Below are 57,671 nucleotides of genomic sequence, written 5' to 3'. Positions count from 1 at the left end.
AATTACGTAGCTTCCGATTACGACAATTGGGGGACAAGCACAGCATTTGGAACTGTGTATTCTGCAAAAAACAAAGCCACATCCAAAGCCGCAATTGTTCCGGCAGATGCCGATAAATACGAAAAAGGAGTGGAATTAGCCATTAACACCTTTTTATCGCACCACGTCAGCGAATTTAAAAACAAATTCTTCAAATAAACCCCACTTGAAATTATGAAAATAGCCAACATAACAAAATGGATAGTTCCGGCATTAGTTGTCGGGCTATCGCTTACCTCGTGTAGCAAAGATGATGAAAACTCTGACGGACAGCAGACAGGACAGACAAAGACTATTGAGTGGGAAGTGTTTCATCAGTTTGAACCGGGAGAAACAGTTAAGCAATTTGAAATTTCGGACGATGCCAAATGGCTGTTTTATACCAATGGTATGGGAACGGCTTACCGTATCAATAAAACTACCGGAGAAAAGAGCCTGTTGTATGCCCACCCAATGCAATTTGAAAATGGGAAGCTATACCTCTATGCTGTGAAAGACTATAAAAGCTATTTCGCAGTTTCAGATGATTTCGGAGCAACAAGAACAGAATACCACGTTGGAACTTATACCAACTTTGCCGCAGGCTGGTATGACGGTACATTTATGAACCTGGTAGTAAACCGCCTGTTTGTGATGCCCAATGGCGATTTGGTACTTCCGCATATAATGGATAAAGCAAATAATGCCACTTATTTGCATGACAATAAACTGATTGCCGTTTCTACCGATGGCGGTGCGACCTGGAACCGTAAAACTACTGACCATTCCTATATTTCGGCACAGCAGGGAAACCGTCTTTTCGCTATCAGCGAAGCGTGGACAGGTGTAGGCACATCCGAACTTTTCAACTCCGACAATGGCGGTACAAGCTGGCAGGCTTCCAATCTGTCCTATCGTCCGCAGGCGGTAGATAAAGAAAACAACCTTATCGCAGGTTTTAGAAATGAAATCCAAAAGCTAAAAGGCAATACGTGGACGGTTTATTCTTGGCAAGGCGAAACGAATGCTATGGACGGTCTGGTATTTTTAAACGGTTTGAAATATGAAGGAGAAACAGGCAATGACCCTAACGGCAGAAAAATGGACGATATAGAGTTTGATGCCGACAACAACATTTATGTTATAGGCAGAAACTATACAACCATTTGCCGGACAAAATTGAATTAAGCTGAAATAAAAATCACTTAAACCTCATTCAAAAATGAAAAAATCAATCCTACTTATCATCACATTCTTTGCCGTATTTGCCGTTTCGGCACAAGGTACGGACAGCCTTACGGTCTTGGCAAATAAAGGCGTGGTAACGGCACAGTTCAAGCTGGCGATGCGTTATCTGGAGCAGGACGATTTCAAGCAAGCGGTACATTGGATAGAACGCTCCACCAAAAACGGACACCCCGAAGCCCAAAACAATCTGGGCGTATATTACGAAAACGGTATGGTGGACGGACAACATAACTACGACAAGGCCTTTCAGCTCTATACTGCTTCCGCCGAACAAGGTTATGTGGTCGCCATTCATAACCTCGGTTTGTGCTATTTCAACGGCAGAGGCACTACCGCAGACCTACCAAAGGCGTATCGCTACTGAAAAAATCTGCTGATATGGATTATCCACCTGCTCAATATTATACAGGCGTAGCCTATATGAACGGTTTTGGCGTGGAGAAAAATATGCAGGCGGCACTCGCTTATCTTGAAAAATCCGCCGAGAACAACAATGTAATGGCAACCAACCAAATGGGCGTACTGTACGAGTTTGGAAACGGTGTTCCGCAAAACGGACAAAAAGCATTCTGCTATTACCAAAAAGCGGCAAATGATTATTACCTCGCCGCCTACAACCTTGCCCAATGCTATTTCAAGGGAACAGGTACGCCATTGGACTATCGCCTTGCTTTACAATGGTTTGGAAAAGCAGCCACGGCAGAATACCTGCCAGCCCTGTACAATATTGGGGTATTCTATGATAGAGGTTACGGCAAAACACAGGATTTCCAAAAGGCAAGGGAATATTATCAGCTGGCAGCAGACAAAGGCTATGACCTTGCCCAATTTAACATCGCAAGCATTTACGAAGCCGGGCAGGGTGTAGAGCAGGATTTTGTCAAAGCCCGCAAGTATTTTGAAATGGCTTCGGAACAGGGTTTTATAAGAGCAGATTATAGTATCGGGAATATGTACATCGAGGATCGGGGCGTCACGACAGACTATGCCAAAGCCATACAACATTACACCAAAGCCGCCAAAGGCGGACACGCAAGTGCACAGTTTAATCTGGGATTGATATACAAAACAGGTATAGGCACAGCCCCCGATTTGGAAAAAGCAAAACATTGGCTGAAGCTCGCTGCCGACCAGGGCGATGAAGAAGCCAGGCAGGAACAGAATAATTTATAACAACCCGATGAAAGCGTTTTTTGCCACTATCGAACGACAGGTACAGCACTACCGCCAATGGGATTTTCTCCTGTTTGCGGTATTGACTTTACTGTCCGTATTGAACGGACAGACTACCGTTTTTTACCTCATCTACTTCTTTTGGTGGAATGAGCTTATCCGTTTGGTGGTGGACAGGCTGTGCTACAAGCGAAACCCCAATGCGGTGTATGAAGACGGACATTCGACCGATTCTGGAGGCAGTTTGTTTCTGATGGGGATTTATTGGGTGTTTATCGTCGTGTTTTTTGGATTTATTGCGGCTACGGATACAGAGGGTACAGGCATTATCATTGCGAATATGGCGGTGTTGTGTTTTCACAATTGGTTTTTCAACCTCAATCTGATATTCATATTGCTCGAACGCATCTATTTGCACAAAACACGGCAACCGCTACAAATTTACTTTGGGGCTTTCAATCCCAATACCATTGTACTGCACATTTCTATCATCGTTGGCGGTGTCGTGATGTTCTTTGTCGTCAAAGAGTATCCGAACATCTTTACGCCCGAAAACCGTTGGGGCTCGGCACTTATCGCTTTGCCCTTTCTGTTGCTGAAAATGGGAATGCAGTACCTCACGGCATCCGATAATAAGATTGACAAACGAAATGCTAAATAAAATGAAGACAACAATCAAACATTCCGCAATAGTATCGCTTCTTGCGTTCAGCTTCACAGCCTCGGCACAGGAAAGCACCCTGCCCGAAGATTTCAATTTGCCGAAAAACACGGTTAAAGCGGTCATCAGCTATGGTGATTTTACTATTCCGCAACAGCAGTTTGCCATACGTCCAAGCCATTCCACCTACACTTTTCAAGAGGGCAAAATCATCAATTATCAATATCGGGACAGTACCTCGATGATAAAGACAGATATGGATTACCACTACGAGAACGGTCAGCTAAAAAGAAAAGAAACGATAGAAAGCTCCAGAGCAGGTATGAAGTACAAAACCCATAAATACCGTACCGAAAATGAGGGCTACAAAACCACATTTTATAGAACCTATCACTGGGGTGAGACAGATAAATACATTTTGTTTTACAATGAAGCCGGAGAACTGCGGGGCAAATCTTTTTACAATATACGAGGAGTGCGAGCCACGCAAACAGAATATGGCGGTAAAGAAGGATACCGTATCAAAAAATACCACAACGGAAAAGTAATGTCTGAAATCACGCATTCCAATAACGACGACGGTAAATTAACAAAAACCGTTACTTACGTTATGCCGGGAGAAGAAGACGAAGTCAAGGTAATGACCCTCTACTACTACAACCTCAAAGGCGACCCCAGACAGATGGTGGATTTTGTAACCGAGAAAAAGAACTCGGGACAAAAACCAACGAAGACTACTTATGTGAATTATCTGTACGATGGCGATATATGGGTAGCGAAAATAGAATATGGCACTGCCACCAAAAATCCCGGAAAAATAGTAGCTACTATACGAACCCTTGAAACACCCGAAAAAACATACCACGCACCAAGCGATGAACAACTAAAAACATTTTGCCAAGAAACGTATCAAAAATATTTAAAGTTATAAAAGAACTAAAGATGAAAACAGCAAAAAACATACTGACTATCGTGGGTTGCGTAGTTGCCAACCTTGCCTTTGCCCAAAACTACATTCCGTACTATCCTGCCGATTGGGAATTTAAAAACAATGCGGACTTAGTAGACTTTTCGCAGGTAAAAAGCGTAACTACAAAACACCTGGCCCTTGACGAAAACGAGGAACATCCCGTTTATGAAACCTATCTTTCGTGGAACAATACCTATCAACTGACCGACTACCAGTTTGTCAATTACAACAACAGCTATGCCGACTTTGACGTACAAATCAAATACATAAACCCCAACGGCAACCAGCTAAACACAGTCAAAATTATCAACCCCAATACGCTAAAGCCATTAGAAGAATGGCAATACACCAACGGTTCTTTTGATGTAGAGAAGATTAGCGTAAAACGCTATTTGCTGAATGTAGCCGAGCCCGATGTGTTTGAAGTGAAATATGAGGGCAACGACGATGATTATACACAGGAAACCGTTTACACACCGCAAAAAACAATTGAACGGCAAACCAAACGCTGGTATAAACGTAACGACAACGGCAGTTATCAGCTCATAAAAAAGTTATATCTCGATGATTTTCTCGACCAAACCGACAGTTTGGTATTGAGCGAAAACCAAAAGAAGCAGGCTCATTTTATCATCAACTTGGGTATAGCCGGCAAAACCTACTATACCTACAAACCCCGAAAAGTGGAAGTTTTTGGCGAAGAACACGATTATCAGCAGTTGGAACGCATCATAAAAGACGGAAAGGACACCGAACGCTACGAATATGAATACGATGCCAAAGGCAACTGGATTGTATGCAAAATCTACAAAATAAAATTCGCCAGATGGGAACTTACCGACATCAAAAGACGGGAAATCGAGTACCGAAACTAACTATTTTAAAACAGCAAAAAATGAAAACTATCATCACTTTAATATTTCTTGCTTTGGGGCTTTCAGCTTCAGCACAACAAGCACTCCCAAAAACCTCTTGGCAATCATTCGGCTATCAAAAACAGCCCGACCATATCAAACGAGCATATTACAAAAGCGACAGCTTGGGTTACGAACCTACTATGGCAGAAGTTATTTCGTTCAACAAAGACGGATTTATCATTCAGGAATACAAACAGGTATTGGGAAAAACGCCAAGAGAAGTCGTTCGCAACTATGTGTACAAAAATGGAGTTTTGGACAGCATCAATATTCTAGAAACCAATGCGAGCTACAACAGCTGGCAAAAAATGCATTATGATACAAAAGGAAAATTAGTCAAAATCACGGCAACAGGAAAATACTCGGAATATACCGATACGTTTACCTATGACGATGGGGGAATGGTACAAACTGTCTTTCGCAAAAAAGCCTCTGGTGAAAGTGTGCTGACAGAATATGTTCATAACCGCAGTTACGTAAAAGTAACTACCACAGAAACATCGGGAAGAAAAATCGAAAGTAGCTATATATACGACGGCGACCACCTGTTTGCTAAATTTACCATTACCAAAAAACTAAGAATACGGTTTTATGACGAAGCCCGAAGAATAAACTATCAAACTACTGATGAAACCATAAGCAACCCTTTTGAATATGCTATGAATTTACGTACAGAATATCAAAAAAATCCCAATGCTTTGGCACAAAAATTTGGAAATTCCGATTATGCCGAAATAATTTTTGATATTCCCACCGAAACCAAAAATGAACACGGCGATTGGATTAGACGGTTACAGCTCGACAAAACCTATCGTCCTACACAGCGAAGATTGGTCTTTAACCAGATTATGTATGCCGATGGCATCAAAAGCGGCAGCACAGAAATGGATTTGATTTTTGAAAGTAAAGTACGAAAAATGAAATAACAACCATCCGAAATATAATTATAATGAAAACAACAATCACACTTTTGCTTGTACTGTTTACAAGCATTGCCACATTTGGGCAAACCACAGAAACCCGATATTATAACGGACGATATGATTACGACAATGGATTGAGCAGTAAAGAAGTTGTTTTGCACAAAATAAACAGTTACATCAACATCAAAAATAAAGCCGGTGCTACGTTTTTGAACCTCGAAGAAAAGCCGGACTTTCTCTCCGGTACCTGGACAATTAAATCGTCACAAGGAGATATTGTCATTGCATTAGATTATTTGGTTGGAGATAAGAGCTTAACCGTAAAACTCAAATATATCACGGTTGGTTCAAATCCTATTATTAAAGGTAAAAGTGATAATGATAACAAAATATACAATGTCGCAATCGAAAACTTCATTTTAGACCTTTTTAAATATTTAGAGATAAAAAATAACACCACTTCCAAGCAAACCACCTCCACAACGACAGGCTCAAATACCTCCAAGCAAACTAATGTTCAAAATGAAATAGCCGAAAAACAGGGAGCTTCGTTTAATTCAAGTTTACCGTTATATGTAAAAGAAGTCAGTAATGGCGTTTATTATTTTTATCAAAAAGACAAACGCATTCAAGACCCCAAATACCATCAACCAACCTCTGGGTACGCTAATAAAGGAATAAAATGTTATTACAGAACGAATGAAGACTATTACTTCTATGTTCACGATACAGAGAAACCGAATACTAATGGCAAATATCCTATGTTTAGATTACGTGGAAGATACATTTATACCACAATATCCAATGACGAACAAAAATTTGTGTTTGAAGGAAAAACGTTAAAACCACAAGAATATGACCTGATTGTATCCAGAGAAAAAAATAGTGTTTTATTGTTAAAAGAAAAAGGGTTGATGTTTGAAATCTCGTCCATCGCATTTCCCAAACAAAACGAAACCGCAACACACGCTTTTTCCAATAGTGATGCATTGGGTAGCAATAGTAATATATTCATTGTGTTTAAAGAGAATGGACAAATGGTAGTTGCCGAAAAAGGAAAAATTCAGCCAAAAACCAATTGGAAAATAACAAAGGAAAACGACAGAAATTTTTTGATAAACAATGTTAATGGTAGAAAGTACCGTGTAGGTATCTATAATCTCGCAAAAACAGGCATTGTTCATCCACAATTTATCAATCTTGTTCAATAAAATGAAACCAATCCTCAAACATATCGCAATAGCTTTTTCTTTGGCATTCTGCACTTCGGCATTTGCCCAAAGTAAGATTGCCACTACTCCCACTACGGAGCTGTACGGCTATTACCACAAAGGGCAAAATTTTGAAACTATGCAGAAAGATATTCAAAATTATGAAGCCTTACTTTTAATGGCTGGTTACATTAAACAAAACAGCCACATCGCATCAGAAAATGATTACACCATTCTTTGGCGATATAAACACGAAAACGGAGGAGAAATAGATGCTCAAATTCATTATCAGTTTTTAATTCCCTATTTCAAAATTACCATAGACCAAATTATAGCTACGTATCCCAATGGGAATATGGCGGTTTTTTCCTTGAACTCAAAAGATGAAGCCATTAGAGAAATGTATGCAGACCTTTACAATGTTTTGGTCAAAAGCCTTGTCCGCTTAATCAAACCAGCCAAAACAATAACCAAAGAACAGCTTCGGGAAGCGTTGAACAACCTCGATAAAATGCCTGAAATAAAAAATGATTAACCACGTAGAAACATAGAAAAACTATGTGCCTATGTGGTTAAAAAAATAAAAACAAAATGAAAAACCTGATACTTATCTTTTTAATCATAAGCTATACTTCTGCATTTGCCCAAACCTTGCCAGACATCACGTATCAAGATTACGGCTATTCCAAGCCGTTGAACAAAGTAACGCAAATGTATTACAGCATTGAGTACGACAATGACAGTAGCGTGAAAAATGTAGAAGAAGTAGAAAAAGTAACCCAAGCATTCAATACCAACGGCAATATCGAAAGCTACGAAAACAAAAGTTTTTTGGACGAAAGTTGGGCAAAATCCCAAAGTACGTACAAACAGGGGCATTTGCATAAACAAGTGTGGACACACAGCAATCCGTACCTGAACAGGACTTATACCTACGTTTACGACAAGCAGAGCAGAATTACCGAAGAAAAAATCCATTTCAAAGGCGGAAGCAAAAGCCATATCAAATTCCGCTACAAAGACAGTTTATTGACCGAAATAGAAGCCGACATAGACGGTACGCAGTCTGTTACGGAGCGTTATTATTCTGCCAAAGGAAAATTGCACAAAGAAATTCATCGGCAAAAAGTGCCGAACGAAGCCGACATCGTAACCAACTATTTCTACCTCGAAGACAAGGAAATACTGTCTTTCGTAGAACCACAAAGCTATTTCTATGCTACGGCTTACCTCAAAGATGCGATGGCTCATCATTCCGGCGAAATCAAGTTTAAGCTCATCGAAGACAGCACCGCACAAAATAAACTATTGAAAGGCATTTTGCGATTTGACAAAGAAGCACCAAACGATAATCTGCCTTTTGATTTACAAGCCTATTCCGAACAAACTTTACAGGCATACAAGAAAAACCCAAAAGAGCTAAAGCCTTACCGGATGGTGCTGTACCTGCGTGACGAAAACAACAACATCACAGCCGAAGCCGAAGTAGATTTGAAAGCCGGAAACATTGCCGGTATCGGTTTTTTCAAAACAGAATTTACTGACGGAAAGACCACCGGTACAACAGAGTTCAGTCATAAAAAGCTACATCTATTTGAAGCGATGTTGGAGCAAACCAAATTACCTTAAAACACATAACGGTATGAAAACGATAATACATAAATTTTTAGTAACGGCACTTTTTCTGATTGTTGTTGCCACATCTCAAAAAGTGTTTGCCAACGCCTCACAGCCCGGCGTATGGAACGCAGGCGGTACGGTCTATACGATGCTCTATCCCGAAGACAGCCTGACGTTCAAAAAAGTGCAGATGCAACAGGAACGTATCTACATACAGCTCTACAAAGGCTATGCGGTGGTAAAAGGCGAATATATTTTTAAAAACACCACTTCCGAAAAGCTCAATTTTAAAATGGGTTATCCCGTAAACGGAATTTATTCGGGTGGCGATGTGGATTTAAACCAGGTACAAATTGACCAACTCAATCAGTTCAAAATTAAAGCCAATGCAATTTGGCTGTCATTAGTCGAAGAACCGAACAGAGAATATGGAAAAATAAACAGTTTTAGTGATAACTGGAAAGTATGGCAAATGGAATTTTTGCCCGACGAAACCAAAAACGTAGCAGTATATTTTATCGTCAATACTAATAATGGCATTGTCAGAAAAGGATATGAAAAGGAAAACTACAATGCTTTTATTTATCTCCTTGAAAGCGGAAGCGTTTGGAAAAATCCGATTGAAAAAGGAAGTTTCTATGTTCAGCTAATGGACGGTTTACAGCAAAAAGATGTGAAAGGTTTGTCGGATAATTTCGGTTTTCAATACAATGAAAGCGAGCATATTTTTTGGGGAAACAAAACAAATTTTTCCCCTACACCCAAAGACAATTTAATTGTAACTTATTCCAATTGGATAGAAAATTTCCAGTACGAAAACAGCATTGTCCAATCCGAAAGGCTATTCGCAAAGGTTGATGAATTAAGCAGTAAAAATCTACAAAGCCTCAACTACACAACTGTACCCTCAAAAAATCCTTACGAAGTAGAAAGTACATTTTTAGGATCATTTCCCGGATTGCTTACACTTTTTGTGATTTACGCACCGTTCATTATCGGAATTATTGTAGTAGCCATCGTTATCTGGGCAATTGTAAAATGGAGAAAGATTAAAAGAAATAACAAAACAATGTAGTATGATAGCTTTAGCCTTATTATTTGTCTTTATCATTGGTCTATTGTTGGTCATTGTGTGGTTGCTTCAAAAATATTTTGATACTTATAGTAGTCTGCACATCTCGAAAAATATACACTCGAACGAATTTCAAAACCATTTGGAATTAAAGGAAAATACAAGAAAAGTCTTCGAAATGGAGCAACAAATAAATACGCTAATAAACAAACGGCTGACCGAGATGGAAGAGAAATTTCCAACGGAGCAACCACAGGAAGAACTATCGGAAATGCTCACAGGAAACTTTAAAAAAGTACTTCACTCCACATTAAACTTATTGAAAATAGAGCGGTATGAGACATAACCTTGAATTAATTTAATAAATTTACTGCATATTCCACTATCAATGAAGCGAAGCACAACAATCCGCCCCAATTGTTTTGCGATACCGACAGGTATCGTCAGGTCTTTTGTGGTATTGTTTTTTCTTACTCTGTCATCGGGGGCATTCGCCCAGCTGAAAGAAAAAATAGACAGTCTGCATACAGCATTCGTACAAGCGGAGGCAGACTCCGCCAAATGCGATATACTGACCCAGATAGCCGAAGAATACCGTTTTATCAATAGCGACAGCTCAATCGCTTATGTAAACAAGGCAAAGGAAATTGCCCAGACCCTCCAATCGGATTATATGGACGTGGATATCGCCATACTAAATGCCATTGTGCTGTACGAAAAAGGCGATTACGATAACTCTATCCGACTGCTGAAAGAAATAGACCCTTTGGCAACAAAATTGGGCGACAAAGGGTATCTGCTCAAAATGTACCAGACCTATGGCAACTCCTACGGATTGTCGAACGACCACCGCCAAGCCATCGAATACGAGCTGAAAGCCCTCGACTATGCCAAAGAACTGAAAGATAGTATGGCTATGGCAAACCTGTACATCAATATCGGGAGCGATTTCCATTACATCAAAGAATACGCAAAAGGTATCGAATACTGCGGTAATGCCCGACAGATATATGAAAAACTCGGACAGGATTTTTATCAGGGGTTTGCCCTCAACAATATGTCCAATTACAGCAACCACCTCAACGATTACCAAAAAGCACTCGACTACGCTACCGAAGCAACCCAATATTGGAACGAGGACAACAACGAACGGCTGATGGGCTATCTGTACCACAATTTCGGAGAAGCCTACAAAGGCTTGAAAAATTACAGCCAATCGGAGAAATACTACCAAAAATCCATTGCTATCCGGCAGAAGAACGAAGACCCGAAAGACCGTATCATTACCAGTAACGAGCTAGCAGAGCTATACATTGCGTGGAACAAACTGCCCAACGCATACGTCATTGCAGAGGCGAATTATCATCTTGCCAAAGAGAAAGATTTTACACGTGAAGAACAGCAGTCGGCAGAACTGTTGGCAACTATCCACGAAAAGCAGGGCAACCTCACGCAAGCCGTAAAATACCTCAAAATCAGCCAACAGCTCAAAGACAGTTTGCAGAGCCAAGAACAGGCAAAGGAAGTGCTTCGGTTGGAAACAAAATACGAAACCGCCGAAAAGGAAAACCTTATCCTGCAACAGCGGGCGAAAATAACAGACCATCAGCTTGCCCTCAAAAACAGGAGCTTATGGATTTTCGGGCTGACGGCATTAGCCGTTATCATCGGGTTGATTGGCTTCTTGCTCTACAAACAGCAGGTGCTCAAAAACATCAAGCAACAAAAAGACAACGAACTCAAATTAGCATTGGAGAAAATAGAAACACAGAACAAATTACAGGAGCAACGCCTGTCTATATCAAGGGATTTACACGACAATATCGGGGCACACCTCACATTCATTATCTCGTCTATCGACACGCTGAAACAATTTATGGCAAACCGTGACCAGAAGCTCTCGGACAGGCTCGGAAATATGAGCTCCTTTGCCAAAGAAACCATTCGGGAACTGCGGGATACCATTTGGGCGATGAACAGACCATGCATCAGCATTGCCGATTTAAAACTGCGTACCGCCAATTTCATAGAAAGCGCCAATAAGGCAACCACGCATACCACACTGTCTTTTGCCGATAAAGTAGAAAACGACAAAGACCTCTTATTCAATTCCAAAACAGGGATGAACATTTACCGCATATTGCAGGAAGCGGTAAACAATGCCCTGAAACACGCCGAGGCAACCCGCATCAGCATTAGCTTTGCCCGGCAAGGCGATATGTTGCAGATGCAGGTAGAAGACAACGGAAAAGGCTTTGATACTTTGGAAATGTATGACGGAAACGGCTTGCAGAATATGCGTAACAGAGCCGAAGCACTCGGCGGCACATTGCACATCACTTCCGAAAAGGGGCATACACGAGTAATTTTTCGTTTTCCCTTGCAGGAAATGAGTGATAAGCAAAACGATACCGCTACTTAACAGGCTACGGCTATTAAAATTTGTAATTTTGCACCAATGAGATTATTATTTACATTCCTTTCTTTCTTAACCGCTTTGGGTGTGGCGTTTGCACAAACTACCCCGATGGCGGATAGCATTGTACAATCTGTACAGCAAGAAAAGAATTACGACCAACAGATAGCGATACTCCAAAAGAGCATCATGAAAATATACAATACAAAATCTGATGAAACCATAACGCTTGCCCGGTTTGGTTACGACCTTGCCAATCAAAAAAACGACAAAGTAAACAGAGGCAATTTCTTGCGGTTAATCGGGCTTTCAATGATGAAGAAAGGGCATATAGATAGTGCATCGGTTTATTATTACAAAGCCCTGAAAGAATTGGAGCCAACTAAAAATACAGAAAAGCTGGGTTTGCTGTATGACGATATGGCAAGGATGTACCGCAAGCTGAAGCAATCCAAAAGGTCGTTGGAATTTTATGACAAAGCTTTAAAATTATATGAAGCCGAAAATAATTTAGAGGGCATCGCCCGCATCAATAATGAAAGCGGTGCAGTTTTTCGGGATGATTTTTCCGATTACAAAACCGCCAATGAGCGTTTTGAAAAATCTTTGCGTATCCAACGGCAACGGAATGACAGTGTGGGAATTGGCTATGCGTTGGAATTTTTAGGTTATAACCAACTGCTCATCAAAGACTATAAAAAATCGGAAAGTTATCTGATGGAGGCGTTGGCAATCCGTGAAAAGCTGAAAGATGATTTTGCCACAATGCTGAATTATACGGCATTGGGAGAGTATTACAACCAGACAAAACAACCAAAAAAATCCAACGAATACTTTGAGAAAAGCAATGCTTTAGCCGAAAAAATAAAGTACCCCGATATTCAGAAATACAATTACGAAAACATAATGCACAATTATGAGATTTTGGGCGATTATGAAAAGGCATATCAAAACCTCAAAGCGTTTAACGTACTCAACGACAGCCTGTACAATACCAAAAGACTGAAAGATGTAGAAGAAATCAGTACCAAATACGAAACCGCCGAAAAAGAAAAGCAAATCGCCGAAAAAGAGCTTGCCCTCAAAATCCGTAACCAATGGATTTTCGGATTGGTAGCATTAGCTGTTATCATCGGACTGATTGGCTTCTTGCTCTACAAACAGCAGATACTTAAAAATATCAAACAGCAGAAAGACAACGAGCTGAAATTGGCATTGGAAAAAATCGAAAGCCAAAACAAATTACAGGAGCAACGCCTGTCTATATCAAGGGATTTACACGACAATATCGGGGCACAGCTATCCTTTATCGTTTCCGCTATCGACACCATTAAATACTATGTTGCCGATAAAAACGAGCAACTGACAGGCAGATTAAGCAATGTCGGTGTTTTTGCCAAAGAAACCATTCAGGAACTTCGGGATACCATTTGGGCAATGAACAAGTCGGGCATTACCATCAAAGACCTGCAAAGCCGTATTGCCAACTTTATCGAAAAAGCCAAACATTCCTATCCCAACATTCGTATTTCGTTGGTAACGGACAAAAATATACCGGATGATACAGCATTCACAGGATTGCAGGGGCTGAACATTTTCCGCATTGTACAGGAAGCCACCAACAATGCCCTGAAATATGCCCAAGCCGAACGAATAGAAATACGGATAAGCAAAGAAGATGACAATATCCATTTCCAAATAACAGACAACGGTAAAGGCTTTGTGGAAAAAGAAGTGGAAGCAAGCAACGGACTGTTGAATATGCGGAAGCGGGCTTCGGAGCTGGGCGAAGAACTGCTCCTGCGGTCAGAGCCGGACAAAGGAACGAGTGTGTCGTTCGGAGTGAAATAATCCATAAATATTTAGTTATGAAAATACGTATAGCCGTTATAGACGACAATAATTTCCTGATAAAAAGCGTAAAAGAAAAGCTTTCGTTTTTTGAAGATATAAGCATTTCCTTTACCGCCAACAACGGTCTGGAATGTATGGACAAGCTCAATGAAAACCGCCAGATAGACCTTATCCTTATGGATATCGAAATGCCCAAACAAAACGGCATAGAAGCAACCGCTTTGGTCAAGCAAAAATATCCGCAGATAAAAATCATTATGCTAACGGTTTTCGACGATGACGAAAACATATTTAAAGCCATACAAGCCGGTGCAGACGGCTATTTGTTGAAAGACACCGAACCACAGGAGCTATATAATGCCATTACCCAAACGTTGGAGGGCGGTGCAGTGATGACCCCGTCTATTGCAATGAAAGCCCTTAATCTTCTGCGTTCGCCTTTGGCGGAAGAAACCGATGAAGCGGAAGAAACCATAAAGCTGACAAGCCGTGAAGTTGAGGTATTGGAACAGCTCTCCACAGGGCTTCCGTACACTTCCATAGCGGAGAACCTGATAGTTTCGCCCTCAACCGTCCGCAGGCACATCGAAAATATTTACCAAAAATTGCAGGTGCACTCTAAAACCGAAGCCATTGCGTTGGCAAAGAAGAAGCGGTTTATATGATTTTGTATAATTAACAAGTGCATTGCATTCTCCATTCTTTCTTCTTATTGGCAAAGTCCTTCTCTTCGTAATTTTCTCCTGTGTTTCTGGCTGATTATTTTTTTTAATGTCTTGCTTCAAATTCTTCTGTTATCTCAACAACCTTTTTGAATAAAGCTATCACCTCAACAGTCTGTTTTTCCAATTTGTAGAGGTATGCCAATGCTTTTTTCTCCGAAAAATTATCGTTCAACAGCTTCAAAATTTGATTATAATTTACGCCTATCGAACGATATTGACTGTGAAACGATGTCAATCGCATATAAAAATCAACTGTTCCTTTGTCGATTTTAACCGTTTTCATTTCCTTTGCGAACAATAACGAAACAATAAATTTAGCCTTATTGTCCATTCCCGATTGGTCAAAAAGGGCTAAAAATTTTGCATTTTCTTCATCGGTAAGCCTGAACATATACCTGTTTTGTGCAGGGTTCAGCTTTGGTTTTCTACCGCCTTTGTTCTTCTTTTTGTTCATTTTTTCCATAATAATTCCATTTTTAATTTTTTCAACCATTCGACTTCGGAGAAATGGTTTAGCTCCCTGCGTAAGGGCAAGTGGTTTTGAGCAGCGGAATTTATTTCAAGCAGCTCAAAACACAACTTGCCGTGTTCTGATGAACACAATAATCCGCTCTTTCAGGCGGATTGTAATTAGCAAGGGAAATGCCCATTTCCTGTATCAAAATTCGGGAAGAATAATAGAAAACCTGTAAGCCATTGAACGCCAAATGCTGCCACTGAATGCCATATTTATGTGGTTGTCGCATATCTCCTTTTATTTGTCCGAACCATAAGCGAGTTGTATAAATGGAAAAACGTACAAACAGCTGTATGTGGCTCCCAATGCCTGAAAGACCAAACGACGAAACTTACAAACAGACAAACATAAAAATTATGAACAGAGACAATGAGAAAAAAGTGACACCGGATATTGATGAAGCGAAAATGATGGAATTGATGGTGGATGGAGTAAGAAAAGATGGCTTTAAAGTTCGTGCTGAAGAACCAATCCAGCAGCCGGAAAAAGAAAAGCCTGTTTCAAGAGAACGTAGCAGAATAAAAATTAATAGTCAGGCTGATTATGAAAAGATATTTTTTAATCGGAACCAATCCGTTTTTCTTTGGGGCATTCATTTTAAGGTAAAACAATACCTTAAATGTTGATTTTTTTGTCGTTTCCATACTCACAATTCTTAATGATAAAATTAAACTTATGTGAGCCACGGAACAATATGAAAAACGATGCAAAAAACTGAAATACAGTACATTAAAACGATATTTTTTGATATTTAAAAGTAACGTTTTAGTAACCTTACTTTTGCCAATCGTTGCTTTTTTCTGCTTTTTACCTCATTACCAAAAAATCATAAAACGGCTGTAAAGCTTTTATTTACAACCGTTTTACCTGTTTTAATCTTTGATGTATTTTTACTGAAACTTTATTTTACAGGTCTTATAAAAATCCCCATATATACATACTGTATCCAATTCACTGCATTCTAAGTAAGTATGTTTTTATATAAAAATTCACATTATTGTCCGACTAAATTTTAACCGGGGAGCAATTTGATCCCTCAATAGTTCGATTCAATGTTCATCTGCTCGTTTCTTGTACTTTTTTGCTTGCACAAAAAAGAGTACCAAAAAAGGGCACAAATTGGCCATTACGGCCACCAATTTGATCACTCGATCCCGCCTTTCTACTACTGTATGGCCAAGCTACCCTTCGCTATCAACGGTGCGAAGTTCCGCGGTTCTCTTGGCGGGGGTTGAATGTATCATCCTTCGCTTATATCCTTGACCAGGTAAGGAATTCAAGTACCTTTAAAGCATTTTTAGCCGGATAACAATGATAAAAATTTATAGCTCGCGGAACCATAATCCGTGTTTACAGGGAAAAATATAACCAACAGTCCTTTCAATAACCCCATGCTATCACAAAATGCGCAGCCTAAGGGTTCATTTGTTATGCCCGGCACACACGGAAATAATTTTTATGAAATAAACCATCAAGCCAGGAAAGCTCATTAATATTATAGCTAACATATCATCATAAAAAAAACCGCTCCCAAAAATGGAAGCGGTCCTGATTCAATAGTGTGTATTTATTTTCTATATAGCTTACGGATCACATGGTTCCCCAGGTCGGCAACAAAAATGTTCCCGCCAGGATCAACACATACATCCGTTGGTTGACTGAATTGGGCGCCTCCCCCGGCACCATCAAGATAACCATTACTCGTTCCAGCAATTGTACTAACGCTGCCATCTTTAATTTTCCGGATTTTATTATTGCTCAAGTCAGCAATATACAAAGCTCCATTAGCATCAACATCGATTCCGTAAGGGCCGTTGAACCTCGCGTTATTTTGTAGACCGTCAACGAAACCTGCATAGCCATCACCTGCAACCGTTGTTACTTCAGCACCCGGACCGATTTTACGGACACGGTGATTCAACCTGTCGGCTACAAAAATATTACCGTCTTTGTCAACACACAAACCGCTGGGGTTTTTGAATGATGCTGCTGTTCCAGTGCCATCAGCATAACCGGCAGTACCACTTCCAGCCAAGGTGGTAACATTCCCTGCCGGATCAATTTTTCGGATGCGGTGGTTCAAATTATCAGCCACGTAAACATTCCCAGCATCATCCGTAGCAACATCCAAAGGTTGATTGAATTTTGCCGCCGTTCCATTACCATCGGCATAACCTGCCGACCCGCTTCCGGCCAGTGTAGAGACAATACCTTCCGGTGTAATTTTTCTCACGCTGTGATTATCGCGATCTGCCACGTAAACGTTTCCGCTTTTATCCACGGCCGTTTTCCAAGGATAATCAAACAAAGCGATCGATACATCTCCATCTACATGCCCATCCTGATCCTTTCCCGCATATGCGCTTACCATACCCCCGGATATCTTGCGGATCCTGTTATTTCCCCGATCAGCAATATAAAGATTACCTAACAGATCGATTGACAAACCTTCAGGATTACGGAACTTGGCCGCTTTCAAGCTTCCTTCTACCGATCCCGCCGTGCCACCGGTACCCGCATAGGTTTCAACAAAATATTCTTCAGGTGGTAAAGTATAACTATAAACGGGGCCCATGAATTGTTGCCCGCCGACCTCGATGTTTACGTTCCCCGTAGAACCGCCTTCAGGGCTCACAACTTGTAATTGTGTTTCACTGGCTTCGATCACGATAGCAGGAATATTGTTAAAGCTCACTTTATTATTTTCCCGAACATTACTAAACTCTTTACCATTGATTGTTACGATAGTATTAGCAGTACCGTATGCCGGCCAGATGGAAGTAATTTTCAATACATCCGGTTGAGATTTATCATCATCTTTATTACATGAGTAGCATAATAAGAATGCTAAACATAAAAAGCTATATGTAAGAATTTTCATGCTCTTTCTTAATTTCCGGTGAATAATTATGGTTGATCGGCAATGATCATCCAGCTATTTCCAACTGCCCGGTTATTGCCGTCTGATGGGCGGTTACGAACTTGCCATACAGGCGCCAACGGGTGTTTGATCATAAATGTGGATGAACCGCCACCGTCCAAATTCACAACGGTAGTACTTCCACAGGCTTTTAACAAGATTCCCAGGTCCGTAATCGAGATTCCGTTACTGTAATAAAAGCTCCTTCCGTCTACAACGGCAAATACCATGATACCATTTTCATTAATGCCCACGGCCGTTCTCGGTTCAATGCTAACATCGGTCTGCACCTGGACCGCGTTATTCCAAACTAATATCTGGCCGGCGCCCAATGCATCCCTAAATTCGTCCTTCATATTATCGAAGTCTTCACGGTTGCCGATAAATACTGCTCCATCATCCTTCACGCCAACGAAAGAAGCGCTGCGTGCATTTGCCCAGGTAGTTTTCAAAATTTTGCCATCCTTGATAGCTATGCCCCTGGGTTCTCCAACGGTGCTGAAGAAATCGGCATTCAATCCTGCTACTACGCGGTTTCCGGCAGAATCGAGATACTGCGCCATAACGGGAACGGTTTGTAAGGCAAAAGGCTTCGATCCATAGGGGGTACCGGCTTGCAACCGGATTCCTTCGTGATTCAAGTCCACCTTTAATAAATATACATGAGTAGAATACCCGGCCTCGTTCTGAAAATGCAAATCGGTTTCTTCAACACCCGGCACCACTACAAAGGAAGTATCGGAGAAGAGGTTGGCAATCAGTCCTGTACTGTCCAGTATTCTTTGAGTTAATTCCGCCTTTGGAACAATCTCCCGGGGATGCGTTGAATCCTTTTTGCAACCAAATGCCACGAGTTGAAGCAACAGCACGGCAGGAGCCGCCATTTTAGCTATGCGTATCATAAATTTCTTGTTTAATATCATTGTATAAGGCAATTAATAATCATCATTCTGATCTAATAATTTATTCAAGGCCAATTCATTCATCGGCAGCGGGAATTTAACTTCGCGATCATCTAAGCCGATATCAGTTGTGGCGCGGCCCAAGCGTACCAAGTCATAATAACGGAATCCCTCTGCCAGCAATTCCTTCCTTCTTTCTAACAATACTGCATCTAAAAACTCATCCTCTGTTGCCGGGTTCACCGGGCCTAAGCCCCTTTCTTCACGGAGCTCGTTCAAACGGTCCAGGCCGTTTGCTAAGCCCCCGGCTTCCGCGCTGACGAGGTACATTTCCCCTAGGCGGATCACTTGGATAGGATCTGTTCCCGATTGACCACTGGGATATTTATTAATAACATTCAAGCCCCCGTATGTATCCACGGAAATAGCAGCACGTTTATCGGACGAAGAAAACAGGTTCATTACTTCCATGGTTGGCCTATAAACATAGCTTCCTTTCACAGGATGGGCATAAGTATAAAACAGGGTACTAATATTAGTATTCGATTCGATCGTTGCGTTTTTGAACGTGAAAATCGATTCTGAATTTGTTGCATTTCTAAAAATATTTTCGAAATCATCCAACTGGAAATACCCGGAAGTGATGACCGTTTCAGCCAGGTCATGCGCCTCATCTTTCTTTCCCAAGGCTAGTTTCACCCTTGCCATAAGTGCCGTAGCGCTCATATTAGAAACGTAGTAAAAACTTCCAGCCGTATATGCGGGCGCCGTAGCCATAGAGAGCTCCAATTCATCTTCAATAAACTCCCATGTTTCCGTCTCGGTATTCCTCGGTACCTTGGCAGCGGTATTCACTTTCAATACCGGCACGCCACCCCAACGGGTTACCAGGTTATAATACAAGTAAGCCCTGAAGAAATGAATGACACCTAATATCTCTTGTTTCCTTGATGATTCCGGAAGACTTTCTGTTGACTCTAACAAGTTGTTTACCTGGTACAATGCAGAATAATAGCCGTTCCAAGCACTGCTCATAAGGCCTTGTTCCGGCCTTAAGATATTACTGATAAAAGTATTCAATCCCCCGTCTGAAGTAGCCCCTGCATTAATCAGGTTCCCCCCTACCATATCGAACATGATATAGGATTGTGCACCCGGCGCGTTTTGCACCCGGCTGTAAATACCGATTAAAAAGGCCTCTACATCTGCTTGCGACAAGGTATTGGTAGCCACGGCGGAGTGTGAAGGAACATCTAGTAACTTACTACAAGAACTCGTACCCAATGCCGCGGTCAATAATAATGCTATGAATTTATTTTTCATGTCAATTTTTTCAATAGATTAGAAACTCACATTTACTCCAAGTATAAACGTTCGCGGCTGTGGTAATATCAGGTTATCTTCACCGATATAACGCGGGTCCATGCTGGAGTTAACTTCTGGATCCAAGCCGCTGTAATTTGTCCATAAGGCGAGGTTATCTGCTTGTGCATAGATGCGTAGCTGCTTCATCTTCAAGCGCTGCAAAATAGATGCGGGTAAGTTGTAACCCAATGAAAGCGATCGAACTCGGAGGAAAGAACCGTCTTCCAACCAGCGGCTAGAGTTGTAAAAGTTATAACCTTGCCCGTAAATAGCCCTGGGTGTAGTATTACTTGTTCCCGGACCTGTCCAGCGATCCTTTACCGTTTTAAGTGTATTATTAAAGGCATTGTATCCTAAGCGTTCCGTATTGATCCGCCAAGTTGCGTAAACATCAGCGCCGGCGGAATAGTTCAAGAATACTGACAGGTCGAAATTCTTATACCGGAATGTATTGTTCCATCCACCGTAGAAGGCGGGATTAGAACTGCCTACTACCTGGCGATCATTGATATCAATATTACCATCCCCGTTTAGATCTTCATACATGACATCGCCTGCACGGACACCTATGTCGTATAAAGGTTGAGGCACATCCTTATCATCTTGGTAAATACCCAGCATCTTGTAAACCCAGATACTACCGATGTCTTGCCCAACTTGCAGGCCGCGGTTGCTACCTATCGATAATACATCCGTATTACCGATCAGGGAAAGAATTTCATTCTTTACGAACGCGATATTAAAATCAGAGCTCCAGTTTAATTCCCCGAAGTTGACGTTGGTATTGATCCCCAGTTCCAGTCCTTTATTCAACATCGAACCGATATTGCTCGTGATACTCGTGAAACCGGAAGTAGCATGAATCGGCATGTTGTATAGTAAATTGGTGGTCTTCTTCTGATAATAATCCAACGTAATATTTAACCCACCGCGGAACATTGAATAATCAAAACCTATATTCATCTGACGGGCCTTTTCCCAAGTTAAATCCTCATTACCCGTAGTTGTAACAGAAATACCGCTTTTCTCATCGTAATTGTAACCACCGGTTGTGAGGGATTGGTATGCATAATTGCTCACCCCTTCCTGGTTACCGGTAGCGCCGTAACTAAAACGCAATTTCAATTCTTTCCCGGCATCCTGCCAAAAATTCTCCTTCGAGATTTGCCAACCTGCCGACATGGATGGGAAATACCCGTACCTATTTTTTGGTGAGAACCTGGATGAACCATCTGTCCGCATGGAAAGCGACAACAAATATTTTCCATCATAAGAAAAATTCCCCCTCGCGAAATACGACTCCATGGCATTACCATAAAGGTTAGTAGATGCGTCATTGATCACGGCAGCGGAAGCCAACACATCGAAAGATGGCGCAGGGAAACCGTTTCCATCAATGCCGCTGGTAGAGGTGGTCATCTTCTGGAACGATTGCCCTAATAACCATTCAGATCTCAATTTACCCCAGGACTTTTGATAGCTCAATGTATTTTCGATCAACAAGTTCGTAAGTAATCGGCGGTCATCTACGTTTCTACCGTTCCCGGTTCCATACGGGTGTTTCTGGTTATAATAGATATAATCATGCGTATAGATTACATCTGCGCCAAGGGAAGTTTTAAACATCAAGTCCTTCGTAAAATTCACAGAGGCGAATGCATTTCCGAGCAAGCGGTAGTTTTCAAGGTACGCTACCTCTTCATTTAAGATTTGTAAAGGATTATGATATACTAAGTCGGAAGTTCCACCAACATAATAGCTGCCATCCGGCTTATAAGGCCTGTCAAACGGCCGTTGCGGCAAGCTGCGTCCCATGATCGTGGAACCTAAGTTGGAGCCCGGCACACGGTTATTATCACTATAAGACATGCTCAGGTTTACACCCGTTTTCAGCCATTCTAGCGGCGTCCCGGTAACATTGGCCCTGATCATGTATTTCTTTAATTCGTTGGTCAGGATTGTTCCTTGTTGATTTTGATAACCACCGGAGATATAATAAGTGCTTTTATCATTTCCCCCGGAAGTAGCCACGTTAATATTTTGCGAGTATGCCGTCCTCAATACCCGATCCAACCAGTCCGTTTCCGGCAGTGTGGGATATGGATTATCGATATAAGGAATAAACTTGCTATTGCCCGGCGTATAACCGTACTGGTTATTATAATTATCGATGGCCTCGTTGGCAACTTCCAGATATTGATCGCTGCCTGCCATTTTAACTTTATGCAGGTTGGGAACATTTCCCATGCTAGCAAAAGCGTTAATACTTAATTGTCCCTTTCCTTTTTGCCCACTTTTAGTCGTAATAAGGATCACGCCGTTAGTAGCCCTCGAACCATATATCGCTGCCGATGCCGCATCTTTTAATACTTCGATCGAAGCAATATCATTTGGATTCAATTCAGCCAATGGATTCATATTTTCACCGAAATTCGTCATGGCGGCGTTATGCGGTAATACGGGCACCCCGTCAATTACGTATAGCGGTTCATTACTTGCACTTAAGGAGCCGATTCCCCTAACACTGACGCGCACTGCTCCACCCGGCATGCCGGAAGCCCCGGAAATGTTCACCCCTGCAACCCTGCCTTGCAACATTTGATCGGGTCCCAGGACGGGGCGGGAATTCCTATCATCGGGTCTAAATGTCCCTATGGAGCCGGTTACATCCTGCTTCTTCTGCGTTCCGTAACCGATTACAACAAGTTGTTGCATATTCTGGCTCGCACGGGACAATTTTACAATTACAGGTTGAGCATCTTGAACAACGATTTCCTTTTTAGAAAAACCGATATAAGTGAAGGTCAAAGTGACCGGGGGCGTAATATTATCAAACTGGAAATGCCCGTCAGCGCCTGAGATAGTTCCTTGCTTAGAACCCTTTACGGAGATTGTTACACCGGGCAAAGCTTCGCCGTTGGAGGCATCCACGACAGTTCCTTTAATTGAAATTCTTTGAGCGGTTACATCTTGCTCCGAAGCCGGTAGCAATATAATTGTATTATCAACTATTTTATAAGTAAGGGAAGTACCTTCGAGGCAAGCATCCATAATTTCATTGATGCTGCTATTACTTACACTTAATGTAATTTTGTTCTTGACCTTGGCAATATTTTCATCGCTAAAAATAAATAGGTACTTACTTTGCTTACGGATGATTTTAAAGACGGATTGTATATCCGCATCCTTAACATGCACGCTAAGCGGCTGATCCTGCAAATAAGTCCCGGCCATTACCTTGACTTGCAGCGATAATCCCAATAACAGTAAGCAAACGAGCTTTAGTATAGGGCTGAAAAGCAACGAATAGCATCTTCGTAAAAAGCTACAGACTTCTTTCTTCATAAATTCGGATTTGTAGATCAATAGGGCGCCCTCCCGGCCATTGCGGGGCCAAGGTAAACGCTGGTATCATTAATTTTTTGTTAGCTATTATTTGGTCGGCTCACATATATGGTTCTCCCGGAAACATGGAATTCAATACCCGCTGATAATTTCAAGATCTCCAACACTTTATCCAGTTGTTCCTGCCTGCGCATAGCACCGCTGATGTGAATACTGTTTGGATCGATCGATGCATCATATTTTACTTGTACATTATACCATCTACAGATGGTTTGCATAACACCCGGCAAATTTTCATTCTTGAAGGCCAATAAACCGTTTTTCCAAGCCGTGGCCAAATCTAGATCAGCATCTTCCTTAGCAATATTTTTACCGGGCAGATAAACTGCTTGCTCCCCCGGTTGCAATCTAACCGCGTTACCGTTTCTTTTAACCCTTACGGCGCCAGAAACTAAAGTGGTTACATACCGTGCATCGTCTTTATATGCTTTCAGGTTGAAGCTCGTACCCAATACTTCCACCTGCATACCATCTACATTCACTAAAAATGGTTTATTAGCGTCCTGTGCCACTTCAAGGAAAGCTTCACCTTTCAACGTGATTTGCCTGCTGTCGCCATTAAATGCAACCGGGTATTCCAGGTAGCTCTCGGCATTCAGCCAAACCTTGGTACCATCACTCAATACTACTTTATATTGCCCGCCCCTAGGCACGAAAAGCAAGTTATTCCCGGTCACGTTGCCGAACGCCTTGTTTTTCCCATATACCAATGAGGCATTTTGCTTTTTAAGTGCAACACCCGGTTGCCCAGGAATCAAGCCATCGCCATGATCATCTAGAGCCACTTGTTTACCATTTGACAAGGTAAGCACAGCTTGGTTCTTCCCCGGTGCTATGTCATCAAGCATGGCAGTTGTTCCCGGCTCAATACTTCCGGTATCCTTATGCTGGAAAAACACCCAGTATGTGCCCAGGCATAAGATCAACACGGCAGCAACACTTGCAACGCGGGGCCATAAGCGGAACACTTTTTTACTTATATGACGATCCGCCAAGATGTGCCGGTGTATGTTTTCCAATATGCGCGGCGCTTCGGCCGGGATATTTTTATCCACCCGGGCTTGCTCTTCCCTGAATTTTTCGAGTAATGCTTTCTGCCAAGCACCCGCATCATTCTTTTGCAGGTAAAGTCTTAACCAGTTAAGCTCTTCCTCGGTCCAGGAAGTTTTATTTAATAAAAATTGTATGTAAGATTCCGGTTTCAAATACGTATTTATAATAAATACACCGGGAGAAGAAAAAAGGGGGGGGTCGAAGAAATTTATTTTTCCCGTGGAGCCAAGGCATGCCATGGCTATACTATCACCACATCGTCAAAAAAACGACGGGAAAAGCAATGGCGGCCAAGTTCCCGGGATTCATATGAATATAATCCCTTATAAATTCATTAGCCTTAACGATATGTTCCTTAACTGTATATTTTGAAATTTGCAAGTTCTCCGCTACTTCAGCATAAGATTTCCCTTGGAGTTTACATTGAACAAAAACCCTTTTCCTTTGCGGCGGAAGTTGCTCTATAGCCGATTCCAGCAATAATAATTGGGCTTCGGTCAGTTGCCAATCCTGTTCCAAACCACCGTTATCGTTATGCTGCTTTTCAATAGAAGCCGTTTTAAGCTGCTCCTTCATCCTGTTGCGCAAGTAATTCATCGATTTATTATAACTTACGACAAACAACCAGTTAGCGAGCGGCTGATCTTGTTTTAGTGTATATCTTTTTTCCCAAAGGCTCACAAATACTTCCTGTAAAATATCTTCAGAAGCGGTATAATCTTTAGTAATCCGTAAAATATTATCAGAAATGATTTTGAAATAGCGGTAATATAACGTATCAAACGCTTCCACATCGCCACCTTGTAATAGTTCGATGAGTTGATTCTCCGGTATTTCTTCACGAATTGACATGATAAGATACAATTTATCTACAGGATGAAAAGGCTAGTAAATTGACTAGGGATGAAAACAAAGATTCAAATTCTTGATTGATTGCAAAAGACTTTGATTGAACTTAATATAAACTTAACGCCCGTGTAACATGAACCTAACAGCCTAAAAGCAGCAAGGTTAAAGGTTTACAAAGTTTTTCAACGGTGAAAGCTCCCATTCTACACACAACCGGTTATAAATTTAAAAAGAATCTTAACGTAGACAAACAAATGAAAGAACACTAATACTAAATTCACTTCCAACTTCAATGTATCTATCGTAATATTAACTAATAATATTTAAATTTTTAGTTTAAAAATTATGCAGCTGAAAATCTTGAGTAATTGTTGCAATCGTAATTATTTATTATTATTTTAAAGTTATCTTATACAATCGGAAGGCATTTTATTCATCGCTTGTTTACTTTTATCCCAGTTATTCACTGACCAAATTTTCGTAACCAATGCACAGAATTGCTGAATTACAAGGGGATAATGAAGCTGTTTTCCGTGACATCTTCAATGAATTTCACGCTCCCCTCTATACTTTTTTGTATCAAAAATTATCATCGGATTACCTGGCCAAAGAAGTTGTACAGCTAACATTCATAAAATTGTGGCGCTACCGACGGAGTCTTGATCCCGCTGTAGACATCGCCATCCAAATTTTCCGGATTGCTAAGACAACCTTGATCGATGAAATCCGCAAGATTCAAACCAGGCAAAAGTACTACCAGGTAATTCCAATAGGCGGCAGCCTGCACGGGGAAATATTACCTACGATATATTATAAAGAAACCTTGTCGAAAATCGAGCAGCTCATGCATTTGTTGCCACCGAAAAGAAGGGAGGTTTTTAGATTAAGTAAAATATATTGTCATACAAATAAAGAGATCGCGGCAAAATTATCCATCTCCCCTAAAACCGTGGAGCAACATATTACCTTGGCCCTGCGTTTTATGAAGCCATTTTTCCAAGTACTGTTAATAATTTTTTATATTGTTAACTAATCCCGCATCATTTACTTAGCTTTGTTAGGTTAACGGCCGCATGAAGCAAAGAAAGCAAAATAAGGTCCCAGGTGATCAAGAAGCCCAGCAGCTAGCCAAGCTCGCCCAACAACTTGATGAAGATTCCGCCCATTTGGATAACTTATTATCTGAAGACGAGTGGAAACAATTCCTTGTGAATGGCCATGAAGCACACAGTGACCAAAGCCAGTTTGACCCGGTTTACAACGCGAGCATCCGTAAAACGAAAAGACAAAAAAACTTGTACACCGGCATTAAGTACACGGCCATGGTTGCCTTGTTATTGGTCGGTACCTTATTCTTCATGAATAGATCCCGGCGGGCTGCACTCCCGGATACCACCGCTACCGATTTCGCGAGTTTTCACCACAAGAATATTTCTTCCGGGGTAGAAAAAATTACCTTACCGGATAACTCCAGTATCATTTTATACCCTAATAGCGAGTTTAGCTACGCGGGGAATTATAATAAGAACGAAAGGCATATCCAGTTGATCGGTAAAGCCGTTTTTGATGTAACGAAGGATGATGCCCAACCTTTCACCGTACTCTGTAGAAGCATCGCGACAACGGCCCTCGGAACTAAATTTGAAGTGGATGGCTACCGTGATCTTCCATTTGTTCATCTTTACGAAGGAAAAATTATCATCCGCGCGATCGGTGACAGTACATTATATAAATATGTAAAACCCGGTGAATCTTTCGCTTACCTGGAAACTGAAAAGCAATTTATCGCGGTTCCTTACGAGCTCCAAACTATTGCCAAACGTAGGCAAGCAGCTCATAACAGGAAAGAAAGCAGCCCGGCAACCAGGCATGCACCTGCTGCTATTGTTACCGATGTAAAAGGCCATAAAACATATATCAACTTCCAAAACAAGAACCTCAACGAAATATTTGATTACCTGGCAGAGAAATACGATGTAGAAATCAGGTATCCTACGGATATCGTCGTATCGACAAATATGCTGCTTTCCATCGATGCCGCCCAATCAATCGATAAAATTATTGAAAATATTTGCTCCGCTAACGGACTGAAATACAAGCAGGTTGACACTCATAAATACATTATTTCAAAATAAATCCATCACAAATTAGGGGTTACGGGGCACGGGCAACGTACTAAGGTTGAGATTTTAATTAATATCAATCTTAGCGTATGTTCAAAATGCTACAATTATTCAGAAAATCCTTTTTACTCTCCTTGCTGCTTTTCAGTTTTGCTGCCATGGCGCAGCAATCCAGCGGCACCATTACGGGAGTTGTTACGGACGAAGAGGGCGGACCGATGCCCTTCGTTTCCATCACGGTTAAAAACTCGATCAGCAAGAAGGTATACCAGGCCTTATCCGACACGGCCGGTCATTTCAAGTTCAGCAATATGCCCACCGAGGGTACTTATAGCTTCGAGTTTTCTTCTACCGGATATGTAAAACGTTCTATTACCGGCTATGTTGTAAAAAGCGGTGTGCCCAATTCCGTGGTCGTAAGCCTAGCGATCGATCAGTCGGACCTGGACGAAGTGGTAGTAGTTGGTTACGGCACGCAGAAGAAAGTCAATTTAACGGGCGCCGTAAACCAAATTTCCGGTGACGAGATCCGTGATCGACCCGCCACGAACATCACCTCGATGTTGCAAGGTGTAATGCCCAACCTCAATATCAGGGTGGCGAGCGGAACGCCGGGACAAATGGCTTCGTTGAATATTAGGGGTGTGACTTCTATTGATGGGAATTCGGCGGTATCCGGAGCTCCCTTGGTTTTAATAGATGGTATTCCCGGCACATTAGACAGGTTAAGCCCGGAGGAAATACAGTCTATTTCCGTACTTAAAGATGCCTCATCGGCAGCTATTTATGGTGCGCGCGGTGCATTCGGGGTAATCCTTGTTACAACAAAGAACGGCAAATCTGGTAAGATGTCGCTTCGCTATAATAATTCCTTCGGCTTCAGCACACCTACGGTTAGCACTGATTTTATTACTACGGGTTACGACTGGATGAAGCTTAATGATGCAGCCCTAGCACATATCGGTGGCTACTCTGGCTATACGGAACAAGACTACCAGGAGTTGTTGGCCAGGAGAAATGATAAAACGGAGGATCCTTCCCGTCCATGGGTAACAATCCAGAATCGAAATGGCCGTGATCAATATGTTTATTACGGCAACTACGATTGGTGGGATATAATGTTCACAAAGTGGCAACCGATGCAGAACCACAACATCTCCTTGATGGGAGGTAATGATAAGATTAATTTCATGATCAACGGTAACCTGAAAAGCAAAGATGGGATCATGCGTTTGCATACGGATAAATACAGCTCCAAAACATTAAGGGCTAAATTCTCTGCGCAAATGACACCGTGGTTGAAGTTTTCAAATAATACTAATTTTTACAATTCCAGCTATAAATATTATGGTCGCGAAGGTGGGGGAAGTGCAAACTTCATCCATATCAACGTGCATGCTTCGCCAGCTTATGCGCCGATGAACCCGGATGGTACGGCAACCTATATCACCGGGTTGAATAATTATGACATCGGTGACGGAATCTTTGCGATGTTAATTGATGGACATACGAGAGGGCAAGATAGAAAATACGAGTTAACTACGATCAACGAGGTAACGATCAGCCCGGTTAAAAATTTAAATATCCGCGGAAATTACAGCTACAGCTTATATACTGATCCCAGTTATTATCGCCAAGCACCCGCAAAATATTCATTATACCCGGGAGTTATAGATATTACACCTAAATATTCGATCGACCAATTATCGGAAGAACAGCAATTCAACCAGGTACATGTGGCCAATTTATATATGGATTATGCCAAAACATTCAATAAAGTTCATAACATCAAAGCTTTATTAGGATATAACCAAGAGCTACATCTCGCCAAAAAAATTACCGCGCAAAGGATGGATTTAGCTTCGGAAGATCTCAATGACCTCAACCTTGGCTCCGGCGAACAGAAAGTATTCGGCGGCTCCAGCGAATATGCGCTAATGGGCCTCTTTTACAGGTTAAACTATGATTATAAAGGCAAATACCTGCTCGAATTAAATGGTCGGTATGACGGTACTTCTAAATTCCCGAAGGATAACCGTTGGGGATTTTTCCCATCTGTATCCGCAGCTTGGAGAATTAGTGAAGAGGATTTCTTTAACCCGATCAGGAATGTATTTTCCGATTTGAAAATACGCGGTTCATATGGCTCATTAGGAAATCAAAACGTAAGCGGTTATTATCCATATATCCCTACCATGAACCCTGGCACGATGGCTTATATGCTCGATGGAGAAAGGGCGAAATATTATAATTCACCAGCTCCAGTATCTGGCGATCTAACCTGGGAAACTATTACATCTTACAACTTAGGTGTGGACGCAGCTTTCTTAAATAATAGGTTAGGCATTAGTTTCGATACTTATATCAGGAATACGGAAGATATGCTAAGCCAAGGTTTGGTGCTTCCCAATGTGTACGGTTCCACCCCTCCTGAAATCAATATCGCAAGCCTGAGAACACAAGGTTTCGAGTTATCAATTAACTGGAGAGACATGATCAGCGTAGCGGGAAAACCATTCCAATACCATGCTGCTTTTATCTTGAGCGATAATCACACCAAGATTACCAAGGTGCAGAATACTACACGCTTGACCTACTCGATGTACGAAGGTAAAGAAGTAGGCGAAATTTGGGGATATATTACCGACGGGTTCTTCCAAACTGATGCTGAAGCCAAAACATACCCGGTAGATCAAACATGGTTGAACCGTGTCAGAAATGACAATAACATACCGATCCAAGCCGGAGATTTACGATGGATAGATTTAGACGGCGATGGAAAAATTAGTGCAGGTGAAAATACCGTTTCAGATCCGGGCGACCAGAAAGTAATCGGTAATTCCACACCAAGATATCAATATGCATTTAATCTTGGTGCAAATTGGAATAATATCGACTTCTCGGTTTTCTTCCAAGGACTGGGTAAAATGAATTGGTATCCAGGGAATAATGCGGACAGGTTCTGGGGACCGTATTCGCGCCCGTATTTCTCATTCATTCCAAAAGATTTCGAGAAAGATATTTATTCTGAAACAAATAAAAACGCATATTTCCCAAATCTACTCGCATATGTAGCCTTAAACGCTAACAACGAGCTAAGGGCAACCAACAACCGCTATTTACAAAATTTAGCTTACTTAAGGTTAAAAAATCTCACGATCGGTTACACTTTACCAAAGAGCCTACTCGACCGTTACAAGATTCAACGCTTAAGAATATTTGCTAGCGGTGAGAATTTATGGACATGGACGAAACTACGAACCGATTATATCGATCCTGAACAAGCTATGTCAAATAACGATGGCCGGGTTTATCCATTTAGTAAGACCTTCTCATTCGGCTTGGACGTATCCTTCTAATCAATTTGAATTAAAATGAGTATGAAAAAGAAACATATTTTTCTCCCGATAATAATTGCCGGAAGCTTATTAGCTTCTTGTAGTAAAGATTTTATGGAGCGATACCCAACTGCTTCTGTATCTCCTCCTACATTTTTTAGATCAGAAACGGATTTAAAAACATATACCAACCTATTCTATTCATACTTTCCTGGAGATGCAGGAATCTATGGGGAAGCTGCCGATAATATCGTAAAATCTTCCGTTGCCAGGGAGGTTAGCGGTACCAGGTTGATTCCAACAACTGATAGCAAATGGGGATGGGGTCCCCTTAGAAACATCAACTTCATGTTGAACAGCGAAAACGTTATCAATTACAAAGATGTTGAAGTAAGAAATCATTATATCGGTCTCGCCAGGTTTTTCAGGGCGTACTTCTACTTCGAAAAGGTAAGATGGTACGGCGATGTACCTTTTTATAATGTTGTTATCGAAACCAACGATGAAGCCAACCTGATGAAACCCCGCGATCCCCGCACACTCGTAATGGATTCCATCTTGGCGGATATCAATTTCGCAATCGATCATTTAGATGATACTAAAAGCGTGGAAAGGGTTACCAAGTGGACCGCCCTGGCGCTTAAATCCAGGATTTGTTTATATGAAGGCACCTGGCGCAAATACCATACTGAGTTTAGCTTACCCGATGCTGACAAACTCCTGAACGAATGTGTTTCCGCTTCGCAATTACTAATGGAATCCGGGGTTTACAAAGTTTATGATAAAACAACGGGACCAACAGGAAAGCCTTACCAAGATCTATTTTGCCAGCTTACACTTGATCCCGTAGCTGATGAAGTGATACTCGGCAGGCGATATTCAAATGATCTCAGCCTAAAACATAACTTACAATTCTATATCACCGCCAGGACTCAAGGCAAACCGGGCTTTGAAAAACGCCTGGTCAATAGCTACCTGATGGATGACGGAACCAGGTTCACTGATCAACCCGGTTATGATACCCTTCAATTTTTCGAAGAAGTACAACACCGCGACCCGAGGTTATCTCAAACCATCAGGACGCCGGGTTATACCCGCATCGGGCAAACCGAGATAATATCACCAGATTTTGAAGCAACCATGACGGGTTACCAGCCTATCAAGTGGATGAATATTCCTACTTACGATGGTAACGGGCAGTCGGTTCAAGACCTGGTGCTGTTCCGTTTCGGCGAGGTATTACTAAATTATGCGGAAGCCAAGGCTGAACTCGGAACACTCACGCAAGCCGATATCGATAAATCGATCAAACTATTGCGCGACCGCGTCAACATGCCGAATCTCGATATGGCCGCGGCCAATGCCAACCCGGATCCATACCTGGTCAATCAATACAAGAATGTTTCCGCCAATAATAAAGGCGTCATCCTGGAAATCAGGCGCGAAAGAAGGATCGAGATGGTGATGGAAAGCAATCTTCGTTGGGAAGACCTAATGCGTTGGAAAGAAGGACACCTGCTTACGGATGCTTTCCAAGGAATGTATTTCCCTGACCCCGGTTTCTATGATTTAGATCATAACGGTTCCAACGACGTGGAAATATACACCGGTGAAAAACCACCGTCAACCGGGCCTTACCAAATCCCGGCTAGTGACCTGTCGGGCGGCACGAAGGGTAATATTATTACGAATAAAAACATCGCTAAAACATTCGATGAAACCAAGGATTACCTTTGGCCATTGCCGATAGAAGACCTGAACCTCAATCCTAACTTAGATCAAAACCCATATTGGAAATGATGCCGAAACAATCTATATACTATAAAAAATGCTTGCAAGCCGCCTTATATTTCGGGATATCCGGCTTAGTAACATTTACAGCTTGTAACAAGGATCCGTATTTACCCAATAGCGAAGCAAAATACGTGGAGCTGGGTTACGGTGATGCGACCTACGGGAATGATAATGATGCCGAGCCTTTAATGACCGGTATTAAATACATGACTTACAATATTCATGCGGGCGCTCCCCCGGCCAATCCCGGTACAACCGATTTACAAGCCATTGCAGATGCTATCAATGCTGCCGATCCAGATATCGTTTTCCTACAGGAAGTTGACAAAAATACAGGTAGGAATGGCTACAACGGCGACCAGGCCAAGGATCTCGGGGAGTTAACGCAGATGAATTTCACGTTTTACTCCGCTATCTCGTATGGTAAAGGTTTTTACGGGGTCGCCATCCTCAGCAAATACCCGCTGAAAGGTGTAAAAAAATACTTGCTTCCCAAAGAAAACGCCGATGAAGAACAAAGGGTCATGGGTATTGCCATGGTAGATTTACCGGGTAAAGATTCTATTTATGTAGCAGTGACGCATTTACAACATAACAGCGCAACAAGCAGGGTCGCTCAAATCACGGAAGTCGGCAATATTGCTGATAACCTTCAACACCGTTTGTTGATCGGTGGTGACATGAACGAAAAACCAAGCGCAACGGACTTTTTCGCGGTATTTGACGCCCATTTCACAAGGGGCTGTAGCGGCGTTAACTGCCCTAATACTTTCAGCGCTCAAAACCCAACATCGATCATCGATTACCTGGCATATAAACCGGCAAATGCCTTCAGCGTTAAAAGCTATGCTGTAATGCCCGAAGCAAAGGGTTCCGATCATTTGCCCGTGGTAAGCGAGTTAAACATTAATAGATAATCATCTAAATATCATTAGCATGAAATTACATGTGTACTTTATATTAAGCTGTGTAATGGCAAGTTTATGGCTTTCGGGATGTAAGAAGGATGAAGACCAATTGCAAGGACCTGTTATTACCATCAGCGATGAATACCTAAACGTAGAAGGCTATAACGTGGGTGAAGAAATCAGCATCCCCGTTCATATCGAAGCCGTGGCCGGGGTGAAACGCTTGGCATATTATATCATTTATAACAATGCTAACGGCACCGAATCTGGCACACCAACTTACATTGATAATACAGATTACCCTACTTCTTTGGATGAAGATGTAGTATTCACCGTGGAAGCTAATTTCCGGGAACTGGTCATCATAACTTTTGATAAGTATCATAAAAATACCGAAGTTCACATTAGCCCGGAAAATGTAAGAAGTGCTCCTATATTGGAGTTTAAAGATGGCATCGACTCCCGGGAATCAGTGTTTGAAAACAAGAAACTAACAGTAGAAGGCTCCATCACTTCCGAGTATGACCTTGAATCTGTTACCTTTCAAACGATCGTGGATGGAACTGCAAGCCCCGAAACATCGATCGCGTTCAGCAACCCCAAAAATATCGACTTTGCCGCTACCGTAGTCATACCCAAAAACATGACGGCTATCGTGATTAAAGCCAAAAACAGTTTCGGTGGTATGGCTGTCGATACTTTCAAAATTGGCACCGTGGTTGATGATGATGTTAGCATTGCCATGGAGGGTGGCGCCACGGCGGTTCCTGTAGTTTATGCCGGTGTCGAAAATACGTTGAACGGGAATGTATATTCCGGTTCCGATGTAACAAGCCTTACTTACGCACTGAAAATAAACGGTGTATATGGCCCGGAAAATAATATCACGATCGGCGATGTAAAAGATGAATTCGCATTCAGCCTGAAATTCAATGGCGATAAAGGTACCGAAGCCATCCGCATTACGGGGATGAACGCAGGTAATAAAACCCGCGCCACCGAGTTCCCCGTAGAAAAGGTATATAACAAGTTGGTACGTTTTACGAATATCCAACTGACCACGGAAATAGGGCCGGGAAAAAATAACTGGTTTGCCGCGTACCAAGCGCCGCATGTATTCGATATTAATACTGCCGCCGCTCAGCAACTCATGCTCGATATCGCGCTGGTAAAGTATAGCTCTACCAGCTTCCGTATTATGCCGGCAGCCGTATTTGCAGCGGGAACAGCTTACGCGGATGCCATGGCGCCTTACATGGTTGGTTTCACCAATGCTACCTACACGCTCGTTACCGCGAACCGACCCGCTATCACTCCTGCCGCCTTTGACAACCTCGAATGGGATGGGCAAATGATGGAATTCCTCGATGCCAAGGTACGTGCCCCGGTAGCTCAAGGCGGCGAGAATTATAACTTCTATAAAACAAACCGCCGTACCAATAGTGATCTCAAGGCCGGGAGCGGTTTTATTATAGGTTGGGGACAATGGGATCCGATTAGTAACCAGGCATTTGGTATCGTGATGGTGAGGGAGTACAGTGTTTCCAATGGCGTAGCCACAGCTACCTTGGAGATTAAAGTTCCCGAAGTAGATAATCGAACCAAGTACAACCCTGTATCGCTGTTCGATTACAACCCGTAATTTCTTTTTCTTCATTTATACAGGCTTGATGGAATCTTTTCCCGCTCAAGCCTGTTTTTATAAAATTATTTTGATGATATTGAACAAAAGATTGCTAGCCGGATGCTTCGTTGCCGCGGCATTTTTCACAGCGTGCAAATCCAGCCAGACCAAGCAAGATCAAAGTAAAAAAAACTTCAAGGTATTAACTTATAATATTCACCATGCCAACCCGCCGGGGGAAGCAAAAGATTATATTGACTTAGACACAATTGCCGGGACTATAAAAAATTCCGGCGCCGACCTGGTTGCCATCCAGGAGTTGGATAGCGTGGCAGGACGTTCGGGTAAAGAATTTCAGCTGAAAGTATTAGCCGGTAAGTTAGGGATGCATTATTATTTCGGTAAAGCCATCGATTATGATGGTGGTGGTTATGGCATAGGAATTTTATCGAAATATCCTATCCTCGAAACACGCACGGTACCGCTTGAAAACATAGCGGGATTTTCGGGGGAAAACCGGGCCTTTATTATTGCTAAAGTTCAACTGGACAAACAACGGCAAATTTATTTCGGCAGCACCCACCTGGATGTAACCACAGCCAAGAACAGGGATTTCCAGGCGGCACAAATCGTTAAAGAAGCCCGTACACTTTCTTTACCGTTTATTATCGGCGGTGATTTCAATGCCTTGGATACCAGTCAAACAGTTAGAACATTGCAATCTTATTTTAGCGATGCCAGCCAATTGAAAGCGCCGACCATACCAACGCACAAACCGCGCAGGAGAATAGATTACCTATGGTATGCACCCGCGGGAAGTTTCAAGGTTATCTCGGAAAAAGTGTTGACAGGGGAACAATACGGTTCGGATCACCTGCCCTTCCTGGCAAGTTTCGAGTTGAAAACCGAGCGATAATTACACTCCATATTTTAACGACAAGTTTACTAACGCTGCCCCAAAACAAAAAAAACCGGGATCGAATTGGATCCCGGTTTTCTATATGCAATACGTTTGTTTTATACCTCTCCCCCCATAAACGGATCCGTCAGGCTTTCCTTTCCATCTTCTACCCTTCCGGCATATCTTCTCAGGTACTTTTTTTCGCCTTTAACGGTCATTGACCAATCATACCAGCCCTTGCTTTTGCTCAACGGCAGCACCATTTCCACGGTACTTTTAGCGGCAATTTCCCGGCTGATCGATTTGTTTCCATAAGCGTTATCGGCAACCAAAATAGACACCGGGGATGCTGCTAAATTTTTAACTTGAACCACCAGGTTACCGGTTGGTTTCATACCGACACCGCTTACTTCCGGCTTAGCGGAAACATGTATCGAGGGATCATTGGCATCACCAACAAATTCGCGGTAAAAACCGTTCGGTGCACCCACCCTTAAACGGTAATTATTATCATCAAATTCTTGAATGTTCCAATCGTAATCCAACTGGTCCCCGGCCACCAAAGCAAACGACCAGTTCCGGTTTAACTCCCCTTTGAACTTAGCGGGAGCATAGGCCGTAAACGGGGCGCCGGCGGACTTCTTACCAAATATTTTGTTCCCTGCTTTTAGCTGCAACTTCAATACACTTGAACCGGGTTCTTTATTGGCATCAGCATATAATTCATACGGTAAGGCACAGGAAGGGCGCGTTCCTTTTTCTTGTAAACGCAAACCTTTGCCGGCAATCTCGTTCGCATCGCGATCGGAGATCTCACGGTAACCATTGGGCAGATTCTTGAACTTCGCGTTATAGATATCTTCAACGATCTTGTGCTGTTCAATAAAAGGTAAAGGCTTCGGTTTGCTGCCATCAAAGGGGCTAAATACCGAGGTTAGGTCGCCGCTGATAGCCCTGCGCCAGTTACTGATATTCTCAGCGTGAATATTTTTCTTAAATTTTTGGTTAATAAAGGTTTCCAAGAACTGCAAAGTAGACGTATGTTCAAATAACTGTGAACAAACCTTACCGCCCCTACTCCAAGGGGAAGCCACTACCAGCGGCACCCGGAAGCCCAATCCTATCGGGGATTCGCGGGCATTCTTTTTACTAAGCCCTTGTTTCAATTCAGCATCCAGGCGAACATGTTCAATCTCGGTATCGATAGAAGGCGAACATTTCCCGGTTCCCGGCAATTTGTTATCGCAAATAGAATATGGAGGCACGTGATCATAATAACCATCATTTTCATCATAAGTTAAAATGAAGATCGTTTTCTTCCACACCTCTTCGTTATTCGTAAGGATATCTAAAATTTCGGATACATACCATGCGCCGTACCATGGGGCGCTGGGGTGATCGGAGAAATTTTGCGGGCTGGCCAACCAAGACACGGTCGGTAATTTCCCCTCGTTCACATCTTTACGGAATTGATAAAACAGGTCACCTTCGGGAACATTTAATTCACGTTCCTTTTTTCCGTCTTTATATTTTAATGCTGTGAGCTTATGAAAATCAGGATCAGCAGCATTATTCACGAAGGCGCGGTTGAAAAGCTGCTTTTGCTGACCGGTTAATTTTTCATACGATTCTTTATTCCATTTGGCAAACTCTTCCTTCGCATTATCCAGTGCCGCCTGCTTCTTATTGATGCTTTCCCTGTTTTTCCGGGCGGCATCTTCCGTTGAAGGACTGGCTTCCTGGAGCTTGTTAATCTCCTCCGGCAAAGTATCTATTTGCTTGATTAAGCTCTCCACGTAACGCTTGGAGAATTTCACGTTATAAGCAGCGAAAAATTCCAAGAGATTACATCCGAAATTAGCTAACCACGAACGTTCTTCGCCTTTAAATCCGCCGCCGCAACTGATATCATTTTGATAAAATTTCCATTCAATGCCATTCTCTTGTAAATATTCAGGGAATGTTTTCCAGCCCAACTTTCCATAGCTGTAATTGTCATTCCGGATATGTGCCTGCATAACGCCGTCAACCTCGGTACTGATCTTACCTGTCCAAAAGAAAGAGCGGTTGGGAGTTGTACTGGTCATCGCGGAACAGAAATTCTGATCACAAACGGTGAAAGCATCTGCCATGGCGTAGTTAAATGGAATATCTTGCCGGGTAACGTATCCCATGGTCAACGGCATTTCCTTGAACTCCTTATGTCCGGAACGTTTCGCCGGGAGCCATTGATCGTACTTACCCTTGTTCCAAGCATCCACTTGGCTGGGCCTGGAATGCGGCAAAGCGCCCATCCAGGTAACTTTACTGTCCTTCAAATCCAAGCGGAAAGGAGCATACGTTTCCCCTTTCTCATTAGTTTGGCACCAAACAGGTTTTCCATCAGGCAAAGTAATAGCCCTGGGATCATTGAAGCCCCTCACGCCTTGCAAAGTACCGAAGCAATGATCGAAAGAGCGGTTTTCCTGCATTAAGATTACAATGTGTTCTGCATCTAAATAAGTGCTACCGGGAGAAGGATCTATAGCGAAAGCTTTCTGCACGGAGGCGGGAAGTATCGTGGAAAGTCCTGTAGCACCGGATAATAGAACTGATTTTTTAAGAAAATCTCTTCTTGAATCCGTCATAATAATGAAGATAATAATAAGTGTAAAGAATATGTCTTCGAAAAATAGCAAAGGTATCTTCCAAATTATAAGATTTTGTGATAAGCGGCCAGGATTAATATTTATTTAATTTGCATCCCGCTCACCGATCCGGCTATATACAAAAAGCCTTCCCTAGATAGATATCAGGGGAAGGTTCATTTTCAACAATCTATAATCAGGAACAGGGTGTACCTGGTTATGTGCCAGCCATTGCGATCCTGTAAGATCGCCTGATATAAGACCTAGTGAAATCCAATAGTTGCAAGGTTAAAAAGATGCTGCATTCTTCCCATATATTCGTTTCGTTATCGAGAAACTTCAATACCTTCCGGGGATCATTTCTTTCGAATAATCTCATGAAAATATCTTTACCTTTCGAAGAAGAATTTTGTAATACATCGAGCAAAATTCCATCATAAGTATGAAAGCGACCGGGTGTTCCCCGGTACGTACCTATCGGAACATCTTCTATTAAAGCGTTAAGAATTGCTTCACAATCCTTCTGTATAAAATTAAACGTGTACCCGCTGGAAGCTTTTGTTTGCCCACCGGCAGTACCGGTATGGATGATCCTATCATTATTCCTGTTGAAAGGATAATCCGTCATAGGGATACTACCCTTTTCCACTTCTAATATCTTGTAAGCGGTAGCATGCAGATGTGTGCGAACAAATCCTGATAAGGCCGTATCGTATTCCTTATCTTCTAACATGGCGGGAGAGAAAACCGTGTACTCGATCAGGGCGCTGGTTTCCGTAAATGGTAGTACATAATAAAAGCCCGTGCCTTGAGTTTGCGGGGCATCGAAATCCATGAAGACCGCTTGCCCCGGATCAAAAACGGGTTCCCCGGTTTCTATGACCCAACCCTTAAAATGTTGCAACATCTTTATAAACGGAAAAGGATCATTTTTTACGACCGGGGAAATGCTATTGAAAATATAATCGGCCAGGTATTTATCTCCATCAATGATAACGTAAGCGGAGTTTTTATCTTGCCCCATCTCGGCTACTACGGCCTTTAAGAAGTCTACCTGTGGCGCATGTTCTAATAATTGGTCGGTAAACTGATAAAAATCGATCCCGCGGATCATTTTGTACTGGTAAGGTGCGATAGAAAATTGCAATTGCCTATCTGCCGAAGCTACTTTTAAGTTTGACCATCTTTTATAAACGATGGACTCAAACAGCCCCTGCTTTTCTTCCCAAAAGCACCATGTTCTATCATTAGAATGTTTAAACTCCCGGTCAACGATCAATAACTTTTTCCCCTTGGCTTCCAGGTAAGGCAACAAGCGAACCGCCAAGCTGCGCCCGGCGCAACCACCACCTGCTATTATATAATCGTACCGGGTCATTTATGCAGAGTATTTAGGTCGCTTCTCCAATATTTCTTCGTTACCCAAAGCATCCCGAAGGCTTCCCCGTCATGCCGCTCCAGGTGCTTATGATGCATTTTATGCGCCCAACGGATGGAGCGTATATAGCGGTTGTTAGAGCGGGAAAACCATTTAAAACGCTGGTGAATAATAACATCATGCACCATAAAATACGCTAAGCCGTATAGAAAAATGCCCAGGGCCATGAAAAACATCCAGTTCAGGCCATCCTTCAAACCGAACCAAAACAATAATATACTGGGAATGGCAAAGATGAGGAAGAACGCATCATTCTTCTCGAAGAAATGCGGTGTTTTCTGGTGATGATCTTTATGTAGATACCATAACAATCCATGCATTACATATTTATGCGTTGCCCATGCCACCCCTTCCATCAGGATAAAAGTGAGCAGTACGATGAGTATATAAAAAAATAAAATCATAATCGATCATTCATTTTACCAGGCGCCCATTTTACTGCGGATACCAGCATCTAAAATGATAGCTAATTTTTGAACATTGGGAATCCTGATCCTTTGTTGCAGGATGGATGCTGCCCGCTGCTTCCTAATTCTTTTAAACAGCGAAAAATAATACCGGTATGCAACGTAGACCCCGAAGCGTGCCTTGATCGGCAATTTCAAGATACCTTTCATAGCTGCTTCGAAGTCCGTTGCAATACCATTTTCCACTGTTTGCTTTACCTGTTCATCAAAATTTCTTAGATCGACACCCGGGAAATACGAGCGTTGTAAATGAGATTGATCATCTTCCAGATCGCGCAAAAAATTAATCTTTTGAAAAGCTGCCCCGAGTTGTTGAGCCGTCGGGACCAAATCATTGTACAGCGCTTCATTCCCTTCGCAAAAAACCATCAGGCACATCAAACCCACTACTTCCGCAGATCCATAGATATAAGAATCTAGTTCCTCATGGGTATGATAAACTTTTTTATCAAGATCCATCTCCATGCTTTCCAGGAAATCATCGACCAGTTGCAGGGGGATGTTATATTGATGTATCGTTAGCTGGAAGCTTTGTAAAACCGGGTTCAAGCTAACCTTATTATGGATCGCCGCATATACATCGGATCGAAATACATTCAGTAACTTCTCTTTATCGTACTGGTGAAAAGTGTCTACAATTTCGTCCGCTAAACGAACAAACCCATAAATGGCATGAATATGCCGTTGCAAATCTTTATGCAATAATTTGATCGCCCAGGAAAACGAGGTACTATAATGCTTGGTAACCTCGCGGCTACATTTCATACATACGGCTGAATATGTTTCGATTGTGTTCATATCATCATCGCATTTTTGGACGCTAATGTTTTGAGAATCTCCCCGGCTGCTATTTCCCCCGAAATAATCGCCGGGGGAACGCCCGGCCCGGGAACGGTTAATTGTCCCGCGTAAACCAAGTTTTTCACTTTCCTGCTTCTGAGTGAAGGTTTTAATAATGCGGTTTGCGTTAAGGTATTGGCAAGACCGTAAGCATTTCCTTTAAAGGCATTGTAGTCTTGCATAAAATTCGAAGTCGCATAATGCTGTTGAAATATAATATGCGGCATGATGGAAGTTTGTAAATGCTTTTCCATCCGCTTGATAATTTTCTTGAAATAAAACTCCCGCAGTTCAACTGTATCGCCGGATAGTCCGGGTGCAACCGGGATCAATAAAAACAAGTTCTCGCATCCCGGCGGGGCAACTGTTTCATCAGATACCGAGGTACAACAAGCATAAAATAATGGATCATCCGGCCACTTGGGCGACTTGTATATATCGGCAGCATGTTGATCGAATGGCGCATCAAAAAATAGCGAGTGATGCTGCAATCCCGGCAACTTCTTATTCAAGCCGATATAATATAGTAAACAGGATGGCGCCATATCCCGCTTAGTCCAATAGGAATCGGAATAGGTACGGTAAGAAGGCGGTAACAGCTCTTGCTCGATGAAGTGGTAATCAGCAGTGGCCACCACCCCGTCGGCCTCCCAATGTTTCCCCGCGGTCGTAACGACATTTGTTACCTTATTTCCTACAAATTCAAATGCCGCTACATCCTGTTGAAACTCGAATGCAACTCCCAAAGATGTGGCTAAGGATTGCATAGCTTTCACGATACTGTACATACCGCCTTCCACCGGGTACCATGTACCTAGTTTGATATCGGCGTAATTCATTAAACTATATAATGCCGGGATATGATCTGGCATCGCGCCGAGAAATAAAACCGGGAAAGACAGTATCTGCCGAAGTTTAGGATCATTAAAATATTTGCCGATATGCTTCGACATTGAATTGAACAGGTCTAATTGCAACAGGGATCTTATGACATCTTTATCTACGAATTCCTTCAAACTCAAAGCGGGTTGATATGCCAATCTCTCCATGCCGATGGCGTACTTTTTTGCCGCCCCATCTAAAAATTTGTCCAGCTTCCGGGCGCTCCCTTTTTCTACCGATTCAAATAATTTTCTCAACTCGGCGTACCCGCTCGGGATGTCCATATTTCCATCCTCCCAGGCAACCCTGTAAGAAGGTGATAAACGTTTCAACGTGTAATAATCAGTGGTCTTTTTACCGAAACGGTTGAAAAAACGTTCGAATACACCCGGCATCCAATACCAACTTGGCCCCATATCGAATGTAAAACCCTCCGACTTTAATTGCCTCGCCCTGCCGCCGGCCTGGTCATGTTTTTCCAATACCGTTACTTCAATCCCTTCTGCAGCCAAGCAACAAGCAGCAGCCAAACCTGAAAAACCAGCACCTATTACAATGACTTTATCCATAAAATCAACCTAAATAATACGAAAACATACTAATTTCGTATGTAAATATACTACTTAAATTGAATTTTGGTATGATAACAGACTATTTTTTAGATAATCTTGTTAATTTTGTTAAAACCGGGAGGAGATTTGGATTATACATTTATAAAATCTTTAATAGGATTAGCGGAAGAATATGAGCATGCTACGTGCTTGGAACAGCCGGAGCTTAGCGAGTTCGTGCGTTGGATAGAATCGGGCAGGCAATCTACTATGCCGGCAGCGCCCGCCTCTACTCCGGAGGGCTATAGTGATGCACATGTTGGGGGAATGATTAGCAAGTTAATCGTTTACATGTACCGCTATGCCAAATTATATATAAAGAAGGGCTTGGAAGGCAGTCCCTTACAATCGATGGACGAGTTCGGTTACATGGTAAGTTTATTACAGCATGGCCCGATGAATAAAACGCAGTTAATACAAAGAAACATACAAGAAAAGCCGACGGGTATTGAAATTATTAACCGGATGATCAAGTTGGGATTCATAGAAGAACAACCGAATCCGCAAGATAAGCGCAGCAAGGATTTATTTGTAAGTGAAAGCGGTAGGTTGATGATGGGGCAGTTATTCCATAATATGGATCAAATCTCCCGGCTGATCCTCGGTGATTTATCCCCGGCGGAGCAGTTACAGTTGATGAACCTGCTCCTCCGGTTAGACGATTTTCATAAACCGATATTTATGAACAACCTGGATAAAGTAGATGAGATTCTAAAAAAAGATTGATTTACACGAACATCCTTTTCTTATTAAAATTGATTTTGAATTCCTTCGGTGTACAACCTTTCCGGCGTTTAAATAATTTATTGAAGTTGGCCATATTGTTAAACCCGCATTTATAAGCGATCTCCGAAATGGTTTGCTGCGTGGATATCAACATGCGCGTAACATGACCCAAGCGGATCTCGGTCAAGTTCTCGGTAAAAGTATAGCCCGTATGCGCCTTGATAAACCTACTGAACGAGGCTTCTGACATGTTGGCAACTTGCGCTATCTCGGCCAGGGATATCGGGTTTCCAAAGTTTTTGTTCATATACTCGAAAGTGCGTTCTAACCTACGGCTATCGTAACTCACGATTTCTTTCATGAACGAGGGATCAGATAGCAATTGGCAATTTCTTGACAAGGAGAGGTCATGCAACAGCGACAATAAATGTAAAAATGCATCGAAACCGTTTTTCTTTTCCAATGCAATTACTTGCTCGCTGAACATTTGAGCGGTTTGGGCATCGAATAAAATCCCCCTTTTCGCTTGCTCGAACAACATTTTTATCGAACGCAACTGGTCTTTCTCCAGGAAGCCTTGAGAGAAAAGATCCTTGTCGAATTGAATGGTTACCTCTAATACATCTTCCGCGAAGTCCGATTCCGTAAACCAACCATGCGGCAGGTTCGGCCCAACTAACACCAATTCCACGTTGGCAATCTCCCCGATATGATCTCCCACGATCCGTTGTATGCCCTTACCGCCGACGATCAAGTTCAGCTCCATCTCTTCATGGGTATGTAATGGGAAGGTAAATTGCTTTTTCTTCCTGCTATAAATAGAAAAGCAGTCATGCGATGCCAAGGGGGTAATTTCCCGCATCACTTTTTTGAACATATTATTCTCGTTAAACATGGAATATTTTTTTTACATGGAATGTTTTACGCCCGGTTGTATCAGTAGATTGGTTTTGTTTTGGCGCTTTTTCCAATAATATCGATCCTGTCCTATTTTCATTTGTAGTTGCGTACAGGATTTTTGAACTATAGTACAGATTATCACAAACAATTAACATTCAATAACTTAAAATTGATCAAAATTATGTTTTATCGGATTTACAGGTTAAATTCCCGGAATTAGATACTTTTATAGGAAGTATAAAATCACGAAAGGGGTAATTTAATTGAATCGTCGTTCCAAGTCTACAGTTATTAGGGGCATGTTATTTTCTTGGCTATGCATGTGTTGCTTTATCTATGTAAAAGGGCAGCGCCGGAACTATAATTTCTATAATTACTCGACTGATAATGGGCTGCTGACCAATGACTACCAAAAAATATTTTACGATTCCAAGGGATATGTATGGCTGGCTTCCTTCGATGGATTATTTCGTTGGGATGGTTACAGCGTAAAAAAATATGCCCAGCGCGAAGGCGATTCTTTAAGCCTGGATAATAATATTGTATATGCTATTTACGAGGACAGCCAACATCACCTTTGGGTAGGTACCATCGATGGATTGAATTTATATGACCCCTCACTGGATGTTTTCAAACGTATACCATTAACGCCGGATCATCCCAAGATACCCGTAAACGATATCCTGGAAGATTCCCTGCATCAATTATGGCTCGGCACTTCCAACGGCTTATGTCTTTTTGACACGGATAGCTACCAAACGGAATGGTTCCATTCCCCGGAGAATGAAAGCATATTATTTTGCTTGACAGAAGGGGCCGACAATACCCTTTGGGCAGGGACCTTCAATCACGGCGTTTTACAATTCAATACGAAACGAAGGACTTTTAAATCTTTTAAAAATAGTCCCGGTAAAAACACTTCGTTATCCAGCAATAAAATTCAATGTATTTTAATTGACAGGCAAAACCGCATCTGGATTGGAACGGAAGATAGAGGTCTCACCGTGATGGACCGGGACGGAAAAAAATTAGCTTCCTATGATAATATATCGGGTGTGCAACCATTTACCCATAGTAATGTCAGGAGTTTATACGAGGATAAAGAAGGGAATATCTGGATCGGTATAGGAAGGGAAGTCTTGTGCATGGTAAAACCCGGAACTTTGCAACCGGAGCCACTGAAGATAAGGGCTCAAAATAATGGCCGCGAAGAGGTCGCCTATGTGACATCCATTACTGAAGATGATTTCGGCAACACCTGGTTCGCCACCGCCGGGAACGGATTATTCACAACCAACCATAATAAAAATGTATTCCAAAACTGGCTCACCCGCCAAACAGCCGTAAAAGGGCTCAATTCTACCGTCACTACTTCATTTTATGAAGATGCTTCTCATAATATCTGGATAGGTACCGCCGGTAGCGGCATATTGCATTTTAATCCCGGCGCTACCCTGCCGGGCTTTCAATTACAGCCCCAGCTAGCTTCCCTCGCGGTAAATGATGTAAAGGGTGATCCCGATGGCCATATTTGGATTGCAACCTGGGCCGATGGTTTGAAAGAACTAGATCCCAAAACCGGCAAGCTCACCAGTTATATGTATGATAATGCCAACCAAAATAGCCTGGTCAACAATGATGTAAAAGCGTTGCTAGTTGACGACAGCCTTATTTGGATCGGCACGCATGGAGAAGGGTTAACGATATATAACCGTTTGAGCCGCCAATTTACCCATTATAAAAACAATCATAAGTATCCATTCAATTTACAAGAACCTGCCTGGGTGAACCATTTGTATAAAGACAGGAAAGGCCGGGTATGGATCAGTACCTATAGCGGCTTATTTCTTTATGATGGCGCTCAATTGCAACATTATAGCCATTCGGAAGACAGCACCAGCATTAATAGCAACTCCGTAAACATGGTTACGGAAGACAACTCCGGCCGGATTTGGGTAATTACCGAACAGGGTTTAGATTGTTTCAATGAGGAGCTGCAAAAGTTTGAACATTTTAATCAAAGGCTGGCCTTGCCCACTTCGATGAAGTCCATCATATGCGATGCCCAGGGAAATTTATGGTTGGGAACTAACGATGGCTTGATCAGTATCCATCCCAACAATTACAAAACTGTTAGGTTTGATAAGGATGATGGGTTATACGAAAAAACATATTTTCAAAAGGCAGTTTTGAAAAGTGCTAACGGCACCTTGTATTTCGGCGGCCCCAAGGGCTTCAGTTCATTTAACCCGCTGGCATTAAAAAGCGTGGAAATGCCATCAAGATTTTATTTTACTGAACTCAGTATCTTAGGCGAAACGCAATCCCCCGGAAGTCCCAACTCGATCTTAAAAAGGTCCTTGAATACTACGGATACCATTACATTAACACAGAAGCAATCATTCTTTTCCATCGGTTTCACGGCTATCAACCAATATGCCCCGCAAAAGATCAAGTACAGTTACCGCTTGAACGGCTACGAAGATTGGATTGATGATGTGGATGAAAGAAAAATATCTTTCTCCCATTTGCAACCCGGTATTTATAAATTGCAGGTAAGATACAGTGATATTTACGGGGAATGGCAACCTACCATACATTCTCTTTACATACAAATCCTTCCATATTGGTGGCAAACTTGGTGGTGGAAATTTATGATGGCCATTCTTGCAATCATCATTACGGTTGCTATTTTTTACTGGAGGGTCAACTCGGTTAAGAAAAGAAACCGCTTGTTGAAACAAGAAGTAAAGAAACAAACCGCACAATTGCAGGCTGCCCATAATTCATTGGTAGAACAACATGATAAAGTCCGGTTACAAAAAGAAGAGCTAGAATCATCGTATGACGAAATCGTAAGGCAAACAGATAAAATTTTACTACAACAACAACAGATTTCCAATCAGAATATTGAGTTGGAGCAGGCGGTTTCATTATTGGAAAAATCCAATGCCAGCAAGGATTATTTCTTCTCGATACTGGCGCACGATCTTAAAAACCCGGTGGCCGCCTTAAGGGAATTATCTTCCTTTATGAAGTCCCAACTTGGCAAAGTAGATATGCAAACCCTGCGCGATTATGTTGAAAACATGTATAGCGCCTCGTCCAAAGTATTTGATCTACTTGTCAACCTGCTGAGCTGGTCCATGTCACAATCTCGCCAAATCCAGTTTGTGCCGGTAGCCTGCAACCTGGATCAATTGATCCATGAGAGTGTGGAACTGTTGCTGCAACAAGCGCAAGAAAAAAATATCCAGTTTAAGCTTAAACTCGAAGATCAATTGTGGATAACTGCCGATTATCAAATGATGGCGGTCGTGATCCGGAATTTATTATCGAACAGCATCAAGTTTAGCCAACACAACAGCACCGTTACCATTACTTCCCAACAACGAGATCAAGGGAAAGTTTTGCTAATCATAGAAGACGAAGGTGTAGGAATGCATCAAAAGCAACTGGACAGTCTGTTTGATATTAATAAATCAGATTTACAGAGTGGTACAGCGGGAGAAAAAGGCACCGGTTTAGGACTGGTGATCGTCCATGATTTCTTGGAGGCCAACCATGCCAGCATCAAGGTTTCCAGCCAAGTAGGGAAAGGCTCCGTCTTCGAGATACTGTTACCGGTTGCCCATGAAATTCCCGGGCAAGCTACCAATGAAACCGGCGAAATAAACAACATGCTCTCATCGAATAGCTGGCAACAACTTCCTGCCGAAAAATTTGTAAAGCTGAAAGGCAAAAAAATTTTAATCGTGGAAGACAGCAAGGAAATGCGGGATTACTTGCGATGGTTATTAGCAGATATCTTCGAAATATTCGAGGCTACCGATGGAGCTGAAGCTTACCAAATGGCTATCCATGAAATGCCTTCCATCATCATTACAGATTTGTTAATGCCTAATACTGACGGTCTTACATTTTGCAAGCAGCTAAAAGCACAAAAAGCAACCAGCCATATCCCCGTTATCATATTAACCAGCCAGTCTGACGCCACCATCCAAGCCAATAGCTACGAAGCCGGCGCCGAGGCCTTCCTGGTAAAACCGGTGCAACAGGAAATATTAACCCAGCTATTACTCAATATCCTGCAAAAACAGGATAGTCTTTACAAGGGCATCCGCGAACAAATCTTCCAGGATCAAGAACATAGTTTAGCCGGAAAAGAGTTGTTGAGTGAAGTAGATCAACAGTTTTTGGATGAGCTGATCCGTTATATTGAAAGCCAGGTGTCAAACCCCGAGCTAGATGCCAAACAGGTTTGTAAAGCGATGTTTATCAGCCGAACCTTGTTGTATAACAAGGTAAAATCACTTACCGGTCAAACGGTACACGAGTTTATCAAGGCCATCAGGTTACGGAAAAGTGTGCAATTATTATTAGACGGCAATATGAGCATTAGCCAAATAGCCCTGGAAGTGGGCTTTAACAGCCATTCTTATTTCGACAAATGTTTTATCAAGCAATTCGGAATGGGGCCAAAGGAGTTTGTCAACAGTAAAAAAACCATCAAGTAACCAGCTCCGGATAACATAATAATTTATCAAGAAAGCATCAAACAGCATATACATGCTTTAGTATTTTTGTACCGTTGATCGATATTGTAGACCCGTAGTGATCGATCTATCCACGTATTGAATCATTCTCCCGGTAATTAAATTATAGCATATTTTCATGAGAAGTCGTTTTGGTTGCATGCTGTTATTAGCGCTTATAGGCTTGTATTTTCAATCTGATGCACAAATAAAATTTAACAAGATCCACCAGGAAACACAACATATCAAACAATATCAACTAGCGGAATGGGTAGTTGACTTTACGGCTGATTTTACAAATCCGTACGATCAGCAACAAGTGCAACTCAACATGTTACTCACCGATCCCCGGGGTTTACCGCTTTACCTGCCCTGCTTTTTTGATCCATTGGATCAAGGTGGTACATGGAAGGCAAGGTTTACACCGCAAAGTAGCGGCACCTATCATTACCAATTCCAAGTTGTCAATGGAAAAGAGGCATTAAGCTCTGCCGATGCAACATTTTCTGTAACAGCAGGTAATGGCAAAGGATTTATTCATAGCCATGATTTGTGGACGTTTCAATACGATGACGGCAGCCTGTTCAGGGGTGTAGGAGAAAATATCGCCTGGGAATCAAGATCCTTCGAAGATGATAAATGGACGTATGACTACCTTTTGCCCAAGCTAGCTGAAAACGGCGGTAATTTTTTCCGGACATGGATGTGTTATTGGAACCTGCCCTTGGAATGGAAAAAAGTCCGTAGCACCAAGCGTTATCAAAATAGTGAAAGCTATTTCAATGAAGGCGGCATCCGCAGGATGGATCAATTGGTGCGCATGTGCGATTCACTGCACTTGCATTTTATGCTAGCGATGGATTGGCATGGTCACCTGATGGACAAAGGTGGTTGGAAAAATAGCAATTACAATATTGCTAATGGAGGCCCTGCAAAAACACCCTCCGATTTTTTCACGATGCAAAAAGCACAGGAGCAATATAAAAATCGCCTGAGGTACATAGTGGCCCGCTGGGGTTACAGCCCGAGTATTGCCGTTTGGGAGTTTTTCAACGAGGTAGACAACGCCGTATTTACCCAGCAAGATAGTTTATTGATCAAACCGGTTGATGTAACACAGTGGCACCAAGAAATGAGCCGGTATTTAAAGGACATCGATCCTTATAAACACCTGGTCAGTACCAGTATTTCGCACCGGGATATTTTGGGAATGAATTCCATCGCCTATATCGATTTTAACCAGAAACATATTTACAAGCATACTGAAAAAATACCGGCCATTTACCCGGCTTATATACAAACATTCGGCAAACCTTATGTTGTTGGGGAGTTTGGCTACCGTTGGGAAGATCAAGACCCCAAGTATGCCACGGAAGCCGTGTTTGATTACAAAAGAGGCTTATGGTACGGTTTATTCAGCCCAACACCGATACTCCCGATGTCCTGGTGGTGGGAATTATTCGATAATCAAAACATGATGCCCTACTTGAAGGGCGTTCGAATGATTAGCGAACGGATGTTGCAAGCCGGGAAAGGTCAATTTGAACCATTGACAGTAGATGCCTGGAATGTACAAGCATTCGGGATGCGTTGCGGCGATGAATATTATGTTTATTTATTGAACAATACAGCACAACACCAAGATCTCAGGATAAAAGTTGATTTACCGAAGAAGACCCAATTAGTATTATTTTCAACCAAAGATCATTCGTTTACAAAAAGTTCATTCGAGCAATCTGCCGGGGGCGTCATTTCGCTTCCCCAGCATACTATCCGTGGGAAAGAAGAAGCCCTATTGATCTTCTCTCCTGCCCGTTAAAGGCATTAAAGTGAAATGATAATGTAAATGCAATAATTCATTTTAGCATAAACATGAATTATTGTAATGGGAAACGTATGCCACAATCATTCGTTTTTGTTCCATTAAAATATATGTTATGAAAAAAATGACCTCATTGTCACTTATTATCCTCTTGCTAGGATCGGCTTGTAAAAAAGATGTAAAGCCCTTACCCCAAGACGAAGACAATTCCACGATCGCACGTGCAGCGATCCCGCAAAGCGCGTTCAACTTGTGGACTACCTGTAGTTCGTTGCCCTACCTGATCAGCGGCTCCGATGGCATTTGCGTTCCTGTAGGCACCTGCGGTACCGACATTAATGCTGCGCAACAAAGCTCCGGCCAAACCGCGAACGGCATGCAGTTCTACGGCTGCTTCAAAGGCGGTAGCAGCGCATATAGCGGTGCGAGCGAGCAGGCCGTATTCGTTTGCGATAATGTTAGTAGCTGGACCGGGAACGAGATGGGCTTCGTGAAAACCCTCAACGATAATACTTTGAAAGGTTACCTGCAAGGTGGCGGAGCATACATTTACCAGACCATCTCGGTAAATGATAATGGTTACCATACCTTCAAATGCCAAGCCCGCAGTAGTAATACGCACATGGTAGATTTCTACGTTGATGGTAATTACAAATTCACGCTAACGAACAATAGCGGCAGCTACTACAACCTGTGGTACTATTTCGTTGGTACGAATCACTGGTACGGCGGCGGTTCGCATAGCGGTCAACAGATCGAGATGTATAACATGCAAACTTTTTAGGTTGAGTTAAGTTCACTTTGAGCTGGTCCCGGGATGAATCGTCCCGGGATTTTTATTTTTTCCCGTAGATCCCGGTGAGCAGGCTCAACCCAAATCGATCCCTAGTTACCCCGTTCAGCCTGGTAGCCCGCGTTTCTCCGTTTACCAAGTACAATGCTTCGGATCCGTGTCCCGTTGCTGCATGTGCATATTGTACTCTAAAAGTGAGCGCAGTTCCATTCTTTATGAAATAGGAAAGATCAAGTTGAGGTTGGATCTCAAATCCCTTGGCATAATGCTCGAAACTGACGGGGTGCTGAAAATCCTCGATTAAATTCCAGTTGGCCGCCGCATCATAATCGAGTTGTCTATAAGTGAATGAAGGGGAGATGTTCCAATTGGGATTGATATTTAATTGATAGGTGAAGCCTACGCTCCAAGCTTTCCAAGTAGGCTGGTATGTAGTTTTTAAATCACTGCGCGTATTCCCGCCTTGAGGAAGTAGGTAATACTTTTCCTTGTTTAAATAATACCCTGCGTAAATGTTTAGGGAATTATATCTATTGATTTTAAGCAGATATGCAACTCCGGGCGTAAACAGCCACTCAAATCCCCTGGACGCATCAAACCGGTCAAAGTAAGTTCGATCCTGCCGATAATCAGATCGATAATCGGCATCCGTTGCATTCCCTGCAACAGTACCAGCTTTATAAAAAGCAACTTGCCCCCAAAGGTTGTTATAAATTCTTTTCTTTATTTCAATGCCGCCACCGATGCTTTGAACCGACTTCCATTTAAGTTCAGACAAAATGTTCGGGTTCATTCCGGAAGTATTACCCGCAACGGACCAATGCATCTGCTTAATGCTATAATATGGCGCTACTGATACCTGCCAACCCGGTTCATATAAAGTAGCGCCGCCCTGTTGCGCCTGTACTTTTAAACTAAAGTGGCAGAACAACAGGGCGACACACAAATATTTGATGTAAATATATTTTATTTCCATCCGGGCATTTGATCCAGTGTAATGATATTATTAGCCGAATATAATGCTTGTAATTCAGTATTGGAATTTTTATCATAAGTCAACTCCGACCAACTCATGAAGAATGTCCACCTGGACTGTGTTTTTAATTCGTTAGCCGTAGGCAAGCGGTCGCATTCGCCTATAGCAATCGGTTTACCTTTGGCTGCTTTTACCATTACTTCGTATTTAGCCTGGGTATAACCGCTGCCATCATATACATCCAGGGCAGCGATATCGAAATAATCATCGCCGGGATAGTAGTCTACCGCATCGGAAGCCAATGAGCCGAAATCTTGTATATCCCAAACCCAGATCAGGTTATCCAATCCTTTTGTTTTAGTCATATAGTCATGCATGATCTGCCAAAGTTTGCGCGTGCCGTTAGCGCCCGTTCTCCCGGCCCACCAGAATTTGCCCTGGTTCATTTCGTGCATTGGCCGCCACAGTACTTCTACACCAGCATCTTTCAACTGTTGTAAATAGACGCAAATTTCATCAACCCTGGCCTTCCAGCGTTTGTTTAATTCGGTTCCATCAGTGATCAGATCATTCCATTGCTCATTCGTCAACTCGCTGAGTACCCCGCTTCCATCATCCCAACCGCAAGGTTCACTGTTAGCCGGGTTGCATGCATGCCACATAATATTAACTACCGCGCCTTTCTCCCATTGTGCAATTGCTTCGTTGATCATCAACTGGCGGTTATCGATATTATCTTGCTGGAAAAGGAAATCACCGCTCCATAACGCGGGATATTTCCCGGTTGTTTTCTGAATTTCGTTCGTCCACCGGGCCGGGGTGCTGTTGGGTTCCCGGTTATGAATGCCGGCCAAAGTTTTCTTACCGGAAATACTATAAAGATAATCCAAGGTTTTAAAGCCTGTTTTCACGGTATCTTCTACCGGCGGGTTCGTCGTTGTTTTATCGTCACTTTTACTACAGGCGCCGAAACTTAGCACAGCCGCGACTATTAATATGTTTACATTCATTATCCTCATAATTTAGACTTATGGTTGCTTTTTAACATCCACCCAAAAGCGCCGTGGGCGTTTTACAAATTTGTCGAGATCGGAATAAATATTTCCCCAATCGTCCACGCCGTTCAATGTAAAATCGAAGGCATTATCCGTAATTGTTTTGGACAATCCATTACCCAGGTCAATAGTACTGGCAGACGCAAAAGTCGCCTTGGTACGTTTGCCGTTGCCATCGATAAAAGTAACGGAGTTGTCGGTATAATCCCTCTCCCAGGTACTGGTTCCTTCCGGTATGGCGCGGTAGAAATTATTGACATCGGTCACCGGGTTTTGGAAGATGAAATCGGCATACATGCCATCAGCTCCCGCATCGTTGGTGACGGTTCCGGTGGTTTTACCATCACCGGTAATACCAGAAAACTCAAAAGTGATCGTATTATCTAGCTCCGCACCCGGTCCACCTGTTGCCGGCCAAACCCAAGGTTTATCCGTCAAGTTCATCACGGCGCCACCGCCGTATTCGGGGCCGGTTCCTCCATACAAAACCAAGTTTTGAATGGTATAGGTACCGAGCAATGTTTCCGTAAAAGGAATTAGCTCTACCGTCCATTCACGTGTATTTCCCGATTCGGAAGTAATCGTGAATTTGTAATGATTGTCATTCCCTGCAAAGTCCAGTGCTTGGCCGTTTGCGGGACTGATAGTAGATTTATAAGAAGTTTGTATCTGCGCAACCACTTTGCTTAGATCGGTATTTCCTTGCATCAACACTTTTACGGAGGCGGTTCCCGCTTCCCTATCAATCGTGGCAGGCCCTACCTGCACCAAGCCTTCTCCCAAGGTAATAGCTTCGATGGAACGTTCGTTACTCTCCACCCCTTTAAAGGGATCTTTCGTACAACTTACCAATGAAATGATGGCAAGAAATGATGCTATGATATATAGATGACGCATATTATTCAGTTTATTTCATTAATGGATTCGTATCAAGTTCGCGCTGAGGAACCGGGAAGAAATAAGCTCCGCTGGTAATGGTTTTACCGTACTGCTGCACCAACACCCTTTCCATGCTGTTCGTCCTGCGCAGATCAAATAACCGGTTACCTTCAAATGCTAATTCCCAAGCCCTTTCTTGAATCACGGCGTTCCTGAAGGAAGTAATATCCAAAGACGGGTTCAGATCCCCGATACCGGCCCTGTTCCTGATTTTATTGACAGCAGCATACCCTTCCGTTGTTGGTCCGCATGCTTCCGCGTACACCAATAGGATATCGGAGTAACGTATAATGGGCGAGTTCGCACTACTTGCATCGCCAATCCTGTCGGGATCAATGAACTTGCGGCTAAATGGCCTGGAACTGCTGTTAATATCTAACTGGTAAACCGAACCATTGTTGGAATAAGAAGATACGATCAGTTGCGTTTTTCGTTTATCGTTTGTTGCATAGCTATCATATATGGCAGACTCGGTGCGGAAATGCCCCCAACCTTGCCCGATATCCATTGATGAGCTACTGGAATCAATTTGATCATATAATATTGTCATCGGGCGATCGGCCGGTAAAAACATGTTGGGCAGCTTGGAGAAACTCCCTTCGCGATCACCGCTCCTGTCTACCGCCGCATCGAAAATATGTTCGGAAACAGCAGCCTTTTTATACACATCGATGCTGAATACATCGGGCAGCTGATCTGAAAAGTTAAATTTACCTTGATGATCATTGACCGCTTTTCCGGCATATAATTTTGCTTGCTGGTACATCTCGTCGGCATTCGCTACGAAATCGTAACCGGGGCTGCCATAATCTTTCGAGGAAGCGAGGTGTAAATATACTTTAGCCAGCAAACCCTCTACGGCAGCTTTATTGGCGCGACCTTCGCTAATGCGTTCTTGCGTGAGCAACTGGTCAGCATTTTGAAGATCGCTGATAATTTGATCGTAAATTTCTTGTATCGATGATTTTGCCAATGGAATTTGTGAAGCATCATCGATCGTAATTGTTCTTAACGGCACTTCTCCGAACATCCTCACCAGGTTAAAGAAATGCAAGGCGCGCAGAAAATACCCTTCACCGGTGATCTGGTTACGTTCTGCATCTACCATTCCCGGAATATTCGGTACATTTTGGATCACCGCGTTAGCCCTGGCAATACCGCGGTACATATAAGTCCAGATATTGTCCAAATCCGTATTTGTAGACGTGGTACGCAATTCATCCAGCTCAAGGTTACCCACGCCCGCATCTCCTTTTTGTGTCAGGTTCTCGGTGGGCAGCTCGGTAATGATATAATAGCCGCGGCTGTAATACCCTACTTCCGGCAGAATAGAATATGCATAAATGATCGCAGCACGCGCATCATCCGCATTTTTGTAAAATGTTTGGGAGTTGATTAACCCGTAGGGATCCTCTTCCATCTTGGAACAACTCGTAGCAAGGCCCACCGTCATGATGGCCGTTGCAATATATGGTATGAATTTTTTTCTCATTGCTTCTGTTTTAATCGGGTTTAGAAAATCACGTTTACACCAAGCGATACAGCCCGCGGCCTTGGGTATGCACCGCCGTTGATACCATTCTCTCCCACCTCCGGATCAAAACCTTTATTGAACTTTGTGAAGGTGTATAAATTGTTTCCGGAAACGAAAACACGTAAGCTTTGTACTTTATTAATCTTACCCGGCAGCAGGTTATAACCGACCGTTAAGTTTTGTAAACGTAAGAAGGAACCATCCGTGATGTAAAAATCGGAAGCGCGGTATCCCCTGGTCGCATTAGCCCTCGGGTATTCGTTGCTCGGATTATCGGGAGTCCAACGTTGCAATTGGCGACTCGGCGTCATCTTTTGAAAATCCCATACATCATTTCCTTGTACCCCGTATAATTGCATCGACAAATCGAATTGCTTGTAACGTAAGCTGGTATTAAAACTGTAAATAAAATCAGGGTTCGGGTTACCGATAATTGTACGATCATAAGAATCGATTTGCCCATCAGGTTTACCATCGGGGCCGGAAATATCGACGTATTTTATTTCGCCGGGTTGTGCATCTACACCAGTTAGGCCAGCAGCAATACCTTCATCCAATGTTTGAATGATACCGTCAGATTTGTAGCCGTAGAATACGTACATCGGTTGGCCAACGGTATATGTGCTGATTTGCTGGCGTACAGATTCGTAAATGGAACCGATTAATACCTGGTCGCTTTCACCCATTGCCAATACTTTATTACGGTTCAATGTGAACATCCCGCCAACGCTCCAATTGAAATCAGCGCCCTCGATAATGCTCGCGTTCAAGCCCAACTCAACCCCGCGGTTCTCAATTTCACCATCGTTGATCCATTGGCGATCGTAGCCTGCCGATGGCGCAATTGTTTTCAAACGCAATAAATCATTGGTGCGTTTCACATAATAATCGGCAGTTACCGTCAACCTTTGATCAAAGAATCCGACATCAACACCGAGATCTAGTGAGCGGGTGGTTTCCCATTTCAGGCTGTTATTACCTAAACCGGAAACGATCGTGCGACCTTGTTCATCATTGGC

The 57,671-nt window shown here is 42.5% G+C and carries 46 protein-coding genes (2 of these 46 only partly in view); 28 read left to right on the top strand and 18 right to left on the bottom strand.

The features are described 5' to 3' along the window. From COR50_RS11890 to COR50_RS11815, 16 genes are all read left to right on the top strand, one after another. Positions 1–198, top strand: partial view of a hypothetical protein gene (locus COR50_RS11890; RefSeq protein ID WP_157760783.1) — the final stretch only. The gene continues 771 nt to the left of window position 1, outside the view; 198 of the gene's 969 nt are visible here — the last part of the coding sequence; the start codon falls outside the window, past its left edge; it ends in the stop codon at positions 196–198. 15 nt (positions 199–213) lie between these two features. Continuing rightward, entirely contained in the window at positions 214–1,206 is a 993-nt protein-coding gene (locus COR50_RS11885; protein ID WP_098194186.1) for a sialidase family protein, read from the top strand. Positions 1,207–1,240: 34 nt separating this feature from the next. Continuing rightward, complete coding sequence (locus COR50_RS11880) at positions 1,241–1,630, top strand: tetratricopeptide repeat protein (RefSeq protein ID WP_098196206.1); 390 nt, start codon at positions 1,241–1,243, stop codon at positions 1,628–1,630. A gap of 14 nt (positions 1,631–1,644) precedes the next feature. After that, positions 1,645–2,439, top strand: coding sequence for an SEL1-like repeat protein (locus tag COR50_RS11875; protein WP_098194185.1), 795 nt, complete (start codon positions 1,645–1,647; stop codon positions 2,437–2,439). Positions 2,440–2,446: 7 nt separating this feature from the next. Further along, positions 2,447–3,100 (top strand): hypothetical protein, encoded by a 654-nt coding sequence (locus COR50_RS11870; RefSeq protein ID WP_157760781.1) that lies wholly within the window; start codon positions 2,447–2,449, stop codon positions 3,098–3,100. 1 nt (position 3,101) lies between these two features. Next, complete coding sequence (locus tag COR50_RS11865) at positions 3,102–4,031, top strand: hypothetical protein (RefSeq protein ID WP_098194183.1); 930 nt, start codon at positions 3,102–3,104, stop codon at positions 4,029–4,031. 11 nt (positions 4,032–4,042) lie between these two features. Continuing rightward, positions 4,043–4,945 (top strand): hypothetical protein, encoded by a 903-nt coding sequence (locus tag COR50_RS11860; protein ID WP_098194182.1) that lies wholly within the window; start codon positions 4,043–4,045, stop codon positions 4,943–4,945. Between the two features lie 20 nt (positions 4,946–4,965). Beyond that, positions 4,966–5,913 (top strand): hypothetical protein, encoded by a 948-nt coding sequence (locus COR50_RS11855; RefSeq protein ID WP_098194181.1) that lies wholly within the window; start codon positions 4,966–4,968, stop codon positions 5,911–5,913. Positions 5,914–5,936: 23 nt separating this feature from the next. After that, positions 5,937–7,121 (top strand): hypothetical protein, encoded by a 1,185-nt coding sequence (locus COR50_RS11850; protein WP_098194180.1) that lies wholly within the window; start codon positions 5,937–5,939, stop codon positions 7,119–7,121. A gap of 1 nt (position 7,122) precedes the next feature. Continuing rightward, a complete protein-coding gene (locus COR50_RS11845) occupies positions 7,123–7,656 on the top strand; it encodes a hypothetical protein (RefSeq protein ID WP_098194179.1) in 534 nt (177 codons plus the stop codon). A gap of 56 nt (positions 7,657–7,712) precedes the next feature. After that, on the top strand, positions 7,713–8,750 hold the full coding sequence (locus COR50_RS11840; protein ID WP_098194178.1) for a hypothetical protein: 1,038 nt from the start codon (positions 7,713–7,715) through the stop codon (positions 8,748–8,750). A gap of 13 nt (positions 8,751–8,763) precedes the next feature. Continuing rightward, positions 8,764–9,816: a hypothetical protein gene (locus COR50_RS11835; RefSeq protein ID WP_098194177.1), complete on the top strand. Its 1,053-nt coding sequence runs from the start codon at positions 8,764–8,766 to the stop codon at positions 9,814–9,816. A gap of 1 nt (position 9,817) precedes the next feature. Then, positions 9,818–10,159 (top strand): hypothetical protein, encoded by a 342-nt coding sequence (locus COR50_RS11830; protein WP_098194176.1) that lies wholly within the window; start codon positions 9,818–9,820, stop codon positions 10,157–10,159. Between the two features lie 42 nt (positions 10,160–10,201). Next, complete coding sequence (locus tag COR50_RS11825; protein WP_098194175.1) at positions 10,202–12,235, top strand: tetratricopeptide repeat-containing sensor histidine kinase; 2,034 nt, start codon at positions 10,202–10,204, stop codon at positions 12,233–12,235. A 183-nt stretch (positions 12,236–12,418) separates the two neighbouring features. Then, positions 12,419–14,080 carry a sensor histidine kinase gene (locus COR50_RS11820; protein WP_198405638.1) on the top strand — a complete coding sequence of 554 codons (1,662 nt, stop codon included), beginning with the start codon at positions 12,419–12,421 and terminating at the stop codon, positions 14,078–14,080. Between the two features lie 17 nt (positions 14,081–14,097). After that, positions 14,098–14,748, top strand: a complete 651-nt coding sequence (locus COR50_RS11815) for a response regulator (RefSeq protein WP_098194173.1) — start codon at positions 14,098–14,100, stop codon at positions 14,746–14,748. A 103-nt stretch (positions 14,749–14,851) separates the two neighbouring features. Here COR50_RS11815 and mobA read toward each other — a convergent pair whose 3' ends face one another. Further along, the gene (mobA, locus tag COR50_RS11810) at positions 14,852–15,271 is read right to left on the bottom strand and encodes a conjugal transfer protein MobA (RefSeq protein ID WP_098196205.1); all 420 of its coding nucleotides are present in this window, start codon (positions 15,269–15,271) and stop codon (positions 14,852–14,854) included. 323 nt (positions 15,272–15,594) lie between these two features. Here mobA and COR50_RS22430 point away from each other — a divergent pair, with 323 nt between their 5' ends. After that, a complete protein-coding gene (locus COR50_RS22430; protein ID WP_198405637.1) occupies positions 15,595–15,951 on the top strand; it encodes a hypothetical protein in 357 nt (118 codons plus the stop codon). A 941-nt stretch (positions 15,952–16,892) separates the two neighbouring features. On the opposite strand, the gene COR50_RS11800 is transcribed toward COR50_RS22430, so the two are convergent. From COR50_RS11800 to COR50_RS11775, 6 genes are all read right to left on the bottom strand, one after another. Beyond that, the gene (locus COR50_RS11800; RefSeq protein WP_098194171.1) at positions 16,893–18,206 is read right to left on the bottom strand and encodes an IPT/TIG domain-containing protein; all 1,314 of its coding nucleotides are present in this window, start codon (positions 18,204–18,206) and stop codon (positions 16,893–16,895) included. Between the two features lie 26 nt (positions 18,207–18,232). Next, on the bottom strand, positions 18,233–19,147 hold the full coding sequence (locus COR50_RS11795) for a phosphodiester glycosidase family protein (RefSeq protein ID WP_157760779.1): 915 nt from the start codon (positions 19,145–19,147) through the stop codon (positions 18,233–18,235). Positions 19,148–19,180: 33 nt separating this feature from the next. Further along, positions 19,181–20,470, bottom strand: a complete 1,290-nt coding sequence (locus COR50_RS11790) for a RagB/SusD family nutrient uptake outer membrane protein (RefSeq protein WP_098194169.1) — start codon at positions 20,468–20,470, stop codon at positions 19,181–19,183. A gap of 18 nt (positions 20,471–20,488) precedes the next feature. Continuing rightward, positions 20,489–23,857 carry a TonB-dependent receptor gene (locus COR50_RS11785; protein WP_098194168.1) on the bottom strand — a complete coding sequence of 1,123 codons (3,369 nt, stop codon included), beginning with the start codon at positions 23,855–23,857 and terminating at the stop codon, positions 20,489–20,491. Positions 23,858–23,937: 80 nt separating this feature from the next. Then, positions 23,938–25,122, bottom strand: a complete 1,185-nt coding sequence (locus tag COR50_RS11780) for a FecR family protein (protein ID WP_198405636.1) — start codon at positions 25,120–25,122, stop codon at positions 23,938–23,940. A gap of 97 nt (positions 25,123–25,219) precedes the next feature. Further along, the gene (locus COR50_RS11775; RefSeq protein ID WP_098194166.1) at positions 25,220–25,822 is read right to left on the bottom strand and encodes an RNA polymerase sigma factor; all 603 of its coding nucleotides are present in this window, start codon (positions 25,820–25,822) and stop codon (positions 25,220–25,222) included. A gap of 484 nt (positions 25,823–26,306) precedes the next feature. Between COR50_RS11775 and COR50_RS11770 the strand changes: the two genes are divergently transcribed. From COR50_RS11770 to COR50_RS11740, 7 genes are all read left to right on the top strand, one after another. Next, positions 26,307–26,852 carry a sigma-70 family RNA polymerase sigma factor gene (locus COR50_RS11770; protein WP_098194165.1) on the top strand — a complete coding sequence of 182 codons (546 nt, stop codon included), beginning with the start codon at positions 26,307–26,309 and terminating at the stop codon, positions 26,850–26,852. A gap of 40 nt (positions 26,853–26,892) precedes the next feature. Next, positions 26,893–27,954: a FecR family protein gene (locus tag COR50_RS11765; RefSeq protein WP_098194164.1), complete on the top strand. Its 1,062-nt coding sequence runs from the start codon at positions 26,893–26,895 to the stop codon at positions 27,952–27,954. A gap of 77 nt (positions 27,955–28,031) precedes the next feature. Beyond that, the gene (locus tag COR50_RS11760; protein WP_098194163.1) at positions 28,032–31,301 is read left to right on the top strand and encodes a SusC/RagA family TonB-linked outer membrane protein; all 3,270 of its coding nucleotides are present in this window, start codon (positions 28,032–28,034) and stop codon (positions 31,299–31,301) included. 21 nt (positions 31,302–31,322) lie between these two features. Continuing rightward, positions 31,323–33,080 (top strand): RagB/SusD family nutrient uptake outer membrane protein, encoded by a 1,758-nt coding sequence (locus tag COR50_RS11755; RefSeq protein ID WP_098194162.1) that lies wholly within the window; start codon positions 31,323–31,325, stop codon positions 33,078–33,080. Beyond that, entirely contained in the window at positions 33,077–33,991 is a 915-nt protein-coding gene (locus COR50_RS11750) for an endonuclease/exonuclease/phosphatase family protein (protein ID WP_098194161.1), read from the top strand. The genes COR50_RS11755 and COR50_RS11750 overlap by 4 nt, the downstream gene beginning before the upstream one ends. Positions 33,992–34,010: 19 nt before the next feature. Continuing rightward, positions 34,011–35,624, top strand: coding sequence for a hypothetical protein (locus tag COR50_RS11745; protein WP_157760777.1), 1,614 nt, complete (start codon positions 34,011–34,013; stop codon positions 35,622–35,624). A gap of 73 nt (positions 35,625–35,697) precedes the next feature. After that, entirely contained in the window at positions 35,698–36,522 is an 825-nt protein-coding gene (locus COR50_RS11740) for an endonuclease/exonuclease/phosphatase family protein (protein WP_157760775.1), read from the top strand. A gap of 101 nt (positions 36,523–36,623) precedes the next feature. Here the strand turns inward: COR50_RS11740 and COR50_RS11735 are convergent, their stop codons facing one another. The 5 genes from COR50_RS11735 to COR50_RS11715 all read right to left on the bottom strand — a co-directional run bounded on the left by COR50_RS11735 (position 36,624) and on the right by COR50_RS11715 (position 43,330). Beyond that, entirely contained in the window at positions 36,624–39,134 is a 2,511-nt protein-coding gene (locus COR50_RS11735; RefSeq protein ID WP_098196204.1) for a phosphocholine-specific phospholipase C, read from the bottom strand. Positions 39,135–39,351: 217 nt separating this feature from the next. After that, a complete protein-coding gene (locus COR50_RS11730) occupies positions 39,352–40,512 on the bottom strand; it encodes a lycopene cyclase family protein (protein WP_098194158.1) in 1,161 nt (386 codons plus the stop codon). Then, entirely contained in the window at positions 40,509–40,976 is a 468-nt protein-coding gene (locus COR50_RS11725) for a sterol desaturase family protein (protein WP_098194157.1), read from the bottom strand. Before COR50_RS11725 ends, COR50_RS11730 begins: the two co-directional genes overlap by 4 nt. Positions 40,977–40,991: 15 nt before the next feature. Next, complete coding sequence (locus COR50_RS11720) at positions 40,992–41,837, bottom strand: phytoene/squalene synthase family protein (protein WP_098194156.1); 846 nt, start codon at positions 41,835–41,837, stop codon at positions 40,992–40,994. Continuing rightward, a complete protein-coding gene (locus COR50_RS11715; protein WP_098194155.1) occupies positions 41,834–43,330 on the bottom strand; it encodes a phytoene desaturase family protein in 1,497 nt (498 codons plus the stop codon). Before COR50_RS11715 ends, COR50_RS11720 begins: the two co-directional genes overlap by 4 nt. A 99-nt stretch (positions 43,331–43,429) precedes the next feature. Between COR50_RS11715 and COR50_RS11710 the strand changes: the two genes are divergently transcribed. Then, on the top strand, positions 43,430–44,098 hold the full coding sequence (locus COR50_RS11710) for a MarR family winged helix-turn-helix transcriptional regulator (protein WP_098194154.1): 669 nt from the start codon (positions 43,430–43,432) through the stop codon (positions 44,096–44,098). Position 44,099: 1 nt separating this feature from the next. On the opposite strand, the gene COR50_RS11705 is transcribed toward COR50_RS11710, so the two are convergent. Further along, positions 44,100–44,993 carry an AraC family transcriptional regulator gene (locus tag COR50_RS11705; protein WP_098194153.1) on the bottom strand — a complete coding sequence of 298 codons (894 nt, stop codon included), beginning with the start codon at positions 44,991–44,993 and terminating at the stop codon, positions 44,100–44,102. A gap of 325 nt (positions 44,994–45,318) precedes the next feature. Between COR50_RS11705 and COR50_RS11700 the strand changes: the two genes are divergently transcribed. From COR50_RS11700 to COR50_RS11690, 3 genes are all read left to right on the top strand, one after another. Further along, complete coding sequence (locus COR50_RS11700) at positions 45,319–49,515, top strand: hybrid sensor histidine kinase/response regulator transcription factor (protein WP_198405635.1); 4,197 nt, start codon at positions 45,319–45,321, stop codon at positions 49,513–49,515. 157 nt (positions 49,516–49,672) lie between these two features. Then, positions 49,673–51,352 (top strand): DUF5060 domain-containing protein, encoded by a 1,680-nt coding sequence (locus COR50_RS11695; RefSeq protein ID WP_098194151.1) that lies wholly within the window; start codon positions 49,673–49,675, stop codon positions 51,350–51,352. Positions 51,353–51,470: 118 nt separating this feature from the next. Beyond that, the gene (locus COR50_RS11690) at positions 51,471–52,139 is read left to right on the top strand and encodes a hypothetical protein (RefSeq protein ID WP_098194150.1); all 669 of its coding nucleotides are present in this window, start codon (positions 51,471–51,473) and stop codon (positions 52,137–52,139) included. Positions 52,140–52,191: 52 nt separating this feature from the next. Here the strand turns inward: COR50_RS11690 and COR50_RS11685 are convergent, their stop codons facing one another. The 5 genes in view from COR50_RS11685 to COR50_RS11665 are tightly spaced (at most 20 nt apart) and all read right to left on the bottom strand, a layout consistent with a single transcriptional unit that may run on beyond the window. Further along, on the bottom strand, positions 52,192–53,124 hold the full coding sequence (locus COR50_RS11685; protein WP_098194149.1) for a hypothetical protein: 933 nt from the start codon (positions 53,122–53,124) through the stop codon (positions 52,192–52,194). Then, positions 53,115–54,134 (bottom strand): glycoside hydrolase family 26 protein, encoded by a 1,020-nt coding sequence (locus COR50_RS11680; protein WP_232516155.1) that lies wholly within the window; start codon positions 54,132–54,134, stop codon positions 53,115–53,117. Before COR50_RS11680 ends, COR50_RS11685 begins: the two co-directional genes overlap by 10 nt. 18 nt (positions 54,135–54,152) lie before the next feature. Next, positions 54,153–55,076: a hypothetical protein gene (locus COR50_RS11675; RefSeq protein WP_098194147.1), complete on the bottom strand. Its 924-nt coding sequence runs from the start codon at positions 55,074–55,076 to the stop codon at positions 54,153–54,155. A 10-nt stretch (positions 55,077–55,086) separates the two neighbouring features. Then, positions 55,087–56,610, bottom strand: coding sequence for a RagB/SusD family nutrient uptake outer membrane protein (locus COR50_RS11670; RefSeq protein ID WP_098194146.1), 1,524 nt, complete (start codon positions 56,608–56,610; stop codon positions 55,087–55,089). A gap of 20 nt (positions 56,611–56,630) precedes the next feature. Then, positions 56,631–57,671 carry the end of a SusC/RagA family TonB-linked outer membrane protein gene (locus COR50_RS11665; RefSeq protein ID WP_098194145.1) on the bottom strand. Its footprint extends 2,031 nt past the window's final position, so 1,041 of the gene's 3,072 nt are visible here — the last part of the coding sequence; the start codon falls outside the window, past its right edge — the gene reads right to left on this strand; its stop codon occupies positions 56,631–56,633.

Source organism: Chitinophaga caeni (genome assembly GCF_002557795.1).
GTDB classification, from domain to species: domain Bacteria; phylum Bacteroidota; class Bacteroidia; order Chitinophagales; family Chitinophagaceae; genus Chitinophaga; species Chitinophaga caeni.
Note: the sequence above shows the minus strand (reverse complement) of the source record. Positions and strands in the feature narration are given on the sequence as shown.

Coding starts and splice junctions, on each gene's coding strand:
- COR50_RS11750 (WP_098194161.1), top strand. CDS start 33,077: ATGATGCCGAAACAATCTATATACTATAAAAAATGCTTGCAAGCCGCC.
- COR50_RS11705 (WP_098194153.1), bottom strand. CDS start 44,993: ATGTTTAACGAGAATAATATGTTCAAAAAAGTGATGCGGGAAATTACC.
- COR50_RS11865 (WP_098194183.1), top strand. CDS start 3,102: ATGAAGACAACAATCAAACATTCCGCAATAGTATCGCTTCTTGCGTTC.
- COR50_RS11735 (WP_098196204.1), bottom strand. CDS start 39,134: ATGACGGATTCAAGAAGAGATTTTCTTAAAAAATCAGTTCTATTATCC.
- COR50_RS11670 (WP_098194146.1), bottom strand. CDS start 56,610: ATGAGAAAAAAATTCATACCATATATTGCAACGGCCATCATGACGGTG.
- COR50_RS11740 (WP_157760775.1), top strand. CDS start 35,698: ATGATATTGAACAAAAGATTGCTAGCCGGATGCTTCGTTGCCGCGGCA.
- COR50_RS11720 (WP_098194156.1), bottom strand. CDS start 41,837: ATGAACACAATCGAAACATATTCAGCCGTATGTATGAAATGTAGCCGC.
- COR50_RS11880 (WP_098196206.1), top strand. CDS start 1,241: ATGAAAAAATCAATCCTACTTATCATCACATTCTTTGCCGTATTTGCC.
- COR50_RS11765 (WP_098194164.1), top strand. CDS start 26,893: ATGAAGCAAAGAAAGCAAAATAAGGTCCCAGGTGATCAAGAAGCCCAG.
- COR50_RS11685 (WP_098194149.1), bottom strand. CDS start 53,124: ATGGAAATAAAATATATTTACATCAAATATTTGTGTGTCGCCCTGTTG.
- COR50_RS11800 (WP_098194171.1), bottom strand. CDS start 18,206: ATGAAAATTCTTACATATAGCTTTTTATGTTTAGCATTCTTATTATGC.
- COR50_RS11790 (WP_098194169.1), bottom strand. CDS start 20,470: ATGAAAAATAAATTCATAGCATTATTATTGACCGCGGCATTGGGTACG.
- COR50_RS11795 (WP_157760779.1), bottom strand. CDS start 19,147: ATGATACGCATAGCTAAAATGGCGGCTCCTGCCGTGCTGTTGCTTCAA.
- COR50_RS11715 (WP_098194155.1), bottom strand. CDS start 43,330: ATGGATAAAGTCATTGTAATAGGTGCTGGTTTTTCAGGTTTGGCTGCT.
- COR50_RS11820 (WP_198405638.1), top strand. CDS start 12,419: ATGAAAATATACAATACAAAATCTGATGAAACCATAACGCTTGCCCGG.
- mobA (WP_098196205.1), bottom strand. CDS start 15,271: ATGGAAAAAATGAACAAAAAGAAGAACAAAGGCGGTAGAAAACCAAAG.
- COR50_RS11785 (WP_098194168.1), bottom strand. CDS start 23,857: ATGAAGAAAGAAGTCTGTAGCTTTTTACGAAGATGCTATTCGTTGCTT.
- COR50_RS11840 (WP_098194178.1), top strand. CDS start 7,713: ATGAAAAACCTGATACTTATCTTTTTAATCATAAGCTATACTTCTGCA.
- COR50_RS11885 (WP_098194186.1), top strand. CDS start 214: ATGAAAATAGCCAACATAACAAAATGGATAGTTCCGGCATTAGTTGTC.
- COR50_RS11775 (WP_098194166.1), bottom strand. CDS start 25,822: ATGTCAATTCGTGAAGAAATACCGGAGAATCAACTCATCGAACTATTA.
- COR50_RS11675 (WP_098194147.1), bottom strand. CDS start 55,076: ATGCGTCATCTATATATCATAGCATCATTTCTTGCCATCATTTCATTG.
- COR50_RS11835 (WP_098194177.1), top strand. CDS start 8,764: ATGAAAACGATAATACATAAATTTTTAGTAACGGCACTTTTTCTGATT.
- COR50_RS11875 (WP_098194185.1), top strand. CDS start 1,645: ATGGATTATCCACCTGCTCAATATTATACAGGCGTAGCCTATATGAAC.
- COR50_RS11815 (WP_098194173.1), top strand. CDS start 14,098: ATGAAAATACGTATAGCCGTTATAGACGACAATAATTTCCTGATAAAA.
- COR50_RS11680 (WP_232516155.1), bottom strand. CDS start 54,134: ATGAATGTAAACATATTAATAGTCGCGGCTGTGCTAAGTTTCGGCGCC.
- COR50_RS11760 (WP_098194163.1), top strand. CDS start 28,032: ATGTTCAAAATGCTACAATTATTCAGAAAATCCTTTTTACTCTCCTTG.
- COR50_RS11770 (WP_098194165.1), top strand. CDS start 26,307: ATGCACAGAATTGCTGAATTACAAGGGGATAATGAAGCTGTTTTCCGT.
- COR50_RS22430 (WP_198405637.1), top strand. CDS start 15,595: ATGGAAAAACGTACAAACAGCTGTATGTGGCTCCCAATGCCTGAAAGA.
- COR50_RS11745 (WP_157760777.1), top strand. CDS start 34,011: ATGAAATTACATGTGTACTTTATATTAAGCTGTGTAATGGCAAGTTTA.
- COR50_RS11870 (WP_157760781.1), top strand. CDS start 2,447: ATGAAAGCGTTTTTTGCCACTATCGAACGACAGGTACAGCACTACCGC.
- COR50_RS11830 (WP_098194176.1), top strand. CDS start 9,818: ATGATAGCTTTAGCCTTATTATTTGTCTTTATCATTGGTCTATTGTTG.
- COR50_RS11860 (WP_098194182.1), top strand. CDS start 4,043: ATGAAAACAGCAAAAAACATACTGACTATCGTGGGTTGCGTAGTTGCC.
- COR50_RS11730 (WP_098194158.1), bottom strand. CDS start 40,512: ATGACCCGGTACGATTATATAATAGCAGGTGGTGGTTGCGCCGGGCGC.
- COR50_RS11855 (WP_098194181.1), top strand. CDS start 4,966: ATGAAAACTATCATCACTTTAATATTTCTTGCTTTGGGGCTTTCAGCT.
- COR50_RS11725 (WP_098194157.1), bottom strand. CDS start 40,976: ATGATTTTATTTTTTTATATACTCATCGTACTGCTCACTTTTATCCTG.
- COR50_RS11755 (WP_098194162.1), top strand. CDS start 31,323: ATGAAAAAGAAACATATTTTTCTCCCGATAATAATTGCCGGAAGCTTA.
- COR50_RS11850 (WP_098194180.1), top strand. CDS start 5,937: ATGAAAACAACAATCACACTTTTGCTTGTACTGTTTACAAGCATTGCC.
- COR50_RS11845 (WP_098194179.1), top strand. CDS start 7,123: ATGAAACCAATCCTCAAACATATCGCAATAGCTTTTTCTTTGGCATTC.
- COR50_RS11825 (WP_098194175.1), top strand. CDS start 10,202: ATGAAGCGAAGCACAACAATCCGCCCCAATTGTTTTGCGATACCGACA.
- COR50_RS11695 (WP_098194151.1), top strand. CDS start 49,673: ATGAGAAGTCGTTTTGGTTGCATGCTGTTATTAGCGCTTATAGGCTTG.
- COR50_RS11700 (WP_198405635.1), top strand. CDS start 45,319: ATGTGTTGCTTTATCTATGTAAAAGGGCAGCGCCGGAACTATAATTTC.
- COR50_RS11690 (WP_098194150.1), top strand. CDS start 51,471: ATGAAAAAAATGACCTCATTGTCACTTATTATCCTCTTGCTAGGATCG.